Below are 57,671 nucleotides of genomic sequence, written 5' to 3'. Positions count from 1 at the left end.
TTTACGGTCAGATGAACGAACCCCCAGGCAACCGTCTGCGTGTGGCTCTGACAGGTCTGACTATGGCTGAAAAATTCCGTGACGAAGGTAAAGACGTACTGTTGTTCGTAGACAACATCTACCGTTACACCCTCGCGGGAACCGAGGTATCTGCACTGTTAGGCCGTATGCCTTCAGCGGTAGGTTACCAGCCAACGCTGGCAGAAGAGATGGGCGTTCTGCAGGAACGTATTACTTCTACCAAGACTGGCTCTATTACTTCGGTACAGGCCGTATACGTACCTGCGGATGACTTGACTGACCCAAGCCCGGCGACCACGTTCGCTCACTTGGACTCAACCGTCGTACTGTCACGTGATATCGCCTCTAAAGGTATCTACCCTGCGATCGACCCACTGGATTCCACCTCTCGTCAGCTGGATCCACTGGTCATCGGTAACGAACACTACGACGTAGCTCGTGGCGTTCAGGGTGTTCTGCAGCGCTATAAAGAGCTGAAAGACATCATCGCGATTCTGGGTATGGACGAACTGTCCGACGAAGATAAGCAGCTGGTAGCCCGTGCACGTAAGATCGAGCGTTTCCTGTCTCAGCCATTCCACGTGGCCGAGATCTTTACAGGTGCGCCTGGTAAGTACGTGTCTCTGAAAGAAACCATCCGTGGTTTCCAGGGCATCCTCAATGGTGAATTCGATGACCTGCCAGAACAAGCGTTCTACATGGTTGGTACCATCGACGAAGCTATCGAGAAAGCCAAGAAAATGTAACTTGGGCGGGTCAGGGAGCGAGTAGTGTAGTCCGCTCCCCGGCCTCCTCAGTCTGAGGGAAAGATTATGGCGATTACCGTCCACTGCGATATCGTCAGCGCCGAAGAGAATCTGTTCTCTGGCCTGGTAGAGCGTGTTGTGGCGTCCGGTGTACTGGGTGATCTGGGTATTGAACCCGGCCACGCAGCGCTGCTGACCCCACTGAAACCAGGTCCGGTCCGTATTGTTAAGCAAAACGGCGAAGAAGAGGTTGTTTACGTCTCTGGCGGTTATCTGGAAGTTCAGCCCAATACAGTAACCGTACTGGCTGATACGGCGGTGCGCGCAAGCGACATCGACGAAGCAGCGGCTATGGAAGCTAAGAAACACGCTGAGCAGGCGATTGAGAATCAGGGTGCAGACTTTGATTACTCTCGTGCGCTTACTCAGTTGGCAGAAGCTGCGGCTCAGCTGCGTACCATCCAGCAGATCCGCGCAAAACTCGGTAAGCACTAAGTTTATAATTAGTGTTTGTGCTGGATGCCGCAGCTCAGCTGCGGCTATAACAAGTCCAGCAGTCCCGAGCAAAACTCGACAAACACTGAGTTTCTGCAAAAGAAACCCACTCTGTAGAAATGCAGCGTGGGTTTTTTTATGCCTGGATTTCTGCCGGAACGCAGCTTAGCTGCGGCTATAACAAGTCCAGCAGTCCCGAGCAAAACTCGGCAAACACTGAGTTTCTGCAAAAGAAACCCACTCTGTAGAAAGCAGTGTGGGTTTTTTATGCCTGCTGGAATACGCAGCGTGCTGCGTGTATACACAAGTGCGAGCAGATCCGCGCTAAGCCCGGCAAGTATTAGGCTATACGGTTTTAGCGCAGTGATCTTTTAGTAAGTACTTGCACTTTATAAGTATAAAAATAATGATTTGCATTAATTATTATGCGTGTTTTTACTAAGGAAAGTTTATGTTCAGTGTTGTTTGCCGTTGGTCTTTAATTTTTGCTGCAGGGCTGCTACCGCTGGCTGCGGTTGCTTCTGATGACCCTGTGCGTCTGTATCTCGGAATGAGTTGGGGTACAGGTGATGGCTCGCACGACTGGGAATACAGTAACCAGAAAATCAGTACCACACATTACGATCAGGATATAAAAGATTTTAAGTTAGGCATTATGTTTTCCCCGGCAGTACGGCTGGAGTTTGCCAGAACACAGGTCGATATGGATGTCGACACATCGCGGAATGATCTGAGCGGTATGGATCTGAATCTGTTTTTCAGCGTCGGCAATAAACCTGTCCGGCCTTACTTAACCGTTGGTCTTGGGTCCTACGATTACGACGATACTGCCTCTCTGGTGGCAGGAGATGATGACCTGAGCGGTACGGCCGTCAATATTGGCGTTGGCATCTTTGCTCCTCTGAGCGAGCATGTGGAACTGGACATTGGCTATCAGGAAAAACGTATTGAATGGCAGGAAATGGAATCAGTGACTAACGATGAGCGCTTAAATGTGTCGACTCGTATGAATTACTTCAATACCGGATTGCGCATTATTTTCTGAATGGCTTTCATTGAGTGAGGCGGAGTATGTACTCCGCCGCTGTCGCTTTACTCCTCAAACAATCCCTTCACGGCAAACAAGTCATCGTATTCTGCCTGTTGTTTCTGCGCTTTGGCCTGGAAGGTTTTCATCATATCGGTCGGGCGGAACATGCCTGACTGCCAGGTCGCCATATAGCGCAGGCTGTCTTCAACGCTGTGGTCACGGCTGTAATTCAGCATCTCTTTGCAGCCACTGACCGCCAGTGGCGAGTGTTTGGCAATTTCAGCTGCAATGCTCAGTACGCCGTCGAGCATGGCTTGCTGGGATTCATACACTTCATTAACAAAGCCCAACGCCTTAGCTTCCTGCGCGCTGAATTTACGCCCGGTATAGGCCAGTTCGCGTACCACACCCTGCGGCATCAATTTGGGCAGGCGCTGTAAGGTGCCAACGTCGGCGGTCATGCCCAGTTCGGTTTCTTTGATGGTGAAGTAGGCATCGGCGGAGCAGTAGCGGGAGTCGGCGGCGCAGACCATATCCAGCGCACCACCGATACAACCACCCTGAATGGCCGCCAATACCGGTAAACGGATTTGTTCCAGTGAGCTTAAGGTATCCTGCAATTGCATTACGACACGACGCAGATTCTCGGCCATACGCCCGGCGTCACCGGTCATTGGCACCGCTTTCGGGTTGGTGAACACGCCCAGGTCCATACCGGCGGAAAAGTGCTTGCCGGTCGAAGAAATTACAATCACCCGCGCATCGGTCTGGGCCTCAATGGCACGCATGCATTGCGGCAGCTCCAGCCAGAAAGCCTGGTTCATGGAGTTCAGGGCATCGGGGCGACACAGTTGAACGTGAGCAATGTGATTTTCGACGCTGACGTTAAAGCTCTGGAATTCAGGCTGGGCACTCATAGCAGATCCTTGTGATTGTCTGATGGCAGTTGTTATTGATTATGTTGACGCCGTCAATATAGGGTGAGGCTGTGTGGCAGGTCAAATAAGCGGCTGACTCCAGTGTGGAATCGCATGGTACTCTTATTGCTCTTGTGAATACTGCCGGGCCAGTGCATGCAGAAAATGAATCTTTCCCGCGTCGACCTGAACCTCTTTGTGGTCTTCGATGTGATTTACCGTGAGGGCAATCTGACCCGCGCCAGCGAGCAGCTGAATCTGTCGCAACCGGCGGTCAGTCATGCGCTGGGGCGTCTGCGTGAACGCTTTGATGACCCACTGTTTGAGCGCTCCGGCAAGGGCATGACTCCGACGCCGCTGGCGAAGGCGATTATTGGTCGTGTCAGAGCGGCGTTGCAGGATCTGGAATCCACCCTGACTGAAGGCCTGGCCTTTGATCCTGCCCAGGCCAGCCGTGTGTTTACTCTGGCTTCCCGGGATGTGATGGAAGCCACAGCGCTGCCGTTGTTAATGGCGCGCCTGCAACAACAGGCGCCGGGCATTCAGTTGCGCAGCGTGAGGGTGGCGCGGCGTGATATGGAAAGCGCGCTGTCATCCGGACAGATCGATTTTGCCGCCGATGTACTGCTGCCGGTCGGCGATGATATTGAGCATCAGGCGATTGGCGAAGAGCAGCTGGTCGTAGTGATGCGCAATGGGCATCCGCTACAGGGAAGTACGTGGAATCTGGACGCTTACCTGAGTGCCCGGCATGTGCTGGTTTCCAGCCGCGCCGAAGGGCCGGGGGTGGAAGACTTCGCCCTGACCCGGCTGGGTAAGGTGCGGCAGGTGGCGCTGCGCTGCCAGAATTATTATGCCGCGATTCAGGTGATGCAGCAGACCGATTTACTGCTGACACTACCGCACAGCTTTGCCCGAAATATGGCCGCGCAGCTGCCTGATTACAGCATCCTGTCGTTACCGCTACCACTGGCACCACTGGAGCTGCATCTGTACTGGCACCGCAAGGCCAGCCGTGACCCGGCGGTGATGTGGCTGAAAGAACAGATGGCCGGGCTGATACCCGGCGCAGTATCAGGTCAGGGCAATGTCAGGGCCGTGCTGTAGCTGCCGGTGGCGGCCGGAGAACTGTTTAATCCGCAGCCAATAGCTGAGGCTGAGCCCAGGTCCGCACTCAGAACCAACTGAAGATTATCGGCGGTTGCTGTCAGGTTGCTGAGCCCCTCGTGCTGGGATATCAATCTTACACAACCGCTATCCCGTGCCAGTGCACTTTTCAGGTTGCCGTTCTGCTCTGTCAGAAAAAGCAGGCCAAGGCCGCTGCTGCTTCGGGTCTGAAGTTGCTGAATCAGTTCGCTGGCTGCCGGTGCCTCGCCGCATTCCTGTGTTCCGCTCAGCTCCAGCGTCTGTACCAGGCAGTACACCGGCTGATTCGACTCATCGATGTTGACGCCATTGTATTGGATGGTGAGGGAGTGCTGGCCAAGGGGAGCGGTGCTGTCTGATATTTTAATGGCCGCCGTACTCTGACCACTGAAACGGGTCTCACCAAAGCCCGTGGTATAACCCGCCAAAGCCTGGCCTGCCATTTTGCTGTTACTGGTCAGCGTAAAAAATTGCGACTCATTGCCATTAGAGTTGCTGTACAGAGGTAAAGAGAAGGCGGCAGTTGTATCTGGCAGGGTTTGGAACGTGCTGCTGCCTGCGGCGCAGTTGGCAACTTCCAGAGTGCCGGCATTGTCGCGGATTACAAAGACACTTTTGCGGCGGATATGCCTGGTTTCCTGCTCGGTAGGGATGCGTGGTATCTGCGTGCGTACATAGTTGCTGACCATCACCCAGGTGCCGGTCAGGTCGGTATTCAGCTCGGTACGTTCGTTGTAAACGGTCAGGTCATAGGTTGCCGCTGCTGCTGTATTACCCAGTGTCTGAGTCGGATTGACCTCGGCCGGTGGCAGGTAGCCGCAATCAGGGTCGGTCGGATCACCACCGTCGCCCGGATCACCACCGTCGCCCGGATCACCACCATCGCCCGGATCACCACCATCGCCCGGATCACCACCATCGCCCGGATCACCACCATCGCCCGGATCACCGCCATCGCCCGGGTCACCACCGTCGCCCGGATCGCCGCCATCGCCGGGAGTGTTGTCGTCAGGTGCAGAGGAGTGGCCGGAGCTGCCGTCGCCACCGCAGGCGGCCAGCAAAAGCATCAGGGTAAAGGCGAGTAAATGGCGCAAAGTATTGTCCTTATCATTATTATGCGCCGAGCCTAATCCTGTACGTTGGTTCTGTAAATGCCGGAGGAGATGCTTTGCTTGTTGTTTACGCGTCTCAGCTCAGATACTGCGGATACAGATGAGCGGCGCTTTCCACCACGATGGCGTGGCGGCGGGCGAGGCGTGCATGGTCACGGTCGTAGCCACCACCAATCACGGTTGCCAGCGGAATATGGCGGCGCAGGCAATGGCTGAGTACCAGCTCATCACGCTGCTGCACGCCGGCCCAGCTGATATCCAGATGACCCAGCTCGTCGCCCTGCCAGATATCGGCGCCGGCGTCGTACAGCACCAGGTCGGGCTGGTGTTCATCCAGTAAGCGCAGCAGTGTTTCTTCCACCGTCTGCAAGTACGGCTGATCAGTCAGGTGCTGGTCGAGACCAATATCCAGGTCGCTACTGGATTTGCGGAAGGGAAAGTTTTTCTCACAGTGGATGGAGCAGGTAAATGCCCGTGGCTCATGCGCCAGAATGGCGGCGGTGCCATCGCCCTGATGTACATCCAGATCGAAGATCAGCACTTTTTCTACATCGCCCTGCGCCAGCAGTGTCAGAGCGCAGTAGGCCAGATCATTGATCAGGCAGAAGCCAGAGCCAAAATCACGGTGAGCGTGATGGGTGCCGCCGGCCAGATGACAGGCCATGCCGTGTTGCAAAGCCAGCCGCGCGGTTAACAGGGTGCCGTTGGGCGCGGTCAGGGTGCGGTCGATTAAGCCCTGACTCCAGGGCAGGCCGATACGCCGCCAGGCGCGTGGGTCCAGTGTCTGGTCGCACAACGATTCCAGATAAAAACGTTCGTGAGCGATGTCGAGGTCGGTCAGCGATGCTGGCTGCGGCTGAAACAGGTTGTTGCGGCCAATCAGTCCCTGTTGCCGGCAATAGTCATGCAGGCGTACAAACTTTGACATCACAAAGCGGTGCTGTTCGGGGAAGGGACAGGAGTAGTTGGGGTGGTATACCAGTGGCAGCACAGCGGTCGCCGTCAGTGATGGGCCAGAGCGCTATTGTGCCGTACAAACTCAAGAAACTCATCTTCTGCCAATGGCCGGCTGAACAGATAGCCCTGAAATTCGCAGCAACCATGGTTTTGCAGATAGTCCCGCTGGGCCTGGTGTTCGACGCCTTCGGCGATAATGTCCATACCCAGGTTTTGCCCCATCTGAATGATGGAATCGACAATCCGGGCCGGCCGTGTGTTGTCTTCAATATCCATCACAAAGGAGCGGTCTATTTTCAGTTTGTGCAGCGGCAGGTGCTGCAGGTAGCTGAGCGAGGAGTAGCCGGTGCCGAAATCGTCCAGGGCAAAGGTGAATCCCATGCTGCTCAGGCGCTGCATTTTGCTGCGGATGGTGTCTTTGTTTCCGAGGAAAATGCTTTCAGTAATTTCCAGTTCGAGCTGCGCAGAACATAAGTCATTGCCGCTGACCTGGTCGGTGACATAGCGTTCGAAGTTTTCGTCCATAAACTGTGCCGGACTGATGTTCACGGCCAGACGGCGGAAGCTTTCAGGGAGCACATTCTGCTGACGCCAGCGTTTCAGCACGCGGCAGCTTTCACTCAGAATCCATTGCCCCAGCGGCAGAATCAGTCGGGTTTCCTCCGCCGCCCGGATAAACACTTCGGGGCTGACCGGCACGCCGCGGTTGGTCCAGCGGCACAGCACTTCGGCACCCGTGATCTCGGTCTGCTCATTTATCTGTGGCTGGAACACCAGAGTAAATGCTTGTTGTTCGATCGCCTGATGCAGGTCGTTATACAGGTTGAGTTTGTCCTGGGTTTCCTGCTGCATATTCTGGGTGTAAATGCTGATGCCACTGCGCCCCTGCGCCTTGGCGTGGTACATCGCAGTATCGGACTGGCGGACGAGGTCGGTCGCTTCATCCTGATGTGCAGGAAATACGGCAATGCCGATGCTGGCCGACAGGTGGAAGCAATGGATGTCGATATTGAAGGGTTCGCGGATGGCGGCCAGCAGTCGTTCAGCGCAGTCGCTGCCATATTGTGCGGCGGCTTCCGGGGTGTCACCCAGCTCGTCAAATAACACCAGAAACTCATCGCCACCGAGGCGCGCGGTGAGGTCTTCATCGCGTACCAGTTGATTCAGGCGCTCGCCCATTTTCACCAGCAATTTGTCGCCCACCGGGTGGCCGAGAGAATCGTTGATATTCTTAAAGTGGTCCAGATCGATAAAGAGCACTGCGCCGAATTTTCCTACGCGGCGGGCGTGCGCCATTTTTTTCTCGATGTGCAGCAGCGCAAACCGACGGTTGGCAAGCCGGGTCAGCGAATCAAAGTTGGCCTGATATTCAATTTGCTGTTGCTTGCGTTTGACTTCGGATATATCGCGGATCAGCCATAGCAGACCATTTACCTGGGGTTGCCCAGTCTGGCTTTTATCGAGCAGAGGCGTCATGCGTGATTCGATATAAAAATCTTCATGCCGGAACTCGGTAATTTCCATATCCAGTGACAGCAGGGCCTGATCACGGCTTTCTGTCATCCGTCCGGCGGCGTGCGGTTGCAGCCAGCAGGTAAAAGGCTGGCCGGTCAGGTCTTTATGCAGTGCTGGCAGCGGACTGTCGAGACTGCCGTAACGCCCACGGATAATGCCGTCGTTATCGAGCAGAAAGGCCACATCCGGGAAGGCGCGGGTAAAGGCCTGGTCGCGCATATGCTGTTCGCGAATCTGTTGCATTGAATGCTGCAGGTGTTGGCTCAGGTTATTAAATGCCCTTTCCAGATGAGCGAACTCGGAAGACGTACCGGAGTGAATGGTTTGCCCCAGTTTTCCGGCCTGCAGCGTCAGGGTGAACTTCACCAGGCGATACAGCGGGCGCAGAACCTGACGTTGTAAAATGCGTTGCAGGCCGAGGGTGTAAAGCACCAGCAGCAGAACCAGCAGGGCAATACGCAGACCGGTACTTTGCAACATCTGCTGGTACTGACTGCGGGCATCATAATGAGCAAACAGCCAAGCCTCCTGCTCTCCCCGCAGCTCGCGTGTGCGGTACTGAAGCGGCTGCAAGCTGTAAAATTCGCCGCCAGCCTGAAAATACTGTACCTGTCTTGTGTCCAGCGACAGATGCAGGGCGGTGAGATCAACCGTCAGCGGTTGGCCAATATCCGCACGGCGGGTAGAGAGCTTCACCTTGCCATCGACCCATAGCAGCAGGTGGTGGACGTGTGGACGGGTTGCCATGCGGCTGAGTGTCTGATCGCTGAGGCTCCATTCCTCTTCGGCCAGTTGATGCTGCAACGTCAGGCGCAGGCCTCCCAGTTCAGCTTCCAATTTATTCGACCAGCTACTGCTGAACTGCTGGGTTGAGGCCTGATACAGGAAATAGCTGAGCAGCAGTGCAGCGACCCCCAGAGCGATGACAGACCAGCTGAGTAAAATCCGCTGAAGTGAGATCAGTTTCTGGCGTGGCTTTTGTGCAGCGCTCATGACGATTCCGGTAGAAAACGAGGCGTGGTGAAGTGTTTAAGTGCCGGAGGAGTCATCATCAGTTTCTGCTTTACCATGATCAGGGCCAGGTGATCGGAATGGCGGCTTAAGGGGGACGGATCACCACTCAGCAAACGCCTGTTTTCTGCAATATCTGCCAGTTCGATGCCGTCAAACATCTTACCGACATCGTCTTCTGGCAGGCGCATACGCTGGTTCATGATGGCAAGGGCGGCTGCAGGTGTGGTGCGCAGCATGCGCCTGGCCTTAAAGTAGCCTTGAATGAGTTCCTGAATAGGCCTCTGCTGTTGAGTGATTACCTCGCGCCGAATGGCCAGAACATCGACGATCTGGCCTTTGATGGCACTGCTGTCGAACAGCACATGCGCACCCGCATGGGCCAGCTCGCTGCTGAAGGGCTCGAACGTAATCATGGCATCAATGCTGCCGGCCTTATAAGCATTAAGGTGGTCGCTCAGGCCTATATGACGGATGTGTAAGGCATCGTCCTGTAACTCGGCAAACTCCATCGCATTTTTGAGCATCAGTGCGCCGACGGCGGTGGTTTCCAGCGCAATGGTTTTACCGCGCAGGTCCCCCAGAGTTTTGATATTCGGGTGCGCCATAATGACATCGGCACCGGCAGAGAAACTGAACACAAGCACGACCACCAGATCCTGGCCTTCCTGCACCAGCGATAACACTTCATCCAGACTCAGGGCGCCGCCTTCAAGATGACCCATGCGCAATGCATCCATAACATCCGATGCCGAGGGCAGCTCAACCAGCTTGATGTGATGATCGTACAGCCCTTGCTCGCGGGCCAGATAAAGGGGTTCATAACCGGGCCAGACATTGGTGCCAATTCGCAGCGCCGGACCCGGAGAGTCGCAGCCGCTTATGACCGTTAATGAAAGGCAGAGCAGCAACCTTGTAATCCAACCCTGCACAGAAACTCCGGATATCCGCTAAATCTTTGTTAAGCCTAGCAGTTTACGTGTTTTCTGCTGGTCGATACGGGGCTTCACTACGGTGAGGTTCCGACCATGGGCTAATAGCCGGGAGCAGGAGAATATGATCCTCTGAAGGTTCAGCTGAAACAGGTGCAGGTCATGTCAAACAATAACAACAAGCGCAGCAAAGTAACCGACAGTGCGGAGGTCGTGACGACGGCCAATGACGCCGGCTCACGCTTTGAAAAAGTGTTCTACCGCTATCTGGCCTGGTTTCCGATTCTGGTGCTGCCGATGATGGTGTGGGAAATGATGGGCTCGGGACAGTATGCCGTTGGCAGCATCGTTGCGCTGATCCACGCCGTGCTGGTCTTCCGCTTTGTGCAGGTTATCAATCTGCCGGGAATCTTTAAGCGTCGCCGCACCACGGATGCCTGAAAAACAGAGACGCCAGAAACAAAACAGGCAGAAAGAACGACTGCTCTTTCTGCCTGATGTTTTTCTGCCTGTTGTCGTGTGCTCAGTAATTACTGGCGCACGCCTTCGATAAACAGACCAATTTCAACGGTCGTGGAGGCTGGCCCCAGGTTGTAATCGATGCCGTAGTCAGACAGTTTCAGTGTGGTTTTGCCTTCAAAACCGGCACGATAGCCGCCCCACGGGTCTTTGCCCTCACCAATCATGGTCACCGGGAAGCTGATGGCTTTGGTAACGCCATGCAGGGTGAAATCGCCACTCAGAATGCCTTCGCCGGCGCCGGTGGATTTAAAGCCGGTGCTTTTGAATGTGGACTGTGGAAATTTGCTGACATTCAAAAAATCAGAACCTTTCAGGTGCTTGTCACGCTCGGCATGATTGGAATCCAGACTGGCGGTTTCAATCGTTACTTCAATGGCCGATTTTTCCGGCGCTTTGGCATCGTATTCGAACTGGCCATCAAAGGTATTGAAGCGACCCAGCAGCCAGCTGTAACCCAGATGCTGGATTTTGAACTGGATAAAAGCATGGGCGCCCTGAGTATCAATTTGATACGTCGCTGCCTGAGACAGTGACGGCATCAGCAACGCGGCACTCAGGCCGGCGGCAAGCATCAGTTTTTTCATCGTTTGCTCCTTGGTGTTTAACATGTTGTTTAAAACGGTTATGTCATCGGTCAGATTGTCATTGCGGTGCGGTTTATCGCACTTAAGCACCGGGCTTTAACATGCGTACCAGCGTTTTATCTTTATCCAGCCAATGATGTTTGATGGCGGCCACAGCATGCAGCGCGACCGTCGCCATCAGTGTCCAGGCCAGTCCCCAGTGAATGACACCGGCGACGTCTTCCTGATTGGCGAGGGTCAGTGTAGCGGGCAGTTCAAACCAGCCGAACACTTCAATGGCGCGGCCATCGGCGGTAGAAATCAGATAACCACTGATAAGCAGCGCCAGCATCAGCAGGTACAGCAGGCCATGGGCGAGGTGGGCGGCTTTGTGTTCCCAGGCTTTGTTGCCCAATGCCTGCGGCTGAGGATTAACAAACTTCCACAACACCCGCAGCAACCATGCGCATGCCAGCATAATGCCTGCGCTTTTGTGCAGATCCAGTGAACCGCGATACCAGGCGTCGTAGTAGGTGAGTTCCACCATATACAGGCCCAGCCCGAACAGACCAAAGACGGCCAGAGCCATCAGCCAGTGAAAGACAATGCTGATCCAGCCGTAAGAAGAGGGGGTGTTGCGTAGTGCAGAGCGTGACATCTGTAGTCCCTGAGAATCGATCTCGATAAGACTCCACCATAGCGGCTTTAGTTCAGCAAAAAAACACGCATAATCAGACAACTGTTGTGCAAATATGCACAACTCAAATGTCGCCATTCACAATGTGCAGAGAACCGATGATGGAAACCAGTTGGGACGATATCCGTATTGCGTATCAGGTCGCCGAATCCGGCAGTCTCAGTCGCGCCGGAGAGCGTCTGGGGATGAATCACAGCACCGTGCTGCGCCACATTAACCGGCTGGAACAACAGCTCGGGCATAAGCTTTTTATCCGCCATCAGCGTGGCTACCGTCTGACCGATGCGGGGCAGTTGCTGCTGGAGAAAATGCATCCGATTGTGGCCGACATGCGCCGTCTGCAGGGCACCTTATCAACGCTCGACGCTTCGCCGTCCGGCACGTTGCGCATCTCGACAGTATCCGATTTTTCGCCGTTTTTTACGCCGCTGCTGCATGCGTTCCGCCAGGAGTTTCCACAGATCCGGGTACAGATTGTCGCCACCGACGACGTACTGTCGCTGGCGCGTGGAGACGTGCATGTCGCCATTCGTATGGGATCGGAGCCACGCGAACCGGATCTGATTGCGCGGCCACTGCTGCCGGTGCAGATGCACTACTGCGCCTCGGAAAATTATATTGAGCGTCATGGTCTGCCGCGCTCGATGGCTGATATTAATCGCCATTGGTGGGCCTTGCCGACCGGAGAAAAACAACGGATTTCCGGTATCCGGCAACTGCTGGAGAAGCTTGATCCGGACCAGATCGCCTTTCAGAGTAACAGTTTTAACGACATCTTATCGGCGGTAAAAGAAGGCATGGGTATCGGCCCGGTTGGTGGTTTGCAGCGCCTGGCGGACACCATGTCGGGGCTGAAGCAGGTGGAGTTCGGACTCAGTGCTGAGCCGTCATTGATGTGGTTTGTGTATCACAAAGATATGCGTCGCAGTGCGCGGGTGCAGGCGTTACAGGAATTTATTCTGCAGCGCCTGCCGGAGATGCAGCACCGGCTGGCCTGAGGCAAGCCGGTATAAGGTTGTCAGAGCAATGTACTGGTCAGGCCCATCTCATTGGACATGGATGGCCACTGACGCCAGATATGCACCAGGTTGCTGGCTTCCTGACGGTTCATGAACGCTTTGAATTCCGGACTCTGGTAGGCCATTTGCGGGCCGAACAGACGTTTAACCGCGACATCGACCAGCTGGTCCAGATCATTGGCGAACGGTTCGCCGATCAGGGTGTGAATAATCACATTCGACAACGTCATATCCATCGGGGTCAGCGGTTGGCCAACTCGGTGGATGTAGGTTTCGTTCACTTCTTCCAGCAGGCGGTGCGCCAGGTAGGCTTTATCCATCAGCGCGGCGAGCCCCACTTCATGGCTCAGTGCCGCAGGTGGCGTAATGAAAAATTCGGTCGCCATCTGGATAACCGGCTGCACGTAGTGGCTCAAGCCTGCTTCCAGTGCGGCGGCCTGTAAATCGAGCAGCATCTGTGGCACGTCTTCGATGTAGCGGACGACAAATTCCAGCAGTTTTTCCGCGGCCTCACCTTCTGGCAGGTCAACGATCCGGGCAACCTGATCGGCGCGGGAGCTGAGAGCGTTCTGCAATTGCAGAGTGATGGCTTCATCGTTGAGGGCGTTGCGGATTTGCTGGTGGATAACTTCCATGGTCATGCGTTTGCCTCGTTTCCAATCTGCCGTGATTGACGTGTGGTAAAGCTATAAGTTCAGATTTACTCACGCAATGGAAAATCACGGCACAACTTAGACGGAATTGATCTAAAAATTAATTGGTTAAAAAATCTTTATAAATCAATGGTTTGCGAATCTAGTTTCTGTCGACATTGGAAAGTATAGTAAAGTTTGACGCGGCAACCAGTCGATTTACATAAAATTTTGTGGACGACGCCACAGTGCCAAAAAAGTGTTAAGAGCAAACAAAGCCCGGGCCAGAAGGAAGGCGTAGAACGCCCACCAAAGACCATCGTTCCCCCACTCTCTGGTCAGCCACCAGACCGGTAAAAATACCAGCAAAGCGGCCGCCAGCATGGCATTTCGCATCGCACTGCTGGCCTGCGCTCCAATAAACACACCATCCAGCCAGTAACTGGCAACACCGACCAATGGTAACCAGAACAGGTAATGCTGATAGCGCTGCAGTTGTGGCAAAAGCTCCGGCTGATTGGTCATCAGGCTCAGCAGATAGGGGCCGGCCAGCCACAATAACAGCGTCAGCAGGCTGGCCAGCAGCAACATATTCAGCGCGGTTAATAGCAGTGTGCGGCGCAGCTGTGAGGTATTGGCCCGGCCCAGACTGTGTCCGGTCAGACTTTCGGCGGCATGGGAAAAACCATCCAGCGCATTGGATATCAACAGCAGCGCGGTAATCAGCAGGGCATTCGTGGCCAGTGTCAGTTCCCCCATGCGCGCGCCCTGAGCGGTAAAGAAGGCAAACACCAGCAGCAGGCACAGCGTGCGCACGAATAAGTGTCGGTTGATGCGTAACAGCGGGCGCAGTGTTGCCAGCGGCGGACGAGTCCCCAATGACTGCAGCCCATGGCGACGGGCAAAATACAGCGCCGCAGCAAGGCCGCTGTAATCAGCCAGTACGCTGCCCAGTGCCACCCCATCGCTGGTCATGCCGACGTGAAACACCAGCAGATAATCCAGCAGCGCATTCAGACTGTTCACCAGCGTCAGAATCAGCAAGGGAACATACGTTTTACCGAGGCCGATAAACCAGCCCGTGAGCGCATATTGCGCCAGTACCGCGGGTGCAGATAACAGACGGATGCTGAGATACTCCGCAGCGCCGCTTTGTACATCGGCGCTGCCGCCCATCACCGGCAGCAGCCACGGCAACGCTACAAAGGCGGCGGCCATCACCAGCAGGCAGATTGGCATCACCAGCCACAGCGAATGCTGCAGGCTTTGAATAACCTGAAGCGGTTGTTGAGCACCGGCCGCACGGGCGGTCAGTGCGGTGGTGCCCATGCGCAGAAAGCCAAAACTCCACAGCAGCAGGGTAAACAGTTGCGCGCCAATCGCGACCGCTCCCAGGTGTTGTGGATCAGGCAGGTGGGCCAGTACCGCACTGTCAGCCAGGCCCAGCAGCGGCACGGTAATGTTGCTGAGCATGATCGGCCAGGCCAACATCCAGATGCGGCGTTGTGTCGCAGCCAGAGAAGGGGCTGTTGCTGCATGGCTGGCCGTCATGGCTGATATACTCCGCGTCACCGATTTGGGGGCACTATAGGTTATAGGGGTTGGGGCACTGATGAAAAAAGCGATTGTACTGTTTTTACTGTTACTTGCGGCATGGCTGACCGGTGTTGGCGTGGCGTACGCGCCGCAATGGCAACAGGCGCAGCGACTGCAGCAGGATGGTCTGATGCTGTTCCCCCGTGCATTGGCGGTAACCGATCAGACATTTATCAACCAGCAAGGGCAGCGGATGGCGCTGAGCGAGTTGCAGGGTCGTAACGTACTGCTGTTTTTTGGCTACACCTTTTGCCCGGATATCTGCCCGACCACGCTTGCCGACCTCAGCCGTACCTGGAAACAGCTGCCGGCCGATATTCGCGAACAATGGCAGGTGGTGCTGGTGTCGGTTGACCCTGAGCGCGACAGCCCGCAGTCACTTCAGCCTTATATGGCGTACTTCAATAAGAGTTTTCTGGGCTTTACCGGTAATGCCGATGGTCTGGGCGTGCTGGCGGCGGAACTTAACGCGGTGTACAGCAAAGTTGAGCGCGGCGAAGGCGTGGCATACCTGATGGATCACAGCGCCAATCTGGTGATTCTGGATAAACAGGGCGCTTACCGTGGTTATATCGCCCCGCCGCATAATTCACAGCGACTGGTGCCAGTGCTGCAGGCGCTAAGTGCCCGCCTTCAATAACCTGCCGTCAGTAACGGCTGATCTGCATGGGAGCGGCTTTTAATGGTGGCTGTGCCCGCTTGATCAGCTGCCGCAATCCACTGTTGTTACAGCGACCCTGATACTCCAGCCAGTGAAGAGTATTGCCTGCCAGATAAACAGAGCCGGAGACAATGGCACTGCCTGCGGTCCAGCCGCCGACAATCACCACGTAGGCTCCGAGGCACACTTCAGCGCTTTGCTGACAATCCCCCAATCCCCGCAACAGGTCGGCATGCGTGTTAGCCTCCAGCCACTCATAGTTCAGCGCCAGCTGGCGTGATATCAGTTCGCAGCGGGCATAGCCCTGATCCAGTGGCACTTTGCTGGGGTAAACGGTGCAGCCGCTGAGTATCAGCAATGCTGTCAGAGTCCAAAACAGCAGGGTGCTTTCTGGTGCTTTCATCCATGACATCCATCCGGTACAGAACCGTCAGTATGCTGAACGCGGGCTAAACCGTAGCTGAACGACGCAACATCGCCTTTGCATTTATCAGGGCGCAGGGCTCTTGCCCGCTTCGCCGGAGCTGGCGGGCAGTTGCCGGTTCAGGAGGCGGGTTGCGCTCTGATTACTGCTGCCCAGATTGCTGTTCAGGTTAATCAGAAAGTTGACTTCACTGCGGTTCGCATTCAGCTCAATAATCTGTTCCGCGCCCAGACTCGGATAGGCACCGCAGGTTTCACCGGCCTGACAGATCACGTTATCCACATCAATATCGGAACCGGCCAGCAGCCGATAACGTCCGGCGGCAATGCCACTGAAGCTGAAGCGGCCGTTGCTGAGCGCGGCGATGCTTTTGACAACACATTGCTCCTCAACACAATCGCTGTCTTCCAGCAGAACATATTGCTGAGTCATGCTGTTGTTGCTGACCGTTCCGTTTTGCATATACACCGGAATACTCAGGCTGTTACTGCCGTCGCTGACGGTGATGGTGGCGTTGTAGTAGCCATCGCTCAGGCCGCTGCGGTTAACGCTGGCACTGTAGCTGCCCAGCCCTTTGTCGTCGGTGCTGGCCGCAGTAATGCTCAGCCAGTCGGCATCTTCACTGACACTGAGCAGTGCCGGTTGCAGATCACCGGCATTGCTCAGGGTAAAGCTGAGGCTGCTGTCACTGCCAAACACCAGTTCCGCCGGAGAAGACTGTAATGCCACCGGGCGCGGTGGCAAGGTACCACCATTGGCCAGCTTCAGCGCTTCGCTGACCGCGCGGTAGGCATCAATCTGACCATAACCCAGCTGGTTGTCGCGGTTGCAGCTGGTGGCTTTATGAGTGATGGCGCAGCTCTGCAATAACTGATCGACATCGCTGGCGGACAGCGCCGGATAGGCGGATTTCATCAGCGCAATCACCCCGGCGACATGCGGGCTGGCCATGGAGGTTCCTTGATACAAGTCATAACTGGGTTGGCGTGAGCCGCTGCTGTCATCGGCCACGGTACTGAACACGCCATCCTTCTTGCCGTCGCGGTTATCGTCATTACCCAGCTCTCCACCAGGAGCGGCAACGCTGATGCTGTTGCCAAAGTTGGAGTAGCTGGCCAGCGTCCCCTGATAGTTGGTGGCGCTGACAGAAATTACTTCCGGATAGGCCGCCGGATAAAATGGCGTGGCGGTTGCTTCGTTGCCGGCAGCAGCAACAATAATTACCCCGGCATTACGGGCGGCGGCATACACCGACTGCTCCGCTGCGGATGAACTGTAACCGCCGAGGCTGAGGTTAATCACATCGGCTTTTTGGGCTGGCAGTGTATTGCTGTCATTGCTTAACCGGGCGGCATAACGCACGGCCTGAATAATGTCATAGGAGGTGCCGCCATTTTTACCCAGCACGCGCAGCGGCATGATCTTCGCGTTCCAGGCGACACCGGCGCCGCCAATGCCGTTATTGCTTGCTGCTGCCACGGTTCCGGCGACATGGGTACCATGCCATGAGCTGGCACCGGGAATATCGTCGTCGCCGGGGTCATCAGGGTTGTTATCAATGCCATTGCCATCGCGCGCACTGTCTCTGTTAGCAATAAAGTCATAGCCCGTAATCAGCTGACCACTCAGATCCGGATGGGCCAGATACACACCGGTATCGATGACCGCCACGGTGACACCGTCACCCTTACTCAGATCCCAGGCCTGCGGCAGGTTAATGGCGGGGTAGTGCCACTGGTAGCGGTAGTAAGGATCGTTGGCCGTGGCCTGCACTTTACGGATGTAATTGGGCTCGGCGTATTCGATACCTTCCTGCTGGCGCAGGCGCTTGCTGTCGATCAGGGTCTGGCGTTTGTTATACAGCGTCTCGCTGAAAGCACGCAGGAGATCGGGCTCAGCACTGCCAGCGCTCAAGCGGGCGCTGCTGCGGTTAAGGCTGAGCAGCTGCGGTTGGTCCGGATCGGTTGTCGATGCGGCTTTCAGCTGGTTCAGGGCCACAGGAGTGAGCGCGGTGCTTAAACCCGCATTACGGGCCTGGGCGCTGAGGCTGCTGCCGGCTTTGGCTTTCACAATGATTTCGTCGGTAACAAAGTCATCCATTCGGTGTGCGGATGCGGATGTACTGGCAGGCAGAATCTGCAGCACGTATTTGGAAATACCGGAATAGGCGTAGACGTTAATCAGGTAGTCGCCGTCGGCCGGAACCGTGACCTCTTCAAACGCTGCGGCAGCACCATCCACCGGGCCCAGCTGGGATGAGTCTGCCAGAATATAATCCCCTTCAGCGTTTGGGGTTGCTTCGGCGAGAAACAGATCAAGATCGCCGTGATAGCCCTCGCCACTATAAAAGTAGGTCAGGTCGACCACCTGCAGGCGGAGGGTCTGCCCCGCTTGCAGACTGGCCTTAAAGTAATCGTCGCGGTCTGCGCTGTCGGCATAGCGTTCCGATGCACTGTCTCCTGATACCGTGCTGTTGGTTGCTCTGGCCGAGGCGAAGCCCTGAACGGTGGTCAGGTTGCTCAACAGCTGCGGGTTGGTGGGGTCATCATTGCTGATGTAAGGCGCGTAGATATCGTTGATATCGGAATCGGTGACGATACCGGTGGCAATGCTCAGTTGGCCCGATAACGAGTACGTGGCTGTCGGGTTGCTGCTGCCACTGCTGCCTCCGCAGGCACTGAGAACAAGGCTTAGCAACATGGCCAACAACAGGCCCAGAGATAATCGGTGTGATAGGGGGGAGCTGACTGACATAGGCCGTTCCAACAAATTCATGTGCAGCTATTTTAGCTTCTTATGTGACGGCTGTTCGTAACGCGGCTGTCTTTTCTCTGCGCATAGGCAATTGCACAACTTTGCATTACCCTGAGGTTTCAGCCGTACAGCAAAGGATTGCTTATGTCGTTAGCCCGCGTATACACCCGCGCGCAGCTGGGTATTGATGCGCCGCCGGTCATTGTTGAGGTGCATCTGTCCAGCGGCCTGCCGTCGCTCAGTCTGGTGGGATTACCGGAAACCGCCGTTAAAGAAAGCAAAGACCGTGTGCGTTCCGCGCTGATGAACGCGCAGTTTGAATTTCCTGCCAAACGCATCACCATCAATTTGTCTCCTGCCGATCTGCCAAAAGAAGGTGGCCGTTATGATCTGGCCATCGCGCTGGGCATTCTTGCGGCTTCTGGCCAGATTCCGGCCACCGCTCTGGATGGTCATGAATTTATCGGCGAGCTGAGTCTGGGCGGAGAATTACAGCCGGTACCCGGTGTTTTGCCCTGCGCGTTGCAATGCGCACGGGCGGATCACGTGCTGGTGTTGCCGATTGCCAACGCCGCCGAAGCGGCGCTTTGCTCGCAGGGAGAATTCCGCAGCGCAGCCAATCTGCTGGAGGTGACCGCTTATCTGCATGGGCAGCAGACGTTAACTGCGGTCACGGCCGGAACGGTACGCGCCATCCGGGCGGCAGAGCTGGCCGATCTGAGTGATGTGCGGGGGCAGCCACAGGCGCGGCGGGCACTGGAAATTGCTGCTGCCGGGCAACACAACCTGTTGTTTATCGGCCCGCCGGGCACCGGCAAAACCATGCTCGCCAGTCGTCTGCCCGGTATTTTACCGCCCATGAGTGAAGAGGAGGCGCTGGTGTCGGCGTCGATTTATTCCATCAGCAGCCAGCCGTCGCAGTGGCAGGATCAATGGCGTGTGCGGCCTTTTCGCGCGCCGCACCATACGGCTTCCGGAGTGGCGCTGGTCGGTGGCGGCACAACCCCCAAGCCCGGAGAAATCTCGCTGGCCCATGGTGGGGTGCTGTTTCTGGATGAGCTGCCGGAATTCAGCCGCAAAGTACTGGATGTGCTGCGTGAACCGCTGGAAAGCGGACGTATTGTTATCAGCCGTGCCAATCGTTCAATAACCTATCCGGCACGTTTCCAGCTGATTGCAGCGATGAACCCTTGTCCCTGTGGTTATTTTGGTGATCCGTCCGGGCGTTGCCATTGCACCCAGGAGCAGATCCGCCGTTATCAGGGGCAGACCTCCGGGCCGCTGCTCGACCGCATTGATCTGCATGTTGAAGTGCCGCCCATTCCTACGGCTTTATTGCAACAGGCGCCGCCGGGCGAGAGCAGTGCCGTAGTGCAGCAACGGGTTATGGCTGCGCAGGCCATTCAGCAACAGCGTCAGGACTGTGCCAATGCCGGACTCAGCGCCAGTCTGCGCGAGCGGGTTTGTGCTCTGAGTGAGGAAGACCAGCACTGGCTGCTGATGGCCATCGAGCGTCTGCAGCTGTCGGCGCGCGGTTACCATCGCTTGCTGAATATTGCCCGTACCATCGCCGATCTGGATGCGCAGCCAACCATTGGCCGGGCGCATCTGCTGGAGGCGCTGGGTTATCGCACACTGGATCGTTATCGTCAGGGGTAGGGGGGCAGATACGGATTTGTGCGTTATTTGCACAGGTGCCAGTATCTGCCACACTGTCATTAACGCTATAAATAAGAATCAATATTATGGAAAAGCAGTTGATCATCTTCTTGCTGGTGGTGGGTGTAGCGGTAGGGGGAATGGTTTATTACCACCTGAATACCGAGAACCCATTTGATGGCGAGGCCTTTTTCGGCCCTAAAGACAGCCCGGCTGAGCCGTCTTCGCAGCCTCAGAACAGCCGCCCCTGATTAAAGTCGGAATTGGTTTTGAAGCCCTGTCGGGCCTGGCTGATCAATTCTTCCAACGGCAGAGGCTGGGCGTAGATGTAACCCTGAATGCGGTCGCAGCCCAGATGCCTTATCACTTCCAGACAAGCATGGTCTTCAACCCCTTCGGCGGTGGTTTCCAGCCGCAGCTTTTTGGCCAGCTCAAGCATCGTCGTGACGATATGAGTCTGCGGGCCATGATCAGGCAATGGCGAGACAAACGCCCGGTCGAGTTTGATACCGGTGAGCGGCAGGTCGCTTAAATGTGATAACGACGAGAAGCCGGTGCCGAAGTCATCCAGCACAATGTGTATCCCCACCGCTTTCAGCTGGCGCAGATTCAGTAATGAGACGCTGGCATCACGCATCATCGCGGTTTCGGTTAATTCCAGCTCCAGATATTGTGGCGGCATGCCAACCTGGTCGAGCAGGTCGATGACCTGTTGGGCGTAGCTGGGATCGGCGACCTCCGGAAAAGAGACATTCACCGCCATTCGTAACGGCTGCTCCAGCAGCTTCTGCAATTGACACCAGGCTTTGGCGGTTTCGCGCAGCGCCCACTGTCCCAGCGCCTGAATGAGTCCGGCGTTTTCCGCTTCCTGAATAAACACCGTGGGCGGGATAACCCCTAATGTCGGATGACGCCAGCGCATCAGCGCTTCGGCACCGACCAGCGCGCCGCTGCGGCTGTCAAACTGAGGCTGATATTCGAGGTAGAACTCATCGCGCTGCAATGCCAGGTGCATCCCATCCAGCAGACTGAGGCTGGTGTCCTGCTGGCGCCATTCAAACTGCGACTCCTGCACCAGCCGTTCGCGTGCGATCTGCTGTACGCCTTCCTGCAGTACCGCGCTCAGGGCGGCAAAGTCATTGATGCACAGCGGTGAGCTGTAATACACCACCCACGGCCGTTCATCGTCGTCCGGTTGCAATGGCAGCCAGTCGGCCTGTAGCTGGTAGTAGTTATCACTGATAACGATCAGTTGATCGTCGAGAATACGGCCGACAATCGCACCGGCGGGAGCACGCAGGCTGATGGTGCGTTCAAACTCCTGCTGGATGTCTTCGCGCTGCTGCCATGTGTGCGGCTCGCGGTTATTGCGCAACCAGCGGCACTGTAAAACCTGCAGGTAAAGAGCCTGCTCGTTGCCTGTCAGTTGCTGTCGCAGACTGCGGAAAAATTCATTACGTTGCAGCGGTGCCGGAATGTCGCTGCGTAATTGCAGTTGCAGAGGTTTAAAACTCTGAAAAAACCGATGACGGCTGAAATCGTTCAGCGCCAGCCAGTGCCCGGACTGAGGTAAGTATTGGCGGTGCTCGGCGGTGGATATGATCAGAAAAGGAAGTTGCACTGGCAGCTGTGCAAGCCATTGCAGATGCTGCGGAGCAATATGGTCAATTAACAGCACTACGGCTTGCCAGTGCGGACTAAGGGGCGGCTCCGTGGAGGTTGTGTGCGGATCCATCAACAGGTAATCCGGCACAACGGCATCCTGGCTCCTGCTGTTGTTCAGCCATAGTCGCAGGTCGCCTAAGCGTTGTTCGCAAGTACTCAAAACCAACAGGTTGAGCCTGGATTGTTGTGGTGAGAATTCCATAAAACCCGAACTGAATTAGATCTGGTAATGTGTCTGCCCTATAGGCGACGCCCGGTTTTGTGACGCCCCGTACCGCTGCCTGAATGGCAAAATACGACGCTATCCATAACCATTTCTTTTAATAATCAGTGTTCATATATAGGACATTTCGGGCTGCATGTCTCGTTTTGTGCAGGAAAAAATATCCTTCCCGGACAAAGACTTGCGTACCTGAATTAAGGTGTTGTCGCTGTTGAAAGGCTGTGACTGTGCGTGACTGTTGTGTCGCTGCGGATTCCAACCACCCGCTGAGCTGTTAGAATGCCCGCCCGTCAGAGAGGTAAGCCCGTGGTCGATTTAAGTCAGCTCAATCCCCGCCAGAAAGAAGCCGCCAAGTATGTGGATGGCCCGCTGCTGGTGCTGGCCGGTGCCGGGTCCGGCAAAACCTCGGTGATTACCCGTAAGATCGCTTATCTGATTGGTGTGTGTGGTATCAAGTCGTACCACATTGCCGCGGTAACCTTTACCAACAAAGCCGCGCGCGAGATGAAAGAGCGGGTGATGTCGCTGGTCGGTAAGGGCGGTGCCAAAGGCCTGACCGTTTCCACGTTCCACAACCTCGGCCTGAACATCATCCGCCATGAACTGACCGCGGCGGGGTATAAAAGTGGCTTCTCGATCCTTGATCAGGATGACTGCAAAGGCATTATCCGCGACGTGATGCACCGTGAGCACGGCGACGATGGTGATATGATCGAGCTGGTGCAGAACAGCATTTCCAACCTGAAAAACGACCTGATCACCCCCGAGCACGCCATCAAAGTAGCGTCTACGCCACAGGATCTGCTGATTGCCCAGACCTACAGCGTGTATCAGCGCATGCTTAAAGCGTATAACGCCGTCGATTTTGACGATCTGATCATGGTGCCCACCATACTGTTCCGCGATCATCCTGATGTACTCACGCGCTGGCAGAAAAAAATCCGTTACCTGCTGGTGGATGAGTATCAGGACACCAACACCAGTCAGTACGAGATGGTTAAGTTGCTGGTTGGTCACCGTACCGGCCTGACCGTGGTAGGCGATGACGATCAGTCAATCTATGCTTGGCGGGGGGCGCGTCCGGAAAACCTGTCGCTGCTGAAGAAAGACTTCCCGACGCTGAAAATCGTTAAGCTGGAGCAGAACTATCGCTCCACCGGCCTGATCCTGAATGCCGCCAACCGGGTGATCGACAACAACCCGCACGAATTTGAAAAGAAACTGTGGTCCGATATGGGCTACGGTGACCCGATCAAAATCCTCAAATGCCGCAATGACGACGTGGAAGCTGAGCGCATCGCCACCGAAATTGTTGAACGCCGTCTGCGCTATGGCTGCGGCTACCGCGACTTTGCCGTGCTGTATCGTGGTAATCACCAGTCGCGCAATATCGAGATGAAGCTGCAGGCGTATCAGGTGCCGTACAAAATCAGCGGCGGCCAGTCGTTTTTCGGCCGTAACGAAATCAAAGACATCATGGGTTACCTGCGACTGCTGATTAACCCGACCGATGACGCCGCGTTTCTGCGGGTGATTAACACACCGCGCCGCGAAATCGGCCCGACCACCATTGAGAAACTGGGCGAATATTCCGCCATGCGTGGCATATCAATGATGGCGGCGACCACCGAAATGGGTCTCGAACAACAGCTGATGCCAAAAGCGCTTGATCGTCTGCGCCGTTTTGGTCACTGGCTGGAAGGCATTACCCGCAACGCTTATACCGATGATCCGGTCGCCGCGGTGAAAGAAATGATCAGCGATATTGATTACGAAAGTTATCTGCTGCAGAACTCAGGTACGCCGAACCAGGCCGAGCGGCGCATGAAGAACGTCTGGTTCCTGGTGGATTCGATCAGCAAAATGATCAGCAAGGCGGAAGAGCTGGGCGACGAATGCACCATCGAAGATGCCGTATCCCGGCTGATTCTGCGCGACATGATGGAACAGCAGGAAAAAGAAGACGACGCTGACCAGGTGCAGCTGATGACCCTGCACGCCTCCAAAGGTCTGGAGTTTCCGCATGTGTACATCATGGGGATGGAAGAAGAACTGATGCCGCACCGCAACAGCATCGAGGCCGACACCATCGAAGAAGAGCGGCGCCTGATGTACGTGGGTATTACCCGCGCCAAGCGTACCCTCACCCTCACCTATGCCGGCAAGCGCCGCCAGTTTGGTGAAGCGATGGACACCACCCATTCGCGCTTCCTCGATGAGCTGCCGGCGGACGATATCGTCTGGGAAGGTAAAACCGAAACCTCGGCGGAAGAGCAGAAGCAGCGTGGCCAGGAAACCCTGTCCAGTCTGCGTAATATGCTGGCCGATTTCTGACAGGTAAGAGCCAACAAAAAAACGCCCGGGAGCGCCGGGCGTTTTTGTTTATCTCCCTGATCTTGTGTCTCAGCGGATATTCCAGACCTCACCGCTGACATCACCGCTGGCAGTGTCCAGTGCGGCTTCACTGGAGGCCTCAAGACCCAGTGTAACCACGCTGACCTGGCGGGCATTCTGCGCAATTTTGGCGATATTCATACGCAGGTAAAGGGTGGAGCCATCGGCTTTGGTGGTTGAAGTGTTAATGACGATAGAGCCGCTGCTATCAATACTCCAACTGAAGTCGAGGTACTTCTGGCCATCGTCGCCCAGCTCACCAAAGTAGTTACCGCTGTCATTATCGACAAAAGTGAAAATGCCGAAATCGGATGTCAGCGCTTTACCGGCCACATCGTCACTGACAAAGGCACTGGCTGAGCAGGCGGTTGCTGCACTGGCAAAGGCACTGATGAGAGCTTCTTCGGCGTCACCGCTGCTGCAAACATCCAGATCAGTGAGCAGACCGTTATCGAACGCGGCTTTGATCTCATCGCGGGCAGCATTATTGAATACCCACTCATTGTCGTTGCTGGCTCCGGCCTTGGCGACATAGCCGCGGCGAACGTAGCTTTCATGTACGGTAAAAAACTGTACGCGGTCATAGCGGTCAAAGTCGCCTTGGGCGGCAATCAGATCCGGGATGGTAAATACCAGTATGGCTTTACCGTCCACGGTTTTCTGTACCCAGCTGCCGCTCACTTTAGCCCCCAGAGCAGCACCGCCCTCGCTGTAGCTGAACGGATAGAAATTGGCGCGGCCGCCGTTGACAAATTCCACCATCCAGCTCTTGTCATTGCTGTATATATCGGTGCCTTTGATGTCTTCCGGCGAATCGGGATTTACCGCTGCGCTGGCAGAGATCAGCTGTGCGAGGCTGGTGGCTGCATCGCCATCAGTTTGAGAGTTACCATCGCCGGTGCGGGTGAAAACGTTGTTACACCAAATATCGGTTGGTGCCCATGGACCTTCGGTATTGGCGTCACCATCCCAGCAGGCAGAAACGCTGGCCGCGTTTTCTTTATACAGTTCGTAGTAGTCGCTGGCGCGGGTGAAGGTCAGTTTGTAGCCGGTGGCGCTGGTACCAAATTTGGCGGTAGGGTCGAGGGCGAGGGCGAAGTATTCGTCGTTGGCATAGGTCTGAATGCGTTTACCACTGAGGTTGACGGCTACGCCAGTGATGGTTTCCTGAGCTGCGCTCAGGCCGCCACGGCTTACGACAACGCTGTCGCCACTGATGGCGATGGTTTCGTCGCTATCGGTCACACAGTTCCAGGTCCCTCCAGAAAGGATGCAGTTTTGCTCACTATTGCTGCCATCACCGGATTCCTCTTCCCACAGACCATTGCCATTGTTGTATCGGAAATCGGTTATGGTCACGTTGTCGTTTTCACCCGGAGCAACGGTGCCGTAGGCGAAACTGACCTGGCCACCGTCTTCTTCGCTTTCAAAAAAGTGCAGGCTACCACCGCCTCCGAGCACACCCGCGATGCTGACAGTGCTGGCGTTACGTTCGGCTTCGCGTTCCGCCAGATCGTCTTCGACTATGGCCGGATCAACCCCGGCGTCATCAACGGCGCCGGAGTCGACCAGCGCATCGGCATCAAACTCACCACTGCTGTTATCAACAGCGGTGCCAATGGTTTCCAGAGCCGCCAACACCTGGTTAACAATTAAAGCCAGTACATCTTCAAAAGAGGCCTCTGTACCGTTCAGTACCTGCGTGACGGTTTCGATATTCTGCTGCATGACGGCGCGGGTAACCTGGGCCACTTTATGTACGCGCTCAAATTCTGTTGCATTACCGCCGCCATCGCTGCTGCCGGCTACGTAGTCGTCTTCGAGATCAACCGTCGTGCCCAGACGGGTCTGGATGCTGGCCTTGGCTTCATCCGGAGTAACGCCTTTTTCTCTGACTTCGTTCTGTACCATGGTGGTCAGCGGACTGACAAAACCGTAGCCGGGAGGAGCTGTCAGGGTATAAGTGCGATCGATAGCGGTGCCGGGGTTGTCTTCGTCGATGGTTTCCCCAACGATAATTTCGACCACAACAGCCGCATTAGCGATTTGTTCAGCGGTGGCATTTTCAATGGTGAAACTGCCTCCGGAGGTTGACGTGGTGGAAGGTTCGCCATCATCACAGGTCTGATTGGCATTCAGGTCGAGGCAGACTTTGGCACCAGCCAGATAACCATCGGCCACTTTGCCGGACACTGGCGTTTTACTGTCGGAACGGCTGCTGGACGAATCATTACTGCAGGCCGCGAGGCTGGCTGCAAGCAATGCGCTCAACAGTATTCCGGGTGAATTAAAACGGCTCATACTCACGCTCCTGTCGATATTTACTGAGGGTGCATTGAGTAAAGCAGACTACGAAAACCGGTTTAGAAAGATTGGTTCTAACCGCGGGAAAGCACTCTTCTGCTGTCTTTTTTAGCAATAGCGTCCTCTCTGTTCGGCGTTGGTATTCGGTGTGAAATTCGTTCTACACTCAGCACTAAGCATGAATGGCAGGACGCAATATGCAGCAGCTCTGGCGATGCAAAATACTGTGGGCAGCCCTGGCTGGGTTATTGACGTGGCCGGTTCAGGCGCACGAGGTGATCCGCATCTGCGGCGATGCCGCTGGCTGGCCGCCGTATACCTTTGAACGGGATAACGAGGTACGCGGTTACGATGCTGATGTTCTGGCGCTCATTTTCGCGGAGGCCGGATTGGATTATGAAATTCACATGCTGCCGTGGAAGCGTTGCCTGCTGGAAGTAGAAAAAGGCCGTTATCAGATAGCCCTCAGCGCCTCGGCCAGCGCCGAACGTAAGGCGCGTTTTCTGGTCACCGAGCCTTATTATCAGGTACAGCCGGGTTATGCCTTTTCGCTCATCCGTTTCCCCTCTTTGCCGCAGGTTCAGAGCAGCAATGATCTGAAAAATTATAATATCTGCGGGCTGCGTGGTTATGACTACAGCCGTTTTGGAATCGAAACCCACAGGGTGATGCGTGAGGCCAATCATTATGCCCAGGCGCTGGCTCAGGTGAGGCGTGGACGCTGTGAGTTGTTTCTGACGCGGCTGGAGATTCTGCATGGTCTGTATCGTCAGGGCGATGTGGATCTGGGAAATGATATCGTCTTTGAGCCGGTGCCCGGTGTTGCTGCAGACGATTTTGTCATGCTGATATCACGGCTCTATATGCGCGGGCCGGAGCTTAAAGCGACCCTTGATCATGGCTTTGCTGAGCTGCGCAAGCAGGGGCGGCTGCAGGAGTTGCTTAACTTTTATCTGATTGAGTAACGGCGCAGCAGCAAGGCTTTCGCTACCTGACTTTTTTCGCAACGATCTTTCAAAACATTCGGACTGCAATGGTTAACCCTTTGTAATACAAAAGATTTTTGATTTTTACTGGTTGTATAATGGTCAGAATTTTTGATCGAAACATTCTGTTACATATATCCAATACAACAAAGCGGACAATTCTGGAATGATGCTGCGCTTTTTATGACCGCTTGGTCAGGTTTTAATCATCGCAGAGAATTTCATGTCTAACGCTACCTTCTCCCGCGCCTTGCTGGCGACCCTGTTGATTGGCCCTCAGGCCTTTGCTGATACCCACGAAACCAACAGCCTGGAACAGCGGGTAACCGCGCTGGAAAATGTACGCCTGACCGGTGGCTTCCGTCTGAATTACACCTACAAAGACTGGAGCGAAGCGCAGACCGAACGCGGTGGCGATTTCACCTATAACCAGATCAATCTGGGTATCGAAGCCGAGCATCAGGGCGTACGCCTGTCGAGCCAGTACCGCTGGTACGACAGCGGCAACGGCGCCATGGTGCATCATCTGTACTTTGCTACCGATGCCTCTGATAACACCGAAGTACAGGTGGGTATCACCAAAGTACCGTTTGGTATTCTGCCGTTCGAATCGCACAGCTACTGGGGTGACGCGACCCTGTATCTGGGCTTTAACGATGACTACGACAGCGGCATCAAAGTGCTGACCAAATCCGGTAACTGGGATCTGCAACTGGCTTATTTCGCCAGTGGCGATGCCGCACCAACCGATGCTCAGCGTTTCTCATTTGATGTGGTCTCCGATGGCGATGCCGGTGTGCAGCAGAATCAGGAAACCCACCAGTTCAACCTGCGTGCGGCCTATGCCCTGAGCGAACAGGCGGAAGCCGGTGTGTCGCTGCAGTACGGCGGTCTGTATAACGAAACCACCGGCAAAATGGGTAATGCTCAGGCGGCAGCGCTGCACTACACCGCAACCTACGGTGCTTTTGGCGTACAGTCGGAAGCAATCCGCTATTCCTACAACGCCGAAAACGCCGACGGCGTCAGCGATGACACCATCCAGATGGGTGGCTTTGGTGCGCGTTACATGGCGGCCGCGCAGGCTAACGTGTATGTGCTGAACCTGAGCTACGACCTGCCGTGGAAAGGCGGCATCGTCAATCAGGTGCAGCTGTATAACGACTACAACCTGCTGGACAAAAACAAAGAAGCCTTCCGTGATTCGCAGATCAACACGCTCGGCGTGCTGGTGGTGACCGGTAACCTGTACACCAACTTCGATGTTACCAGTGCCAAGAACGTGCCTTTCATCGGCGCCGGTGATTACACCAAAGCCTTTGCAGAAGGCGATGGCGAAAACGGCTGGCAGACCTTCTTTAACGTGCAGTTTGGTTACTACTTCTGAACGTGATGGCTGAGCGAATACGTCAGCACTGAACAATCAGTATGAAAGAAGCGGGCCTGGGCCCGCTTTTTTTATGAACGCAAACCCTGATTGGCAAACCCTGCGGCCCCGGTCACTTTTTCCGGCGTTGGCAGCGTTATACTCTGGCCGGTATTTCTTTGATGATATTTGCGCAGGGCCTGAGCCAATATCATCAGGGCAGCACCGGAAGCGATTGCGTATAGTCTCTTGCTGAGTCCCCAGTCAATTAACGTGAATACTTTTTATGGATGAATTTACAACTCTGGCGTTTTTGCTTGCCATTGCCTTGCTGGGAGCGCTGGTTCTCGGAGTGATGGCGTTCTTCAAGGTCAGTATGCTGGAGCAGCGCATCGGGATATTGGAAGCGGCCTTGCGCCGCCTTGCGGCCGCTCGGGAGAAGCCGGTGGAAGCCGGACGTGCGGAGACTGCGCCGCCATCAACAGCGGTCGATTCTGTGCGACCGGCACCGGCTACGGCAGCGCCCGAACAGGCCGGGGTTGCGGCCAGTGAGGCGCTGTCTGCAGGTGTATCTGAACAAGCACCTGAACAAGTATCTGAACCTGCCGCTGAACTGCCGGTGTATTCACCGACCGCACCGTCTTATCAGGCACCGTCAGCAACCCCTGCTTTCAGCAGTGGCCCCGACCTTTTTGATCGTCTGCTGCAGAATATCCGCAACAACTGGATGGTCTGGCTCGGTGGTATCTGTGTCGGTCTGGCCGGCGTGTTTATGGTGCGCTACTCCATTGAGCAGGGGCTGCTGGGGCCGGAAACCCGCGTAGTGTTGTCGCTGCTGGCGGGTATCGGCCTGCATGTCGCGGCGGAATGGCTGCGACGCAACAAAGGCCAGAACAACGTCTTTGCGGCGCTGGCCGGTGGCGCCAGTATCATTCTTTATTCCGCGCTGTTTGCGGCCTTTAAGTTATTACCCGGAACCGCGCCGGGGTTGGTATTTACCGGCATGGCGCTGGTGTCTTTTGCCACACTGGCGCTGGCACTCAGGCATGGCCCGGTGCTGGCCGCGCTGGGCATGCTCGGTGGTTATCTGGTGCCGATTCTGCTCAGCAGTGGTTCGGGGCAGATTGAACTGGCGCTGGTGTATATCAGCATTCTGACGCTGTTCTCGCTCTGGTTGCTGGCCTATGTGCAGCAACGCTGGCTGTGGATCGGTGTGATTGCCGGCTCTCTTTTGTGGTGGCTGATCAGTCTGATGACCGAACCTGCTGATGGCGTGCGTTCACTCTATCTGCTGGCGCTGGCCTATATGTTCCTTGCGGTACCGGGCTTTGACTGGCTGCTGCAGAACCTCCATCAGGATAACGATGATGAGTCGGCCAGCGCAGACAGCTGGTGGCAGCGGGTACAGAGCTGGCGTGCCGATCCGCACTGGCCTGCTTTGCCGGGCGTATTGCTGGTGTTGCTGGCGCAGGGGATTACCCTCGCCGGTGAAGGCGTGATCGCCTCGGGCTATTTCACCCTGCTGGCATTGCCGGTACTGATGCTGCTGGCGGCCAGCCGTCGTCCGGAGCTGAACCCGCTGGCGGCGCTGCCGTTGCTGTTGATTGTGCTGGCGACCGTTATGCCGATGTTGTCTTCTGTTGGAGACGAACTGGTTCTGATCGGCCCCGATGCCGCCCGACAGGCGCAGCTGGGTGTGCGCTTCCTGTGGCTGACTCTGCTGTACAGTGGCAGTGCGCTCTGGCTGTTGCGGATGCAGGTTCTGTATCCGGCCTTCTGGACCGGGCTGGGCAGTGCGGTACCGCTGCTGATGCTGGCGCTGGGTTATTACCTGTTTACCGATTTCCGCCTCGACTGGGCCTGGGGACTGGTGGCGCTGGTGTTGGGCATGCTGTACCTGTGGCTGGCCAATATGAACCAGCAGCGTTATGGCGATGCCCGGCCACTGATCAGTGTGATTCTGATCAGCGCGGCGCATCTGGGTCTGTCGCTGGCTGCGGTGATCTGGCTGGCCGAAGCAACCCTGACGCTGGCGTTTGCCTTGCAGCTGGTGTCGCTGGCCTGGCTGCAGCAGCGTTATCAGCTGCCGCTGATGGCGTGGGTTATCCGCGCAGTGTTGTTGCTGGTGGTCGTGCGTCTGACCTTTAACCCATGGTTGCTGAGCTATGATGCCGGCACGCACTGGTCACTCTGGACGTACGGTGGTGCCACGCTCTGTGCGGCAGCTGCCGCCTGGATTTTGCGCCATGAAGTAAAAATGCAGGCTTGGCTGCAAGGCGGCGCGGCACAATTGCTGGTGCTGACGCTGGCCGCAGAAGTGCGTTACTGGCTCTACGACGGCGATATATTCCATCACGAATTCAGTTTTCTGGAAGCCAGCCTCGACGTACTGATCTGGGGCTGTGCGGCGGTTATTTATCTGTGGCGTGCGCGCTTAAGTGAACAGCTGCCGCGCTTCTATCAGGTGGTGGGCCTGCTGCATCTGGCAGCGGCTGCAGCCACCTATCTGTTTGTGCTGTTGCTGGCGGAAAACCCGCTGTGGAGCAGTGGCAATATCGGTTCGACGCCGCTGTTTAACCTGCTGTTGCTCAGCTACGGCCTGCCAACGCTGATTATGCTGGCGCTGTGGCGTCAGCTGCCGGCGCAATACGGCCGTTTTGCCGCATTGGCTGCCGGGCTGAATGCGTTTTGGTTTATCTCGCTGGAAATCCGCCAGATCTGGCAGGGCGATGCCGGTATGAGCCTGAGTAACTACACCCCGGATGGCGAGCTGTACACCTATTCGGTGGTGTGGATGTTACTGGCCGCTGGCGCGCTGACGCTGGGGCGCTGGTTATCCAGCCGCGATATTTACCGTGGCGGTATGGTGCTGTTGCTGGTGGTCGTGGCCAAGCTGTTCCTGATTGATATGGCGGGTCTGACCGGCCTGTGGCGCGTGGCATCCTTTATGGGGCTGGGACTGGCACTGCTGGGTCTGGCGTGGCTGCATCAGCGTTTGGGTTCAGTCGGGGAGCAGGATACGCTGCCGGCTGGTGATGCCTGATGTCGTGACAGGAGATGCCGGATAACGGCATCTCCTGTTCGTATGAAACGGCTCAGAAGAGCCTTAATTAATCGACAGCCCGAACAGATTGATTTCCATCTGGTAAGGCACTTCCTGCGCCGACTGCAGCAGCTCATCGATCAACGTCTGATAGGTGGCAATCTGGTGCGCCTGCAGGTTGCTTTCATCCGGCAGCGCTGTGCTCAGCTTGGTCGCGCGCAGCATGCTTTTTAAACCACGGGTCTGCGAATATTGCTGGCCGCCGAGCAGAATAATTTCTTCGCCCATATGCCAGTAAACATCCAGATCCTTAATCTGCAGCGGGCTCAGTGGCGGCACCAGTGGCACCAGATCTTTCTGGGTGACGACCCGTATCAGCGGAATACTGGCGTAGATATCCGCGCCGGTAACGTTGGTGACCTTGGGCTGGCCGAAAGTAATCACCTGCGTTATCTGCATTGCCGTATCGTGTTTTAAATACATCGCCAGTACCACCGCAATGGCGCCACCCAGGCTGTGGCCGGTAATCTGTACCGGCATGCCGGCAACCAGCCGTGGCCTGACATCGTTAAACACCGCCTCGGCGGCACTGCGGAAACCATTGTGCAGGGTAATCCCCAGACGCTCGTCCGGCTGAAATTCAATATCCAGATCGACCATCACATTCGCCAGATTGGCGGTGCCACGGATGGCGATGGTCTGCACGCCATTGCCCTGACTGAGAAAATAGCTGACCTGCGAATCCGCCAGCGTAGCCTGATGAATCAGCGTCTGGTCCTGCTGCAGAAGCTGCGCTTCACGTTCGCTGTCGGTCAGATAAGTATCGCCGGACAGTTGCGCCTGAATGCGCAGCTGAGCAAAATCCGGGGCTGCCTGCACGACGGGTAGAAAGCAGCAAAGCAGCGTAGTTGTGAGTAATTTTCTGAGCATTAAATTAAGCAACCCGTAATGTTATTGAGAACCGGTGGTCGTTCAGCCGTTGCTTACTCGACTGTTACACTCTTCGCCAGATTCCGCGGCTGGTCGACGTCGGTGCCTTTAATAATGGCGACGTGGTAGCTCAGTAACTGCAGCGGTAATGTGTAGAGCACCGGCGCGATGATGTCGTCGCAGTGCGGTACGGCCATTACCTGCATATTGGCTTGAGGGCTGATTTCGGCGGCTTCGTCGGCAAACACGTACAGCTCGCCGCCACGGGCGCGCACTTCTTCAATATTCGACTTCAGTTTTTCCACCAGATCGTTGGCCGGAGCAACGACGACGATCGGCATTTCGGCGTCGATCAGTGCCAGTGGTCCGTGTTTCAGTTCACCGGCGGCGTAGGCTTCGGCATGAATATAGGAAATCTCTTTCAGCTTCAGCGCGCCTTCCATTGCAATCGGGTACTGATCGCCACGGCCGAGGAACAGCGCATGGTGTTTTTCAGCAAAATGCTCGGCCAGCTTCTGAATGTCGGCATTCATCAGCAGGGCTTTGTCGATTAAGCCAGGCAGGCTGGTGAGGGCGTCGGCGATGCGTTGTTCACTGGCTTTATCCATATCACGGCCACGACCCAGTGCCGCGGTCAGCAGCAGCAGGGCGACCAGCTGGGTGGTGAAGGCTTTGGTAGAGGCCACGCCGATTTCGGCACCGGCACGGGTCATCAGCGCCATATCGGATTCGCGTACCAGTGATGAGCCGGGCACGTTACAGACGGTCAGTGTTTTGCTGAAGCCCAGTTCTTTACCCAGACGCAGGGCGGCCAGGGTGTCGGCGGTTTCGCCACTCTGGGAAATGGTGACCAGCAGGCTGTTGGGGCGCACCACGGATTTGCGATAACGGAATTCCGAGGCGATCTCGATATTACAGGCAACGCCGGCTATGTCTTCAATCCAGTAACGCGCGGTCATACCGGCGTGATAACTGGTGCCGCAGGCGATGATCTGTACCTGCTCGATACCGCTCAGGTCGCCCAGCGCTTCGAGGTTCAGCTGGCCGTTAAACAGGCGGCCTTCAAGGGTGTTGGCAATGGCCTGTGGCTGTTCGTAGATTTCTTTCAGCATGTAGTGGCGGAATTCGCCTTTGTCACCGGCATCATGTTCGACGGTGCTTTCGTGGGCTTCGCGTTCAACGGCGTTGTTGTCGCGATCGTAAACGCTGACGCCATCGCGGCGGATCTCGGCCACATCACCTTCTTCGAGGAAGGCGAACTTGCGCGTCACCGGCAGAAGGGCCAGCTGGTCAGAGGCGACAAAGTGCTCACCAATACCAAAACCAATCACCAGCGGGCTGCCGGAGCGGGCGACGATCATATGCTCTGGCTGCTGGCGCTCGATCACTACCATGCCGTAAGCACCGTGCAGCTGGCTGCGGGCAGCCATAACGGCGGCCAGCAGCGAGTCGGCGTTTTTCAGTTCGCGCTCGACCAGATGGGCGATCACTTCGGTATCGGTCTGCGAGGTAAACACATAACCCTGCGCCTGCAGTTCGCGGCGCAGGGTTTCGTGGTTTTCGATGATGCCGTTGTGCACCACGGCGATGTCGCCGGAAATATGCGGGTGGGCGTTGGCTTCGGACGGTTCACCGTGGGTCGCCCAGCGGGTGTGGGCGATGCCGGTGCCGCCGGGCAGCGGGTCAGCTTTTACCGCATCGGCCAGCGCCTGAACCTTGCCCAGACGACGCAGGCGTTTCAGTTCGGCCTGACCATTAATAATTGCCAGACCGGCGGAATCGTAGCCGCGGTATTCAAGACGCTTTAGGCCTTCGAGCAGGATTTCCGCCACATCACGCTGCGCTACCGCGCCGACAATGCCACACATATTGTTATTCTCCGTTGCCGGACGCCGCGATGATTACGCGTACGCCCTGTTGTTCGATTAATGTCTGTTGCTCAGTGCTGAGCCGGTCATCGGTAATCAGAATATTGACCGCTGACCAGGGTAATTCGAGGTTGGGAATACGCCGTCCGACCTTGTCGGCTTCCGCCAGTACAATCACTTCACGTGCCGCTTCGGCCATCACCCGGCTTAAGCCCAGCAGCTCGTTAAAGGTGGTGGTGCCGCGCTCGAGGTCGATACCATCGCAGCCGATAAACAGCTGGTCGAAGTCGTAAGAGCGCAGCACCTGTTCGGCGATTTGGCCCTGAAAGGACTCGGAATGGGCATCCCAGGTGCCGCCGCTGAGCAGCAGCGTCGGTTCGTTTTCCAGCTCGCGTACGGCGTTGGCGACGTTCAGCGAGTTGGTCATCACCACCAGACCTCGTTTGCTCTGCAACTCCGGAATCAGTGCGGCGGTGGTGCTGCCAAAATCGATAATGATGCGGTTATGGTCGCGGATACAGTCTGCGGCGGCCTTGGCAATTTCTTGCTTTCGTTTCGAAACTTTTTGTCTGTTGGGGCTCTGACCATCATCCGTGCCCACAGGTTCACTCATCAGCTCACTGGGTAATGGAATTGCGCCACCGTAGCGGCGCAGCAGCAGGCCGCTTTGCTCAAGAGTCGCAAGATCTTTGCGGATGGTGACTTCGGAGGTGTCAAAGCGTCGGGCCAACTCCTCAACCTGCACCTGACCATGCTTGCTCAGCTGGCTGAGAATGCCATGGCGGCGTTGTACCGTATTGCGTTTGGGCATTTTATGTTTCGAAACGAAAGATTTGATGCGGGAATTTAGCAGAGCGAAAGAAAAGATCAAGATACAGCGGAGAATTTACCTGAAGGCGGGGTATCTGACAGGGCAATTCAGCCCTGACAGATACGGTTGCGGCCTTCGTTTTTAGCCTGATACAGCGCTTTGTCGGCACGGTCGAAAACGGCGTCCGGTGATTCCAGCGCATGAAATTCGCTGACGCCGAAGGACATGGTGATCGGCACCCGCTCTTTTTTAAAGTTAAACGGACTGCCTTCAATTTTTGCGCGTAATTTCTCTGCCACCACCATGGCATCCGCGCTACTGGTTTCCGGCATCAGAATGACGAATTCTTCACCGCCATAGCGGGCAATAAAATCGACATCGCGCAGGTTTTTTCGCAACGAGCGGGCAATCAGCTGCAGCACTTTATCACCGGCCAGATGGCCATAATTATCGTTGATGCGTTTGAAGTGATCGACGTCACCGATCACCAGGGCTAATGAACCGCCATAACGATTACGGCGCAGCAGTTCTTCTGCCAGGCGGGCCTGATAGGCATCGCGGTTGGGCAGGCCGGTGAGGTTGTCGTGGGTGGCGCGGCGTCGCTGCTCTTCAATAGCCACACGGCTTTCGCTGACTTCCTGTTCCATCTCGCTCAGCCGCGCCTGCAGCATTTCCAGCTTGGCGGCGAGCCGTTCTTCGCGTTCTTCTTCTTCTTTCTGATACTTTTCCATGGCCTGCACAATCATGGTCAGATGATCGCGCACGCTGACACCCAGCTCGCCCAGATCACCGGATCCGGTGACCACCGAGCGGATATCGGCGATCTGATCGCGCACCATGCCGTCGAGATCCAGGCGCGCGCGTTTGCGTTCCATTTGTCCCTGGCTGGCTTCGCTGACCAGAATCTGAATTGCCTGCAAACGCTGATCGAGGCTTTGCAGAAACTGCTCCAGCTCGGTTTGGCTGTTGCCCAGGCATTCGAGCAGGAAATCGGTGGTGTCTTCCAGCAGAGGAACCAGTTCGTACCAGTTCAGACCTTCCTGTAAACGGTTTTGCAGGTTGAGCACGGTGTGGCTCAGACGTTCAGGAATGACCAGCTGTGACAGCAGGTTAAGCAGGGTTTCAGACACTTCCTGGGCAATATGGGAGAATCCCGGTTCAGTGTCGTGGCCTTCACCGGCATCCGAGTCGGGCGGAAGGTCTTCGGCGGCTTCCTGATCGTTGGGCTTAAACCAGCGTTGCCACCATTTGCTGCTGCGCTGTTCTTCAAAACCTTCCAGGGTGGCGATTTCACCTAAAATCTGAATCCAGCTTTGTAGCTGATTGATATAGCCTGACCAGCTCAGCAGCTCATTGCTGGCATTTTTACGGATTTCTTTAATGCGCTTCAGCAGCGGTCTTGGCAGTGGGCAATGGCTGAGTTTTTCGGCGGTATCGGCCAGCTGACCAAGCAGCACTTCGGCCTGGGCGGTATTTTGTTCTTCAAAGCGTTTAACGGCGCGTTCCAGTTCATCCATGGCCCGGTTCATGCCACTGGCTCCGGGTTTCAGCGCGTCGCGCAGGTCATTCAGCGATTTATCGACGCCCGCAGCCTGACCTTCTGCCAGCAGCGACACCATAACCAGCCCGCGTCGCATCTGATCGTGTTGCTGTTCTGAGGTGTTTTTGAGTTTCTCGTGGCTGTCTAACAGATCGAGATATTTGTCGCGCCAGCGCCGGGCGGAATCCGACCCTGCTCCCTCTGCCATGTTGCGTCCTCGGGTTACGTCTTTTGGAGGTGTTTAAATAGTCAGGACAAGTATAGGTAAGGGAGCTGAAGTTGCTGTGTTGAATCGTGGAAAAATTGCGTGGTGTCAGGGTTGTCCGGGCAGGACAATTTCTGCTGCAACGGGCAGGTGGTCGGACTGCGGATGATTGATTACCGCGATGCGTTTCAGTTCGATGTTGTCACTCAGCAGAATATGGTCGAGGCCCCGGCTCGGTTGCCAGCTGGGATACGTGGGCAGATGTTGCTCCAGACGGTGCAGGGCGAGGCGTTTCAGCGGGCTTTGCTGCAGCAGGATTTCGCTCTCCTGATTGAGGTCGCCCATGATCACCAGGCGGGGCGCATCGGCGACCAGATCGCAGAGGAAATCGAGTTGGCTGAACTGGGTGCGTTTACCCAGCGCCAGATGCGTAATCGCAACCAGCAGCTCCTGCTCGCCGCTGCCAAAGCGCAGCAGCATTACGCCACGGCCGGGCAACAGGCCGGGCAATGAGTGTTGTTCGACCCGTGCTCCTGACAGGCGGGTCAGCAGGCCATTGCTGTGCTGCGCCAGTTTGCCGAGGTTGCGGTTAATCTGTTGATACCAATGAGGAAAATGAGCTTCCCGAGCCAGGCGCTCGATCTGGTTTTCCTGACTGCTGCGCCAGCTGCCACCATCGGCTTCCTGCAGGGCAACAATATCGAACGGGCTGACCAGTTGGGCAATCTGGCTCAGCGCCCAATCGCGTTCGCGACAGGGCAGTAAATGCTGCCAACTGCGTAACAGATAGTGGTGATAGCCGCCGGTCTGAATGCCGACCTGCATATTGAAGGAGAGTAAACGAAGGGTGTCAGCGGCACGGGGTGCCGCTGTGAATTCCTGCAGAGTGCAGAAATGGGTCATGTTACTTGCCGGACAGCAGTGCGCGCTCTTTGGCGATCAGGTAGTCGGCCACTTTCAGCATTTGATCCTGACCACCGGCGGAGGTGGCATCAATCACGTATTTACCCTGCACGATCAGGGCGGGTACGCCGGAGATCTGGAACGCACGGATACGCTGGTCGCCTTGTTTCATACGACTTTTAACTGTGAATGACTCGTAAGCCTTGTCAAAATCAGCGGCTTTGATCCCGGCCTTGGCAACCAGAAAGTCACGCTGGTCGTCACGATCCAGCAGGCGCTGGCGCTCAACATTAACGGCCTTGAAAATCTCGCTGTGCATGCTATCCAGAACACCGAGTACATCAGTGACATAGTAAAGCTGAGCATGAGCAACCCAGGCGCGGCCAAACATCGCCGGTACGCCTTCAAAAGAGACGTCAGCGGCCAGGTTTTTCTTCCACGGAGTGATGATGTCTTCCAGGTGGAAACAGTGCGGGCAGCCATACCAGAAAGCTTCTTCAACATGCACTTTGCCATCGGCCAGCACAGGTACAGGCTCTGCCAGCACTTTGTATTCTTTACCGGCCTCGTAATCGGCGGCCTGAGCGCTGGCGCTGATCAGCAATACGGCAGCTGCCATCCATTTGGTTACCTGTGACAACATGGGTTACTCCATTCTTATTAATCAGATTTTGTTAGATGCATTTTTGCATAAAGGTTCGGCATCGCCCACCGCCAAAATGCAAAGACCAGTCAAGTGGGGGACAAACTGCAGGCATAAAAAAAGGTGGCCGCAGCCACCTTCTTCTTTATCTGCGGATTAACGCAGACCCTGAATGTACGAAGACACGGCTTCGATTTCAGTGGTGTGCAGACGATAGGCGATATCACGCATCATGCGGGTATCACCATCGTTGGTACGCTGGTTCATGCTGAACGCCGTCAGCTGAGCCTGAGTGTAGGCATCGTGCTGACCTGCAAGGCGTGGGAAACCAGCTGCTTCGATGCCTTTGCCGTCCGGGCCGTGGCAAGCGAGACAAGCGGGAACGCCCTTGCTTTCGATACCGCCGCGGTAGATGCGCTGGCCAAGTTCAACCAGTTCTTCTTTAGCACCGCCAGTGGTTGGTACCTGAGCGCTGAAGTAAGCGGCCAGATCAGCAACATCGGTATCACTCAGGCCGGCAACGAATGGAGCCATCGCCGGAACCGGACGATTACCATCGCGAATGTCTTTGATCTGTTTGATCAGATAACGCTCGCCCTGGCCTGCAATTTTCGGGAAAGTTGGTGCAAGGCTGTTACCGTCGGCACCGTGACAGGCAGCACAGGTAGCAGATTTTGCTTTACCGGCTTCAGCATCACCGGCGTGAGCAACGGACATCAGTCCGGCAGAAACGATCAGGCTAATCAACAGGTTTTTCATCATCAGGTCCAGGTTGTATGTGAATTCGTCTACTACTCAGGCAGCGCGCTTACTTCGGCGTTGCCATGTAGTTGATCAGTTGTTTGTACTGGTCAGCAGTACAGTCCATGCACAGACCGCGTGGCGGCATGGCATTCAAGCCGTTGGTGACGCTGGTTACCAGTGCATCCATGCCCTTGGCCATACGTGGCTCCCAGGCGGCTTTATCAAAGGCTTTCGGAGCACCGGCAACGGCCATTGCATGGCATACGTTACAGGTTTGCTGGAATTTAGCCGCTACATCGAAGGCCTGAACATTTGCACTCATTGCTGCAATTACGGCAGCCATCAAAGCCAATCTTTTCATCATATGAGTCTCTCTCTACTTGCATGTTTTAGTTGGTTAAAACAGCTTAGCCCCGGACTCATCGCCCTGTGATAGAATGGGTGCGTCATCCAAAGGCCAAGCATTATATAACATTAATTTCCGGACGGTCATTACGTTTACCCCATGATAGAACAGGAATCATTGACCTACACCAACACTCACTTCGTTAAGAGCGCCGCGAAGTTGAGTCAATGCCCGATGGATATTCTGCGGGAAGTAGCCTTTGCTGGCCGCTCCAATGCAGGTAAATCCAGTGCATTGAACAGGTTAACAGGTCACAAAAAACTGGCGCGTACGAGTAAAACTCCAGGTCGTACGCAGTTAATTAACTATTTTCAGATCGGCGAGTTGCCATTGGCGCTGGTTGATTTGCCCGGCTATGGCTTTGCCAAAGTGCCGTTGGCGGTAAAAAACGAATGGCAGCGCGAGCTGGATAATTATCTGCAAAACCGTGACGCCCTGATTGGTCTGGTATTGCTGATGGACATCCGCCATCCGCTGAAAGAATTCGACAACGCCATGATCCAGTGGGCGAAGCGTTCAGAAATGCCGCTGCATATCCTGTTGACCAAGGCCGATAAGTTGAAACGCGGTCCGGCGCAGAGTGCCTTACTGCAGGTGCGCAAGGCGGTTTCGTCACTGGGAAATCTGGTCAGTGTGCAGACCTATTCGTCACTGAACGGTGAAGGGACGGACATTCTGCAGAAGCGTCTCAACAGCTGGTTGCTGCCGGTTGACGACGATGCTGCTGCGGATGCGCAAGAGACGCCGCCTGCCTGAATGCGAACCGGCACTATCCGTGCCGGTCTCCTGCCTTTTTCTGAGGCCGTCTGCGGCGGCTTCAGTTGGCAACACGACGATGTCCGCTCGTGATTGCTGCTCTGTATTACATCCCCGATATCCATAAGAAAATACAACCTGAAAACCGGTTTTTAACCGGCAAAGCAAAAATCCGTGGCTATAGTTTAATCATTCCCTTGGGAATTGATGGACAGATGCATGACTTCTCTCTCCGGATGTTTTTTTAAGGTCGTTCTTTTCAGGTAGTTATTTTTCTTCTGTACTTTTTTCTTCGGTACTTCCCCAATGATCCGAAGTTGACCCGGTCGTTTGCCCCCAATGGCGACCGGGTCTTTTTTTGCCTGCCGTTTACGTTGTCTGCCGTCAGGCGCTGCGTCTGCTATCACGCAGGCTTTGCAACACCAGGCTGAACGCGAATAAAGCCGTTGCTGCCACGACCACGCTGGGGCCTGCCGGTGTGTCCCAGTGGAATGATGCCCACAAGCCTAACAGCACTGAGATAACACCGGTCGCACTGGCCAGAAACACCATCTGTTCCGGTGTACGCGCCAGACTGCGCGCCGCCGCCGGGGGAATAATCAGCAGAGCGCTGACCAGCAGAATTCCGACCACTTTCATGGCCAGAGCGACCAGTAGCGCCAGCAGCAGAATCAGCATCAGGTTCAGGCGCTGCACCGGGTGGCCATCGATGGCGGCAAGTTCCTGGCTGACGGTAATCGCCAGCAGCGCGCGCCACTGCCAGAACAGCAGCACAGCAATGAGAATGGCGGCCAGCAGAATCCAGAGCACATCAATACGTTCTACCGCCAGCAAATCACCAAACAGATAACCCATCAGGTCGACGCGGATGCCCTGTGCCAGACTCAGCGTCACCAGACCAATCGCCAGGGTGCTGTGCGACACAATGCCGAGCAGGGTATCGGAGGATAAGCGTGAGCGGTTCTGCAGCGGCAGTAACAACAGAGCCAGTAACACCGAGCCCAGCACCAGTGCCAGCGTCAGATTGATATCGGTGAGAACACCAAAGGTAATGCCCAGTAAGGCACCGTGGGCCAGGGTGTCACCAAAAAAGGCCATGCGCCGCCACACCACAAAACTGCCCAGTGGTCCGGCCACCAGAGCCAGCAGAATGCCCGCCATTAATGGCATCAGCCACCAGTAATCGAACAGATTCACAGAATATCCTTGCCGGGCGCCCGGTGTTCAACATGGCCATCGGCGCAATGCTGGTGATCGTGATGGTGAGTGTAATGGGCAATGGGAGCCTGTTGCTGGCGGGCACCAAACAGCTGAATGTAGGCTGGATCAAGGGACACGGTGTCCGGATGACCGGAGCAGCAAATATGGCCATTCAGGCAGATAACTTCGTCGGTGGCGGCCATCACCAGATGCAGATCGTGCGACACCATCAGCACCGCGCAGCCGAGTTCGTCACGCAGCTGCGGAATCAGACGATACAGCTCCAGCTGCCCTTGCACATCGACGCCCTGTACCGGTTCGTCCAGCACCAGCAGGTCGGGTTTGATCAACAGCGCGCGAGCCAGTAATACCCGTTGCCATTCACCGCCGGACAAATCATGCACCGACTGTTGCGCCAGCGCGCGGATGCTCAGACGGTCGAGCCAGTGACCGATGCGTTCGTGGCTGGCACCCCGCGCCAGTTGCAGAAATCCGGTCACCGTTAATGGCATACGCTGATCCAGACTCAGGCGTTGTGGCATATAGCCGATACGCAGTCCGGTGCGACGCGTAACGGTGCCGGAGTCGGGTTTTTCCAGCCCCAGCAACACTTTAATCAGCGTCGATTTACCGCAGCCGTTAGGGCCGATCAGCGTGATGATCTGCCCGGCTTTCAGATTCAGGCTGATATCGTTGAGTACGGTTTTGTGCTGGCGCACAAGCTGTAAGTGGCTGGCGCTGAGGACGGCGGTTGTCTCGCTGCTGTTCATGCGCTGGCCTGGCATCTTGGGCACAGCCCCATTAATTCCGTCATTTGTTGTTCAACTTTGACTCCCAGCATGGCTTCGGCCTGACGCGCGATTTTATTTACCTGCTCAGCGTCCAGCTCCTGCGCTTCGCCACACTCGCGACAGACGAAAAAGCAGCTGGGATGCGCTTCGCCCGGATGCGTGCAGCCAATAAAGGCATTGAGCGAACTGATGCGGTGCACCAATCCCAGGTCCAGTAAAAAATCGAGGGCACGGTAGACCGTTGGTGGTGCCGAGTTAAATCCTTCTTCCGCCAGTTTGGGCAGCAGGTCGTAGGCACCAACCGGTTTGTGATTGGCCCAGACCAGTTCCAGTACACGCTGGCGTACCGGAGTCAGGCGCGCGCCCTGCTCTTCACACAGAGCGCGGGCGCGGGACACAGCGCTGTCGATACAGACGTGGTGGTCGTGGGCCTTGTAGACGTTTTGGGTCATCGTCGCGCCTCGGAGATTAGGTTATAATGTTGCAATTCTACGACAGGAACGCCCCGATACAATGAAGAATTTGCCGTTGCTGCTGATTTCACTGTTGCTGAGTCTCAGTCTGAGCAGTCAGGCTGCTCCTATCAGCCATGAACCGCCATACAAAGTGCTGGCGACTGTTCACCCGTTGGCGCTGATGGCTGCCTCGCTGGTGGAGACGGAACAGCTCAGTGTCTTGCTGCCGCCGGGCATGACGCCACACGATTTTTCCCTGCGTCCATCCGATATCGATGTTATCCAGAGCGCCGATGTCATTATCTGGTCTGGTGCTCAGGCTGAGCCTTACCTCAGTGGTTTTGCCCGCCGCTGGCCGGATAAAATCTGGATTGATGTCTCGCAGTTACGTGCAGAAGGGCAGCCGAATGATGGCCACTGGTGGTTTTCGCCGGCCATGATGGTGCGCGCACAGCAGCAATTGGCCAATGCCCTGGAGCTGCCTGCCGGTAACTTCGCAGCGGATGTTGATGCTGCTTTACAGCGCGCCGAGCAGTTACTGGCGCCGTTGCGCAGTCGTGGTTTCTTTGTTTTTCACCGGGCCTATGATCACTGGGTGCAGGCCATGCAACTCAATCAGGTCGGTGCCTTTACCCTGTCACCGGAGCAGAAGCCCGGTATGAAAACCCTGCAACGCATGCGCGACCAGCTGACCTCCGGTGAAGTGGTGTGTGTCTTCAGCGAGCCGGAATTTTCCCCGGCACTGGTGCAATCGGTGGTGCGTGGTCTGGATGTTAAACAGGGCGAGCTGGACCCGGTGGCCAGTCATATTTCTGTGACAAAGACGGGCTACCCTGATTTTATTCAGGATCTGTCCCAGCGTTTTGCCACCTGTTTAAGTCCGGATTAATCACTCTGGTCTGATCTCCGCCCCGATCAGGCCAATCACCATTGCGGACTTGCCATGGCCGACGCTTTGGGTCAGGTTAACACCTGATACCTGTTTGCCACGGAGGTACGGACATGGAGCTTTACCGGCAGGTCCGGTCACAGACACTCGTACTGTGCCAGCCGCTGAACGCCGCCGATCATGAATTACAGGCGGCCGAGTTTACCAGCCCGCTGAAATGGCATCTGGCCCATACCAGCTGGTTCTTCGAAACCTTTCTGCTTAAACCCCACCGCCCTGATTATCAGGAATTTCACCCGCTGTTCGGCCATCTGTTTAACAGCTATTACAACGGCATCGGCCAGCCCTTCCCGCGGGCGCAGCGCGGCCTGCTATCCCGCCCCACACTGGACGAGGTGCTGGCCTATCGCGCGCACATTGATCAGGCGATGCAGCCCTTGCTGACTGACGCCAGCCTGCAGCCACTGATCGAACTGGGGCTGAATCACGAGCAACAGCATCAGGAGCTGATGCTCACCGACCTGCTGTACTGCTGGGCAAAGAATCCGCTGGAACCTGTATATCAGCCAGCCATACAGCATTCTGCAGAACAGACAACGCTGAGCTGGCTGAGCTTGCCGGAAGGCATTGCCGAGGTCGGCTACAGCGGCCCGGCCTTTGCTTTTGATAACGAAACCCCGCGCCACCGCCAGTGGCTGGCGGGTGGAGAAATCGCCAGCCGTCTGGTGAGCAATGGCGAATACCTGCAGTTTGTGGAACAGGGCGGTTATCAGCAGCCGCAATGGTGGCTGGCCGATGGCTGGAGCTGGATCAGCAGCCTGCCACCGGAGGAACAGCAACCGCTTTACTGGCGCCAGCACAATAACGAATGGAGTGCATACGGCCTGGCCGGACGACAGCCGCTCGACCCGCACGCGCCGCTTTGCCATATCAGCTTTTACGAAGCTGATGCTTACGCCCGCTGGGCCGGGGCGCGCCTGCCGACAGAAGCCGAATGGGAAAGCGCTGCACGGTTGTTTCCGCAACAGTTGCAGCAGCTGTTTGGTTGCCGCTGGCAGTGGACCGCCAGCCCTTATCAGCCTTATCCGGGGTACCGTCCTGCCGCCGGCGCGGTGGGCGAATACAACGGCAAATTTATGTGTAATCAGATGGTGTTGCGTGGCAGTTCCTGCGCCACGCCCGAAGGTCACGGCCGTATTACTTACCGCAACTTTTTCTACCCCCATGAGCGCTGGCAGTTTACCGGCCTGCGCTTAGCCCGCGACACCGCATAACGCCCTGAAAACAATATAAAACCGATGACACCACACAACGGATGGCATTACGGGAGACACGGTATGAAACGACAGGCATTGCAGGTTTTCGATCACTTACCCGCACCGCTGGATCTGCGCGAAGAAGTTCTGAAAGGATTGGCGCAACGGCAGAAAACGTTGCCAGCCAAACTGTTTTACGATGAGCGCGGCTCACGGTTGTTCGAGGCGATTACCGCGCTGCCGGAATACTATCTGACCCGTACCGAAATTGGCTTACTGCGCCAGCACGGCGGTGAGATTGCACGCATCGTCGGTGCCGGCAGTGTGCTGCTGGAATATGGTGCCGGGGCCAGTCTTAAAATCCGTTTGCTGTTAGAAGCACTGCGCCCGGATTGTTATGTGCCGATGGACATCAGCCGTGAGTTTTTATTGGCCGCCGCGCAGCGTCTGCTGGACGACTATGACTGGCTGAGTATTTATGCCGCCTGTGTGGATTACAGCCAGGCGCTCAGTCTGCCGCGTCAGATTGAACAAGCCGAACGCAAACTGGGATTTTTCCCCGGCTCCAGCCTGGGCAATTTCACGCCGCCGGAAGCGCAGCAGTTTTTACAGCGCGTACGCCAGACGCTCGGGCGTGGCAGTTATTTTCTGCTTGGCGTGGATCTGGAAAAAAACGCGGCGGTGCTGGAAGCTGCCTATAACGATCAGCAGGGGGTGACGGCGGCCTTTAATAAAAACATGCTGCGTCATCTGAATCAGACGCTGGGCGCTGGCTTCGATGAACAGCGCTTCCGCCATGAGGCACGCTACAACTCAGAGCAATCGCGCATCGAAATGCATCTTATCAGCGAGGTTGATCAGGTACTCAATGTCGGAGGTCGTCAGATCGCGTTGCGTAAAGGCGAAAGTATCCACACCGAAAATTCCTGTAAATACCATCCGGACCGATTGCAGCAGATGGCTCAGACCGCCGGTTTTGACACCCGCCGGATATGGACCGATGAACGCGGCTACTTTGCTCTGTTGTTGCTGCAGGGCGTGTAAATACTGCGCAAGGAGGATACCCGTCAGCCGCACCGTTGCTGGACAGGCATCGCAGGCCCGTTAGAATAGCCGCCACTATTTTCTGTGGATATTGCTGTTATGACACTGGCCGTCGTTACCCTGGCTGCGGGCAAAGGCTCGCGTATGAAATCCGACTTGCCAAAGGTGCTGCACCCGCTGGCGGGTCAGCCGATGCTGGCGCATGTGCTGCGCAGCGCCTCAGCGCTGGCCGATGCCAGTCTGCATGTGGTGATCGGGCACGGGGCTGATGTAGTGAAAGAACAGATCACGGATTTTCCGCTGACCTGGGCGCTGCAAAGTGAACAGAAAGGCACCGGCCATGCGGTGGCGATGGCCATGCCTGACGTTGATCCGGCATCCACCGTGTTGGTGCTGTACGGCGATGTCCCGTTAATCCGCAACGAAACCCTGCAGAAGCTGCTTAATGAAACCCACGACGGCCATGCTCTGGCCTTGCTGACGGTTGAACTGGCCGATCCGAATGGCTACGGCCGTATCGTGCGCGATGATGCCGGTAATATTCTCTCCATTGTTGAACACAAAGATGCCAGCGATCTGCAGCGTAAAATCCGTGAGGTGAACACTGGCATTCTGGCAGTCTCAGCGGCGTTGCTGAATGAGTGGCTGCCAAAGCTTTCCGCCAATAATGCTCAGGGCGAATATTATCTGACCGACGTGATTGCCATGGCGGTGGAGCAGGGCGTGGCGGTGCGGGCGATTCACCCGCAGGACGAATACGAAGTGCAGGGTGTGAACGACCGTCTGCAACTGGCCGGTCTGGAACGCGTTTATCAGCGCCAGCAGGCGGATCAGCTGTTGCGTGATGGTGTCTCTCTGGCCGATCCGGCACGCATCGACGTACGCGGTACCCTGACCGTGGGTGCGGATGTGGTAATTGATGTTGGCTGTGTGTTTGAAGGTGATGTGGTACTGGAAGACGGCGTACAGATCGGCCCGTACTGCGTGATTAAAAACAGCCGCATCGGGCAGGGCTGCGAGATTGAATGTTATTCCATGATCGATCAGGCGCTGGTGGCCGCTGACTGCCATGTTGGCCCATACGCGCGTTTGCGTCCGGGCGCCGAGCTGCATAACGGTGCCAAGGTCGGTAACTTCTGCGAAGTGAAAAAGTCGGTGATCGGTGAAGGTTCCAAGGTGAACCATCTGACCTATATCGGCGATGCTGAGATCGGTAAAGACGTGAATATTGGGGCGGGAACCATCACCTGTAACTACGATGGCGTGAACAAGTTTAAAACCGAAATTGGCGACAACGCTTTTATTGGTTCCAATTCCTCGCTGGTGGCACCGGCAAAAATCGGTGCCGGCGCAACGGTCGCCGCGGGTTCGGTGATCACTAAAGAAGTGGCTGAGGGAGAGCTGGCCGTGGCACGCGGTAAGCAGCGCAACGTGACTGGCTGGGCGCGTCCGGTTAAGCAGTAAGTACAAACCGCAGGAGCCGCTCTGGCTCCTGCTATTTCAGCCGTCCTCAGCGCGGAACGCGGCGGATACGCCCGGTTTCATCGATAGCAACATACACAAACACGGCGTCGACTACCTTGCGCCGTTCTACTTCGTTCGGATTCTGCGTCCACACTTCGATAGCGATGCGGATGGAAGAGGTGCCGATATCCAGCAGGCGGGTATAAAAACACACGGCCGCGCCGATGCGAATCGGTGACATAAACACCACCGACTCCAATGCAACGTTCGCAATCCGGCCCTGAGCCAGACGGCTGGCGACGCTTTCGGCAGCGTGGTCCATTTGCGCGACTACCCAGCCACCGCTGATATCGCCATGAACATTGGTTTCACTGCGGGTGGGAATCAGGCGCAGGGCCAGCTCGCCTTCGGGGGTTGGCTCGCAGTCTTCACGGACATCTTCAGGGGAGTGCTCGTGGGAATGGTCGACGGCGTCCTTTATCGGATCCATGGGGCTCTACCTGGTTGGAATTATTTTGTGCGGAGTGTACTGGTTTTCTGCCCCCAGCACATCCGCTGCCAATACGACTTTAGCGGCAGGCCGGATCAGCCATAGAGCTGATCCGGTAACCAAGTGGCCAATTGCGGGAAGATGGCCAGCAGCAGCAGGATCAACAGCTGAATGGCAATAAAAGGCATGACGCCGCGATAAATGGTGCGGGTGGCAATTTCTTTTGGCGCTACACCACGCAGGTAAAACAGGGCAAAACCAAAGGGTGGCGTGAGGAATGAGGTCTGCAGATTAATGGCAATCATAATGCCCAGCCAGACCGGGTCGACGCCCATCATCAGCAGTACCGGCGCAACAATTGGCACCACCACAAAGGTGATCTCGATAAAATCGAGAATAAAGCCGAGCAGGAAGATCACCAGCATCACGATCAGCATGGCGCTGAACACGCCGCCAGGCAGGCTGGTAAAGGCCGAATGCACCAACTCTTCGCCACCAAAACCGCGGAATACCAGCGAGAACAGCGCAGCCCCGATAAAGATCAGGAATACCATGCTGGTGACCTGCAGGGTGGCATCCATCACTTCTTTTAAACGCGCAATATCAAACTCGCGGTAAGCAATGGCCAGCAGCAGGGCGCCACCTGCACCGATACCGGCGGCTTCGGTGGGGGTAGCAATACCGGTCAGAATTGAGCCGAGCACGGCGATAATCAGCGCTAGTGGTGGCAGCAACCCTTTGAGTAATTCGAGCACAAAAGCGCTGTCCAGTGGTGGCCGGTCACTGACGGCCGGTGCGGCTTGTGGACGGAACAGAGCCACCAGGCCGATGTACAGCAGATAAGCGGCAACCAGCATCAGGCCGGGGATCAGTGCACCAACAAATAAATCGGCCACTGAGATGGTTTCCGGGCTGAAAATACCCATCTTCAATTGCGCCTGCTGGTACGAGCTGGACAGCACATCGCCAAGAATAATCAGCGCCGTCGATGGTGGAATAATTTGCCCCAGCGTGCCGGTTGCGCAGATGTTGCCGGTTGCCAGCGCCGGGCTGTAGCCCTGACGCAGCATGGTCGGTAACGAGATCAGGCCCATGGTCACTACGGTGGCACCGATAATGCCGGTGCTGGCCGCCATCAGCATGCCAACAATCACCACCGAGAATCCCAGACCGCCGCGTACCGGGCCGAACAACAGGCCCATATTGCGCAGCAGACGTTCGGCAATGCGCGACTTCTCCAGCATTACGCCCATAAACACAAACAGCGGCACCGCGATCAGGATCTGGTTGCTGAGAATGCCGAACATACGGTTCGGCAGCGCATGCAGGAAGGCATCATCCAGCGTACCGGTTAATACGCCGACACCGGCAAACAGCAGCGAGGTACCGGCCAGCGTGAAGGCCACCGGAAAGCCACACATCAGTACGAGGCAGACCAGCACAAATAACAGCAGCGGCATTAACTCAGCCATAGTGCTTTTCCACCTCCGCGGTTTCATGTGCATCGGTATGCGGCACGAAGGTCTTGGCCAGCTCGGCCAGCGCCTGCAGAATAATCAGCAGCGGCAGGGCGACGATCAGGCTTTTGAGCAGATAAACAAAGGGCAGGCCGCCGGTTTCCGGCGATTTTTCGCCAATGGCCCAGGCGTTGGCCACGTAATCCCAGCTGACCCAGAGCATAAACAGGCACACCGGCAGCACCAGTAGCACAATGCCGAGACGGTCGACCCAGGCCTGACGCTGTGGCGACCAGTTGCGGTAGAACACATCCACCCGCACATGTCCGCCCTGCTGCCAGGTATAGGCGGCGCCCAGCATAAACAGCGACGCATGCAGATACATCACCGCTTCCTGTAAGGCAATGGACGGGATATTGAAGCTGTAGCGCAGCACGACCACAAGACAGGAAAAGATCACCATCAGCAATGACAGCCAGCGTACGGATTCGCCGATAAGCCGGGTGAGCCGGTTCAGTTGTAGCAGGGAATTCAGCAAGTTCTGGGTCATCGGGTGCTCTTATTATTGGCGGCAGAACAAGGGCGCAGCAGGCCCGGGCGGCGCATTATACCCACAGAACATGCGGCTTGCAGCCCGATTCCTGTGTCACACAACTGTCATGGTGTTGTAATAAATTGCCTGTCTGTCATATTTCTGTAACATTGCGCTCCAATAATCACGTTCATCCAATAGCCAACGCTGTTCCTGGATTGGTAACAACCGGAATACAAAAGGAAGCAAAGATGAAAAAAGCTCTGTTAGCTGGCGCCGCAATGCTGGCCTCTGTCGTAAGTGTTACGGCTCACGCCGAACGTGATTACATCAGCATCGTGGGTTCCTCCACGGTTTACCCGTTCTCTACTGTTGTGGCTGAGCGTTTTGGTAAATCGACTAACTTCCGCACGCCTAAAGTTGAATCCACCGGTTCCGGCGGCGGTCTGAAGCTGTTCTGTTCTGGTGTGGGCGACGCAACGCCGGATATCACCAACGCTTCCCGCGCGATCAAATCGTCTGAAATTGAACTGTGTGCCAAAAACGGCGTAACCGACATCGTTGAAGTGATGATTGGTTACGACGGTATCGTATTCGCTAACACGGCGGCGGCTCCTCACATGGAACTGACCCGTAAAGATATGTACCTGGCGCTGGCGAAAATGGTTCCTGCGCAAGACGGTTCCGACACGCTGATCGAAAACCCGTACAAAACCTGGAAAGACGTAAACCCTGTTCTGCCTGCCAAGAAAATCGAAGTTCTGGGGCCACCGCCAACGTCCGGTACCCGCGATGCTTTCGTTGAACTGGCTATGGAAGGTGGGTGTAAAGCATTCCCATTCATCAAAGCGATGAAAGACAGCGACAAGAACAAATACAAAGCGGTATGTCACGGTCTGCGTGAAGATGGCGCTTATGTTGAAGCGGGTGAAAACGACAACCTGATCGTACAGAAACTGGTTGCTAACCCGGATGCATTCGGCATCTTCGGTTTCAGCTTCCTGGAGCAGAATGCAGATAAAGTGCAGGGTTCAACGGTTGACGGTAAACTGCCGACCTTTGACGCGATCTCTGATGGTTCTTACCCGGTCAGCCGTTCACTGTTCTTCTACGTTAAGAAGGCACATGTCGGCGTAATCCCTGGTATCGAAGAGTATCTGGCTGAATTCACCTCTGAACGTGCGATGGGTGAAGAGGGTTACCTGGCCGATAAAGGTATGATCCCGATGACTGATAAAGAGCGTACCCGTGTTCTGAAAACAGTAAAAAATCTGACGCCGCTGGCCGCTAAGTAAGCTGCAGGCGCGGTCGGAAGACACGCGGCAAAAGCCGAGGCAGCGCCTCGGCTTTTGCATGTCACAACCACTTAAAGATCAATGACCCATGAATTACAGTAGCTTGATCATTGCGGTTCTGATTCTTCTCGGCGGAGCCTATCTGCTGGGACGGAACCGGGCCCGGGCAATTGCCAGCCAAGGCATACGCCTGCACTCACTGCCAACTCACTACGGTGCGTTGATGGCCCTGTGGACGGGCCTGCCGCCTTTGTTATTGCTGCTTATCTGGGGTTTGGCCGAAGCGCCAATCATTGATCATCTGCTGATCGCCCAGTTGCCGGAAGCCATTCAGCAGGGCACTTCGTCGGAAATTCAGCTGACCATCAGCAAAGTCCATAATCTGGCGATTGGTGCGGGTATTGATGCGGCGCCGGAACTTGAACCAGCGGTGCGTCACCTGATCGATCTGCAACAGCGCACGCTGCTGCTGCACAGCGGTATGGTGTTGTCGCTGGCGCTGCTGGGTATTGCCTTAACCTGGCGCCGGATCAAAGCCGACATGCGCGCCCGCACCGAAGTGGAAAGCATTGTCCGCCGTCTGCTGTTTGCCAGCTCCGGTGTTGCGGTACTGACAACCCTCGGTATTCTGGCCTCAGTTCTGTACGAAGCCTGGCAGTTCTTCGGTAAAGTCAGCCCGTTTGAATTCCTGTTCGGCACCACCTGGTCGCCGCAGGTGGCCTTGCGCGCTGACCAGTCCGGTTCTTCTGGCAGCTTCGGTGCGGTACCGCTGTTTGCCGGTACCCTGCTTATTTCGTTGATCGCGATGTTTATTGCCGTGCCTGTTGGTCTGATGGCGGCTATTTATTTATCCGAATACGCCACGCCGACCATTCGCCAGTACGCCAAGCCGGCGCTGGAGATTCTGGCTGGTATTCCTACCGTGGTGTACGGCTTCTTTGCCGCATTGACCGTGGCTCCGGTGATCCGTGAGTTGGGTGAATCGATGGGTCTGGCGGTGTCATCAGAAAGTGCGCTGGCCGCCGGTCTGGTGATGGGCATCATGATTATTCCGTTCGTTTCTTCTTTATCCGATGACGTTATCAACGCCGTGCCGCAATCGTTGCGTGATGGCAGTTACGGTCTGGGTGCCACCAAAAGTGAAACCGTTAAAGAAGTGGTTATACCTGCGGCTCTGCCCGGTATCGTGGGTGCCATTATGCTGGCAGTATCGCGTGCCATTGGTGAAACCATGATTGTAGCGATGGCGGCTGGTCTGGCTGCGAACCTGACGGCTAACCCGCTGGATTCTGTGACCACCGTAACCGTACAGATCGTAACGCTGCTGGTGGGCGATCAGGAATTCGATTCACCGAAAACACTGGCGGCCTTTGCGCTGGGACTGGTGCTGTTCCTGGTGACCCTGGTGCTGAATTTTGTGGCTCTGAAAGTCGTACAGAAATATCGGGAACAATATGACTAATACCTCTATGAGTACCCGCGAAAAAGTTGAAAAAAGCATGGTGCGCCGCCGTGCGGCGGAAAAACGCTTCCGTGTTTACGGCATGGCGTCGGTGTTGTTTGGTCTGCTGTGTCTGGTGGGTTTGTTTGGCGACATTATTAATAAAGGCGCTTCCGCCTTTCGCCAGACCGTTATTCAGACGGAGATTCTGATTGATGCTGATTATCTCGGCATTAATAAAAAAGCCGATGATCAGGAAATCCGTAACGCCGATTTTGAAGGGTTGATTAAGCAGCACTTCAAAAAGCTGGTACAGCCTGAAGGACGCAGTGAACGGCGCATGCTGTACAGCATGATCAGTGCTGGTGCGGCCTGGCAGTTACAGGAAGCGGTGATGCTGAATCCGTCGTTACTGGGACAGACGATGAGCATTAATCTGATCGCCGATGACGATGTCGATCAGTGGTTCAAGCACGACCGTGGCACCGAGTTGCATAACAATCGTATGAACGAAACTCAGGTGAAATGGCTGGAACAGTGGATTGAACAAGGCATGTTGAAGACACAGTTCAACACCCTGTTCTTCGTTAATGGTGATTCACGCGAGCCGGAACTTGCCGGTATTCGTGGTGCGATTACCGGTACCTTCCTGACCTTGCTGGTGACCTTTCTGTTGTCATTTCCGATTGGTGTGGCGGCGGCGATTTATCTGGAAGAGTTTGCCCCGCGCAATAAAATTACCGAGTTTGTTGAAATTAATATCAACAACCTTGCCGCGGTGCCGTCCATTACGTTCGGCCTGCTGGGTCTGGCAATTTTCATTAATATTTTTGGTGTTGCCCGCTCCACACCGTTAATTGGTGGTCTGGTGCTGACGCTGATGACCTTGCCGACCATTATTATTTCCGGTCGCGCAGCGATTAAAGCGGTACCACCGTCCATCCGCGAAGCTGCCTTCGGGTTGGGTGCGTCGAAAATGCAGGTCGTATTTCACCATGTATTACCGCTCGCCTTACCGGGCATGCTGACCGGTACCATTATTGGTATGGCACAGGCGCTGGGTGAAACGGCCCCGTTGCTGATGATTGGTATGGTGGCCTTTGTGGTCGACGTACCGGGTTTTGTGAATGACCCGTCAACGGTATTGCCGGTACAGATTTTCCTTTGGTCAGACAGTCCTGAGCGCGCCTTTATGGAGCGTACCTCCGGTGCCATTATGGTGCTGCTGGGCTTCCTGGTGACGATGAATACCGCCGCGGTGATGCTGCGCCGTCGTCTGGAACGCCGCTGGTAAGTGGTCTGACACATTAACGATTTGATTGGATTAAATAGATTATGAGCATCATCGAAAACCACAAAACCAATGGCGCCGCTTTTTGTGAAAATCCGAAATTAAAGGCCCGTGATGTCGGCGTTTTTTACGGTGAAAAACAGGCCATTTTTGATGTCAGCCTGGACATCGGTGCCAACGAAGTGATCGCCCTGATCGGCCCGTCCGGTTGTGGTAAATCGACCTTCCTGCGTTGCCTTAACCGTATGAATGACACCATCGATATCTGTCAGATCCGCGGTGAAATTCTGCTCGATGGCGAAAATATTTACGATCCTAAAGTGGATGTCGTGCCTTTACGTGCACGGGTTGGTATGGTGTTTCAGAAGCCTAACCCATTTCCTAAGTCGATTTATGACAACGTTGCTTACGGCCCGCGTATTCATGGCCTGGCGCATTCGCGTGTTGATCTGGATGAAATCGTAGAAAAAAGTCTGCAGCGTGCCGGCCTATGGAATGAAGTAAAGGATCGTCTGCATTCACCCGGCACGGGCTTGTCCGGCGGTCAGCAACAGCGTCTGTGTATTGCCCGCACCATTGCGGTCGATCCGGAAGTCATCCTGATGGATGAACCTTGTTCTGCGCTGGATCCGATTGCAACGGCTAAGATTGAAGAACTGATTGACGAATTGCGTGAGAATTACACCATCGCCATCGTAACCCACTCCATGCAGCAGGCTGCACGGGTGTCGCAGCGTACGGCGTATTTTCACCTTGGTCAGCTGATTGAAGTAAACCCGACCGATCAGGTGTTTACGACGCCTCAGCACACATTAACAGAAGCCTACATCACCGGTCGTTTCGGGTAAGGGGACGCTACAATGGAAATGAATTTTAACCAGCATATTTCCGGACAGTTCAACGCTGATCTGGAAGCGATCCGCAACCATATGATGGGCATGGGTGGTCTGGTCGAGCGTCAGGTAGCGAATGCTATTGAAGCGATCTGCAGCGGTGATACGCGCGTGGCCGACGATGTTATCCGCCGTGAAGACGAAGTGGATAAGATGGAAGTGAACATCGACCACGAGTGCACGCAGATTCTGGTGCGCCGTCAGCCGGCAGCGTCTGACTTACGCATGGTGTTGGCAGTCTCCCGTGTTGTGCGCGATCTTGAGCGTATCGGTGATGAAGCCAGCAAGATTGCCATTCATACACTGGAAGTCGCTGATAACAGCAGCAACCAGCTGTGCCAGCAGGCGATGCGTTACATGGGTGCCGAAGTTGTAAAAATGATTTCCGGTGCGCTGGATGCTTTCGCCCGTCACGACGTCGATGGCGCCATTGACGTTGTGCGCAACGATAAACTGGTCGACCAGCAGTATGCTTCTGCTCTGCGTGAGCTGATTACCTACATGATGGAAGATCCACGCTCTATTGGTCAGGCGATTAACATCCTGTGGATTCTGCGGGCCATTGAACGCATTGGTGACCATGCGCGTAATATTTCAGAGCAGGTGATTTACCTGGTGAAAGGTACCGACGTGCGTCACAGCTCACTGACTGAAATAGAAGAACAGGCCAACAAAGACTGATTTTTGTCTCTGCTGTGCAAAAGCCCGCGCATTGCTTTGCTGCGGGCTTTTTTGTGGGTCTTAATCAGCATTCTGCGCACCGGAATAAGGCAAAGTGAAGTATCTGAGCTTAACTTAGTCAGTATCCGCAGGTGAATTCATAAAACATTCATGGAATTGTCATCCAAGTGCAATAAATATTGCTGATGTCATAATTCTGTAATGTAACTGAAACAGAATTGTCACCTATCGGCCAGCCTGTTGCCTGATACGGCACTTTCAGGCAATGAGCTATAACACTGCATGACATTATTCAGGTACACATTATGAAAAAAATCGCCTTATCTCTCGCTATCGCTTCCCCGGTTCTGGTTCAGGCTGAAACCATTAATCTTGAAATTGAAAAGCCCGAGTTCTACGGCAAAATCAATGTGACTCAGGAATTTGTGCAGCAGAAAGACGCTGGCAATTACTCGCAACTGAATTCGAACGCCTCCCGCCTGGGTGTGAAAGGTAAGATTGCGCTGGAGCATGGCCTGAAAGCGATTTACCAGGCTGAGTATGAAACCTTCCAGGACGATGGTGAAAAAGCAGCAGGCCAGACCTTCAGTCAGCGTAATACCTTTATTGGTCTTGAGGGTGGCTTTGGTCGTGTGCAGGCCGGTATGTTTGATACGCCATTCAAAAGCGCACAGAACAAAGTCGATCTGTTTAATGACCTGCAGGGTGATATCAAAAACATCATTTCCAAAAGCGAAAACCGTTCGAAAAACAGCGTGCAGTACAGCTCGCCGTCTTTCGCCGGTCTGGTTGCAACCGTTGATCACCTGAACTCAGAAGATGAAGACGTGAACAACGGTTTGTCGGCATCCCTGGCTTACACCCGTGGCGATATCTACGTTGCCTATGCCTATGACAACGAAGTGAATGGCGAGCTGATGAATGCACAGCGCGTCGTCGGTCAATATAAAGTGGGCGCGGTGCAACTGGGTGCACTGTGGGAAACTTTCGACAACGATGGCACTTCCGAAGAAGGCTGGATGGCATCAGCTGCATTCAAAGCGACTTCTGATGTAACTGTTAAAGCGCAGTACGGTGCGTCCGATATCAAAATAAAAGGCGGCACCAGCTACAGCCTGGGTGCGGATTACAAGTTGGCTAAAAATGTTAAGACCTTTGTTTACGCAACCAGCGAAGAGTCCGATGACGAAACGAAAGACGCCCAGTACTACGGTGTGGGTCTGGAATACAAATTCTGATAAGCGGCATGTGTTGATGCTGTAATCAGAAACAAAAAAAGCGCTTTTACGGCCACTG

Annotated in this window: 51 protein-coding genes (1 of these 51 cut by a window edge); 24 read left to right on the top strand and 27 right to left on the bottom strand. The window is 55.5% G+C overall.

Features of this window, described 5'->3' with window-relative positions:
- The 3 genes from atpD to NYR02_RS08995 all read left to right on the top strand — a co-directional run.
- Positions 1–767, top strand: partial view of a F0F1 ATP synthase subunit beta gene (gene atpD, locus NYR02_RS09005; protein WP_260976031.1) — the 3' portion only. Its footprint begins 628 nt before the window's first position; 767 of the gene's 1,395 nt are visible here — the last part of the coding sequence; its start codon lies off the left edge, out of view; it ends in the stop codon at positions 765–767.
- Positions 768–833: 66 nt separating this feature from the next.
- Positions 834–1,262: a F0F1 ATP synthase subunit epsilon gene (locus NYR02_RS09000; protein ID WP_260976030.1), complete on the top strand. Its 429-nt coding sequence runs from the start codon at positions 834–836 to the stop codon at positions 1,260–1,262.
- Between the two features lie 451 nt (positions 1,263–1,713).
- Positions 1,714–2,307 carry a porin family protein gene (locus tag NYR02_RS08995; protein WP_260976029.1) on the top strand — a complete coding sequence of 198 codons (594 nt, stop codon included), beginning with the start codon at positions 1,714–1,716 and terminating at the stop codon, positions 2,305–2,307.
- A gap of 47 nt (positions 2,308–2,354) precedes the next feature.
- Here NYR02_RS08995 and NYR02_RS08990 read toward each other — a convergent pair whose 3' ends face one another.
- Complete coding sequence (locus tag NYR02_RS08990) at positions 2,355–3,209, bottom strand: crotonase/enoyl-CoA hydratase family protein (protein ID WP_260976028.1); 855 nt, start codon at positions 3,207–3,209, stop codon at positions 2,355–2,357.
- Positions 3,210–3,365: 156 nt separating this feature from the next.
- On the opposite strand from NYR02_RS08990, the gene NYR02_RS08985 reads away from it, so the two are divergent.
- Positions 3,366–4,316: a LysR family transcriptional regulator gene (locus tag NYR02_RS08985; RefSeq protein WP_260976027.1), complete on the top strand. Its 951-nt coding sequence runs from the start codon at positions 3,366–3,368 to the stop codon at positions 4,314–4,316.
- On the opposite strand, the gene NYR02_RS08980 is transcribed toward NYR02_RS08985, so the two are convergent.
- The 4 genes from NYR02_RS08980 to NYR02_RS08965 all read right to left on the bottom strand — a co-directional run bounded on the left by NYR02_RS08980 (position 4,289) and on the right by NYR02_RS08965 (position 9,882).
- Positions 4,289–5,449, bottom strand: a complete 1,161-nt coding sequence (locus NYR02_RS08980) for a hypothetical protein (protein WP_260976026.1) — start codon at positions 5,447–5,449, stop codon at positions 4,289–4,291. The two genes, NYR02_RS08985 and NYR02_RS08980, sit on opposite strands and share 28 nt — an antisense overlap.
- 94 nt (positions 5,450–5,543) lie before the next feature.
- Entirely contained in the window at positions 5,544–6,458 is a 915-nt protein-coding gene (locus tag NYR02_RS08975) for a histone deacetylase family protein (protein WP_260976025.1), read from the bottom strand.
- A gap of 11 nt (positions 6,459–6,469) precedes the next feature.
- On the bottom strand, positions 6,470–8,932 hold the full coding sequence (locus NYR02_RS08970; RefSeq protein ID WP_260976024.1) for an EAL domain-containing protein: 2,463 nt from the start codon (positions 8,930–8,932) through the stop codon (positions 6,470–6,472).
- Positions 8,929–9,882, bottom strand: a complete 954-nt coding sequence (locus NYR02_RS08965) for an ABC transporter substrate-binding protein (RefSeq protein WP_260976023.1) — start codon at positions 9,880–9,882, stop codon at positions 8,929–8,931. Before NYR02_RS08965 ends, NYR02_RS08970 begins: the two co-directional genes overlap by 4 nt.
- A 162-nt stretch (positions 9,883–10,044) precedes the next feature.
- On the opposite strand from NYR02_RS08965, the gene NYR02_RS08960 reads away from it, so the two are divergent.
- Complete coding sequence (locus tag NYR02_RS08960) at positions 10,045–10,323, top strand: hypothetical protein (protein WP_260976022.1); 279 nt, start codon at positions 10,045–10,047, stop codon at positions 10,321–10,323.
- Between the two features lie 89 nt (positions 10,324–10,412).
- On the opposite strand, the gene NYR02_RS08955 is transcribed toward NYR02_RS08960, so the two are convergent.
- Both NYR02_RS08955 and NYR02_RS08950 read right to left on the bottom strand, forming a co-directional pair.
- Positions 10,413–10,988, bottom strand: coding sequence for a YceI family protein (locus NYR02_RS08955; protein ID WP_260976021.1), 576 nt, complete (start codon positions 10,986–10,988; stop codon positions 10,413–10,415).
- 82 nt (positions 10,989–11,070) lie between these two features.
- The gene (locus tag NYR02_RS08950; protein WP_260976020.1) at positions 11,071–11,625 is read right to left on the bottom strand and encodes a cytochrome b; all 555 of its coding nucleotides are present in this window, start codon (positions 11,623–11,625) and stop codon (positions 11,071–11,073) included.
- 137 nt (positions 11,626–11,762) lie between these two features.
- Between NYR02_RS08950 and NYR02_RS08945 the strand changes: the two genes are divergently transcribed.
- The gene (locus tag NYR02_RS08945; RefSeq protein WP_260976019.1) at positions 11,763–12,662 is read left to right on the top strand and encodes a LysR family transcriptional regulator; all 900 of its coding nucleotides are present in this window, start codon (positions 11,763–11,765) and stop codon (positions 12,660–12,662) included.
- Positions 12,663–12,682: 20 nt separating this feature from the next.
- Here NYR02_RS08945 and NYR02_RS08940 read toward each other — a convergent pair whose 3' ends face one another.
- Positions 12,683–13,324 carry a hypothetical protein gene (locus tag NYR02_RS08940; RefSeq protein WP_260976018.1) on the bottom strand — a complete coding sequence of 214 codons (642 nt, stop codon included), beginning with the start codon at positions 13,322–13,324 and terminating at the stop codon, positions 12,683–12,685.
- A gap of 210 nt (positions 13,325–13,534) precedes the next feature.
- On the bottom strand, positions 13,535–14,866 hold the full coding sequence (locus NYR02_RS08935) for an MATE family efflux transporter (RefSeq protein ID WP_260976017.1): 1,332 nt from the start codon (positions 14,864–14,866) through the stop codon (positions 13,535–13,537).
- 61 nt (positions 14,867–14,927) lie between these two features.
- On the opposite strand from NYR02_RS08935, the gene NYR02_RS08930 reads away from it, so the two are divergent.
- Positions 14,928–15,551, top strand: a complete 624-nt coding sequence (locus NYR02_RS08930) for an SCO family protein (protein ID WP_260976016.1) — start codon at positions 14,928–14,930, stop codon at positions 15,549–15,551.
- A 7-nt stretch (positions 15,552–15,558) separates the two neighbouring features.
- Here NYR02_RS08930 and NYR02_RS08925 read toward each other — a convergent pair whose 3' ends face one another.
- Together NYR02_RS08925 and NYR02_RS08920 are read right to left on the bottom strand one after the other, a co-directional pair.
- Complete coding sequence (locus tag NYR02_RS08925; protein ID WP_260976015.1) at positions 15,559–15,975, bottom strand: hypothetical protein; 417 nt, start codon at positions 15,973–15,975, stop codon at positions 15,559–15,561.
- Positions 15,976–16,062: 87 nt separating this feature from the next.
- On the bottom strand, positions 16,063–18,696 hold the full coding sequence (locus NYR02_RS08920) for a S8 family serine peptidase (protein ID WP_260976014.1): 2,634 nt from the start codon (positions 18,694–18,696) through the stop codon (positions 16,063–16,065).
- Positions 18,697–18,894: 198 nt separating this feature from the next.
- Between NYR02_RS08920 and NYR02_RS08915 the strand changes: the two genes are divergently transcribed.
- Complete coding sequence (locus tag NYR02_RS08915; protein ID WP_260976013.1) at positions 18,895–20,409, top strand: YifB family Mg chelatase-like AAA ATPase; 1,515 nt, start codon at positions 18,895–18,897, stop codon at positions 20,407–20,409.
- A gap of 86 nt (positions 20,410–20,495) precedes the next feature.
- The gene (locus tag NYR02_RS08910) at positions 20,496–20,660 is read left to right on the top strand and encodes a hypothetical protein (protein WP_260976012.1); all 165 of its coding nucleotides are present in this window, start codon (positions 20,496–20,498) and stop codon (positions 20,658–20,660) included.
- On the opposite strand, the gene NYR02_RS19530 is transcribed toward NYR02_RS08910, so the two are convergent.
- On the bottom strand, positions 20,642–22,162 hold the full coding sequence (locus NYR02_RS19530) for an EAL domain-containing protein (protein WP_260976011.1): 1,521 nt from the start codon (positions 22,160–22,162) through the stop codon (positions 20,642–20,644). The two genes, NYR02_RS08910 and NYR02_RS19530, sit on opposite strands and share 19 nt — an antisense overlap.
- Positions 22,163–22,603: 441 nt before the next feature.
- Between NYR02_RS19530 and rep the strand changes: the two genes are divergently transcribed.
- Positions 22,604–24,631: a DNA helicase Rep gene (gene rep, locus NYR02_RS08900; RefSeq protein ID WP_260976010.1), complete on the top strand. Its 2,028-nt coding sequence runs from the start codon at positions 22,604–22,606 to the stop codon at positions 24,629–24,631.
- A 69-nt stretch (positions 24,632–24,700) separates the two neighbouring features.
- Here the strand turns inward: rep and NYR02_RS08895 are convergent, their stop codons facing one another.
- Entirely contained in the window at positions 24,701–26,992 is a 2,292-nt protein-coding gene (locus NYR02_RS08895; protein ID WP_260976009.1) for a hypothetical protein, read from the bottom strand.
- A gap of 278 nt (positions 26,993–27,270) precedes the next feature.
- Here NYR02_RS08895 and NYR02_RS08890 point away from each other — a divergent pair, with 278 nt between their 5' ends.
- From NYR02_RS08890 to NYR02_RS08880, 3 genes are all read left to right on the top strand, one after another.
- Entirely contained in the window at positions 27,271–27,960 is a 690-nt protein-coding gene (locus NYR02_RS08890) for a substrate-binding periplasmic protein (RefSeq protein WP_260976008.1), read from the top strand.
- Between the two features lie 244 nt (positions 27,961–28,204).
- On the top strand, positions 28,205–29,368 hold the full coding sequence (locus NYR02_RS08885; protein WP_260976007.1) for a hypothetical protein: 1,164 nt from the start codon (positions 28,205–28,207) through the stop codon (positions 29,366–29,368).
- Positions 29,369–29,633: 265 nt separating this feature from the next.
- Complete coding sequence (locus tag NYR02_RS08880) at positions 29,634–32,390, top strand: DUF2339 domain-containing protein (protein ID WP_260976006.1); 2,757 nt, start codon at positions 29,634–29,636, stop codon at positions 32,388–32,390.
- A 63-nt stretch (positions 32,391–32,453) separates the two neighbouring features.
- On the opposite strand, the gene NYR02_RS08875 is transcribed toward NYR02_RS08880, so the two are convergent.
- From NYR02_RS08875 to NYR02_RS08840, 8 genes are all read right to left on the bottom strand, one after another.
- Positions 32,454–33,320, bottom strand: a complete 867-nt coding sequence (locus tag NYR02_RS08875; protein WP_260976005.1) for a lipase family protein — start codon at positions 33,318–33,320, stop codon at positions 32,454–32,456.
- Positions 33,321–33,373: 53 nt separating this feature from the next.
- Positions 33,374–35,188: a glutamine--fructose-6-phosphate transaminase (isomerizing) gene (gene glmS, locus NYR02_RS08870; protein WP_260976004.1), complete on the bottom strand. Its 1,815-nt coding sequence runs from the start codon at positions 35,186–35,188 to the stop codon at positions 33,374–33,376.
- Between the two features lie 4 nt (positions 35,189–35,192).
- Complete coding sequence (locus tag NYR02_RS08865; protein ID WP_260976003.1) at positions 35,193–35,999, bottom strand: DeoR/GlpR family DNA-binding transcription regulator; 807 nt, start codon at positions 35,997–35,999, stop codon at positions 35,193–35,195.
- A gap of 107 nt (positions 36,000–36,106) precedes the next feature.
- Complete coding sequence (locus NYR02_RS08860) at positions 36,107–37,747, bottom strand: GGDEF domain-containing protein (protein WP_260976002.1); 1,641 nt, start codon at positions 37,745–37,747, stop codon at positions 36,107–36,109.
- A 105-nt stretch (positions 37,748–37,852) separates the two neighbouring features.
- Entirely contained in the window at positions 37,853–38,647 is a 795-nt protein-coding gene (locus NYR02_RS08855) for an endonuclease/exonuclease/phosphatase family protein (RefSeq protein WP_260976001.1), read from the bottom strand.
- Position 38,648: 1 nt separating this feature from the next.
- Entirely contained in the window at positions 38,649–39,290 is a 642-nt protein-coding gene (locus tag NYR02_RS08850; RefSeq protein WP_260976000.1) for a thiol:disulfide interchange protein DsbA/DsbL, read from the bottom strand.
- Positions 39,291–39,446: 156 nt separating this feature from the next.
- A complete protein-coding gene (locus NYR02_RS08845; protein ID WP_260975999.1) occupies positions 39,447–40,049 on the bottom strand; it encodes a c-type cytochrome in 603 nt (200 codons plus the stop codon).
- Positions 40,050–40,098: 49 nt separating this feature from the next.
- Positions 40,099–40,377 carry a c-type cytochrome gene (locus NYR02_RS08840; protein WP_270049557.1) on the bottom strand — a complete coding sequence of 93 codons (279 nt, stop codon included), beginning with the start codon at positions 40,375–40,377 and terminating at the stop codon, positions 40,099–40,101.
- A gap of 162 nt (positions 40,378–40,539) precedes the next feature.
- On the opposite strand from NYR02_RS08840, the gene yihA reads away from it, so the two are divergent.
- Positions 40,540–41,196: a ribosome biogenesis GTP-binding protein YihA/YsxC gene (yihA, locus tag NYR02_RS08835; RefSeq protein ID WP_260975998.1), complete on the top strand. Its 657-nt coding sequence runs from the start codon at positions 40,540–40,542 to the stop codon at positions 41,194–41,196.
- Between the two features lie 384 nt (positions 41,197–41,580).
- Here the strand turns inward: yihA and znuB are convergent, their stop codons facing one another.
- From znuB to NYR02_RS08820, 3 genes are read right to left on the bottom strand one after another with little or no spacing between them, the layout of a single operon-like run.
- Entirely contained in the window at positions 41,581–42,366 is a 786-nt protein-coding gene (gene znuB / locus NYR02_RS08830; protein ID WP_260976277.1) for a zinc ABC transporter permease subunit ZnuB, read from the bottom strand.
- Between the two features lie 23 nt (positions 42,367–42,389).
- Positions 42,390–43,166 (bottom strand): zinc ABC transporter ATP-binding protein ZnuC, encoded by a 777-nt coding sequence (gene znuC / locus NYR02_RS08825; protein WP_260975997.1) that lies wholly within the window; start codon positions 43,164–43,166, stop codon positions 42,390–42,392.
- Entirely contained in the window at positions 43,163–43,639 is a 477-nt protein-coding gene (locus NYR02_RS08820) for a Fur family transcriptional regulator (RefSeq protein ID WP_260975996.1), read from the bottom strand. Before NYR02_RS08820 ends, znuC begins: the two co-directional genes overlap by 4 nt.
- 61 nt (positions 43,640–43,700) lie before the next feature.
- Between NYR02_RS08820 and NYR02_RS08815 the strand changes: the two genes are divergently transcribed.
- The 4 genes from NYR02_RS08815 (at position 43,701) to glmU (ending at position 48,295) form a co-directional block, all read left to right on the top strand.
- Positions 43,701–44,531: a metal ABC transporter solute-binding protein, Zn/Mn family gene (locus tag NYR02_RS08815; RefSeq protein ID WP_260975995.1), complete on the top strand. Its 831-nt coding sequence runs from the start codon at positions 43,701–43,703 to the stop codon at positions 44,529–44,531.
- A gap of 113 nt (positions 44,532–44,644) precedes the next feature.
- Positions 44,645–45,805 carry an ergothioneine biosynthesis protein EgtB gene (egtB, locus tag NYR02_RS08810; RefSeq protein WP_260975994.1) on the top strand — a complete coding sequence of 387 codons (1,161 nt, stop codon included), beginning with the start codon at positions 44,645–44,647 and terminating at the stop codon, positions 45,803–45,805.
- 63 nt (positions 45,806–45,868) lie between these two features.
- Positions 45,869–46,831 carry an L-histidine N(alpha)-methyltransferase gene (gene egtD, locus NYR02_RS08805; protein ID WP_260975993.1) on the top strand — a complete coding sequence of 321 codons (963 nt, stop codon included), beginning with the start codon at positions 45,869–45,871 and terminating at the stop codon, positions 46,829–46,831.
- Positions 46,832–46,930: 99 nt separating this feature from the next.
- Positions 46,931–48,295, top strand: coding sequence for a bifunctional UDP-N-acetylglucosamine diphosphorylase/glucosamine-1-phosphate N-acetyltransferase GlmU (gene glmU, locus NYR02_RS08800; protein ID WP_260975992.1), 1,365 nt, complete (start codon positions 46,931–46,933; stop codon positions 48,293–48,295).
- Between the two features lie 46 nt (positions 48,296–48,341).
- On the opposite strand, the gene NYR02_RS08795 is transcribed toward glmU, so the two are convergent.
- The 3 genes from NYR02_RS08795 to NYR02_RS08785 all read right to left on the bottom strand — a co-directional run bounded on the left by NYR02_RS08795 (position 48,342) and on the right by NYR02_RS08785 (position 50,792).
- Entirely contained in the window at positions 48,342–48,785 is a 444-nt protein-coding gene (locus NYR02_RS08795; protein ID WP_230332201.1) for an acyl-CoA thioesterase, read from the bottom strand.
- Positions 48,786–48,880: 95 nt separating this feature from the next.
- Positions 48,881–50,257 (bottom strand): TRAP transporter large permease, encoded by a 1,377-nt coding sequence (locus NYR02_RS08790; RefSeq protein ID WP_260975991.1) that lies wholly within the window; start codon positions 50,255–50,257, stop codon positions 48,881–48,883.
- Positions 50,250–50,792, bottom strand: coding sequence for a TRAP transporter small permease subunit (locus NYR02_RS08785; RefSeq protein ID WP_260975990.1), 543 nt, complete (start codon positions 50,790–50,792; stop codon positions 50,250–50,252). The genes NYR02_RS08790 and NYR02_RS08785 overlap by 8 nt, the downstream gene beginning before the upstream one ends.
- A 233-nt stretch (positions 50,793–51,025) precedes the next feature.
- On the opposite strand from NYR02_RS08785, the gene NYR02_RS08780 reads away from it, so the two are divergent.
- The 6 genes from NYR02_RS08780 to NYR02_RS08755 all read left to right on the top strand — a co-directional run bounded on the left by NYR02_RS08780 (position 51,026) and on the right by NYR02_RS08755 (position 57,613).
- Positions 51,026–52,069, top strand: coding sequence for a PstS family phosphate ABC transporter substrate-binding protein (locus NYR02_RS08780; protein ID WP_260975989.1), 1,044 nt, complete (start codon positions 51,026–51,028; stop codon positions 52,067–52,069).
- An 88-nt stretch (positions 52,070–52,157) separates the two neighbouring features.
- Positions 52,158–53,531, top strand: coding sequence for a phosphate ABC transporter permease subunit PstC (gene pstC, locus NYR02_RS08775; protein ID WP_260975988.1), 1,374 nt, complete (start codon positions 52,158–52,160; stop codon positions 53,529–53,531).
- Complete coding sequence (gene pstA, locus NYR02_RS08770; RefSeq protein ID WP_260975987.1) at positions 53,524–54,804, top strand: phosphate ABC transporter permease PstA; 1,281 nt, start codon at positions 53,524–53,526, stop codon at positions 54,802–54,804. The genes pstC and pstA overlap by 8 nt, the downstream gene beginning before the upstream one ends.
- Before the next feature lie 41 nt (positions 54,805–54,845).
- Positions 54,846–55,649, top strand: a complete 804-nt coding sequence (pstB, locus tag NYR02_RS08765; RefSeq protein ID WP_260975986.1) for a phosphate ABC transporter ATP-binding protein PstB — start codon at positions 54,846–54,848, stop codon at positions 55,647–55,649.
- A 12-nt stretch (positions 55,650–55,661) separates the two neighbouring features.
- A complete protein-coding gene (phoU, locus tag NYR02_RS08760) occupies positions 55,662–56,375 on the top strand; it encodes a phosphate signaling complex protein PhoU (protein ID WP_260975985.1) in 714 nt (237 codons plus the stop codon).
- A 305-nt stretch (positions 56,376–56,680) separates the two neighbouring features.
- Positions 56,681–57,613 carry a porin gene (locus NYR02_RS08755; RefSeq protein WP_260975984.1) on the top strand — a complete coding sequence of 311 codons (933 nt, stop codon included), beginning with the start codon at positions 56,681–56,683 and terminating at the stop codon, positions 57,611–57,613.
- Positions 57,614–57,671: the final 58 nt, after the last annotated feature.

Origin of the sequence: Thalassolituus pacificus, assembly GCF_025318105.1 — a bacterium.
Classification (GTDB): Bacteria; Pseudomonadota; Gammaproteobacteria; order Pseudomonadales; family Oceanobacteraceae; genus Venatoribacter; species Venatoribacter pacificus.
The sequence above is the reverse complement of the archived record's forward strand: the minus strand, read 5'-3'. Positions and strand labels throughout refer to the sequence as shown.

Excerpts from the sequence above, each read along its gene's own strand:
- NYR02_RS09000 (WP_260976030.1), top strand. The coding sequence starts at position 834 with ATGGCGATTACCGTCCACTGCGATATCGTCAGCGCCGAAGAGAATCTG.
- NYR02_RS08995 (WP_260976029.1), top strand. The coding sequence starts at position 1,714 with ATGTTCAGTGTTGTTTGCCGTTGGTCTTTAATTTTTGCTGCAGGGCTG.
- NYR02_RS08990 (WP_260976028.1), bottom strand. The coding sequence starts at position 3,209 with ATGAGTGCCCAGCCTGAATTCCAGAGCTTTAACGTCAGCGTCGAAAAT.
- NYR02_RS08985 (WP_260976027.1), top strand. The coding sequence starts at position 3,366 with ATGCAGAAAATGAATCTTTCCCGCGTCGACCTGAACCTCTTTGTGGTC.
- NYR02_RS08970 (WP_260976024.1), bottom strand. The coding sequence starts at position 8,932 with ATGAGCGCTGCACAAAAGCCACGCCAGAAACTGATCTCACTTCAGCGG.
- NYR02_RS08960 (WP_260976022.1), top strand. The coding sequence starts at position 10,045 with ATGTCAAACAATAACAACAAGCGCAGCAAAGTAACCGACAGTGCGGAG.
- NYR02_RS08955 (WP_260976021.1), bottom strand. The coding sequence starts at position 10,988 with ATGAAAAAACTGATGCTTGCCGCCGGCCTGAGTGCCGCGTTGCTGATG.
- NYR02_RS08950 (WP_260976020.1), bottom strand. The coding sequence starts at position 11,625 with ATGTCACGCTCTGCACTACGCAACACCCCCTCTTCTTACGGCTGGATC.
- NYR02_RS08945 (WP_260976019.1), top strand. The coding sequence starts at position 11,763 with ATGATGGAAACCAGTTGGGACGATATCCGTATTGCGTATCAGGTCGCC.
- NYR02_RS08940 (WP_260976018.1), bottom strand. The coding sequence starts at position 13,324 with ATGACCATGGAAGTTATCCACCAGCAAATCCGCAACGCCCTCAACGAT.
- NYR02_RS08935 (WP_260976017.1), bottom strand. The coding sequence starts at position 14,866 with ATGACGGCCAGCCATGCAGCAACAGCCCCTTCTCTGGCTGCGACACAA.
- NYR02_RS08930 (WP_260976016.1), top strand. The coding sequence starts at position 14,928 with ATGAAAAAAGCGATTGTACTGTTTTTACTGTTACTTGCGGCATGGCTG.
- NYR02_RS08925 (WP_260976015.1), bottom strand. The coding sequence starts at position 15,975 with ATGAAAGCACCAGAAAGCACCCTGCTGTTTTGGACTCTGACAGCATTG.
- NYR02_RS08920 (WP_260976014.1), bottom strand. The coding sequence starts at position 18,696 with ATGTTGCTAAGCCTTGTTCTCAGTGCCTGCGGAGGCAGCAGTGGCAGC.
- NYR02_RS08915 (WP_260976013.1), top strand. The coding sequence starts at position 18,895 with ATGTCGTTAGCCCGCGTATACACCCGCGCGCAGCTGGGTATTGATGCG.
- NYR02_RS08910 (WP_260976012.1), top strand. The coding sequence starts at position 20,496 with ATGGAAAAGCAGTTGATCATCTTCTTGCTGGTGGTGGGTGTAGCGGTA.
- NYR02_RS08895 (WP_260976009.1), bottom strand. The coding sequence starts at position 26,992 with ATGAGCCGTTTTAATTCACCCGGAATACTGTTGAGCGCATTGCTTGCA.
- NYR02_RS08885 (WP_260976007.1), top strand. The coding sequence starts at position 28,205 with ATGTCTAACGCTACCTTCTCCCGCGCCTTGCTGGCGACCCTGTTGATT.
- NYR02_RS08880 (WP_260976006.1), top strand. The coding sequence starts at position 29,634 with ATGGATGAATTTACAACTCTGGCGTTTTTGCTTGCCATTGCCTTGCTG.
- NYR02_RS08875 (WP_260976005.1), bottom strand. The coding sequence starts at position 33,320 with ATGCTCAGAAAATTACTCACAACTACGCTGCTTTGCTGCTTTCTACCC.
- glmS (WP_260976004.1), bottom strand. The coding sequence starts at position 35,188 with ATGTGTGGCATTGTCGGCGCGGTAGCGCAGCGTGATGTGGCGGAAATC.
- NYR02_RS08865 (WP_260976003.1), bottom strand. The coding sequence starts at position 35,999 with ATGCCCAAACGCAATACGGTACAACGCCGCCATGGCATTCTCAGCCAG.
- NYR02_RS08860 (WP_260976002.1), bottom strand. The coding sequence starts at position 37,747 with ATGGCAGAGGGAGCAGGGTCGGATTCCGCCCGGCGCTGGCGCGACAAA.
- NYR02_RS08855 (WP_260976001.1), bottom strand. The coding sequence starts at position 38,647 with ATGACCCATTTCTGCACTCTGCAGGAATTCACAGCGGCACCCCGTGCC.
- NYR02_RS08850 (WP_260976000.1), bottom strand. The coding sequence starts at position 39,290 with ATGTTGTCACAGGTAACCAAATGGATGGCAGCTGCCGTATTGCTGATC.
- NYR02_RS08845 (WP_260975999.1), bottom strand. The coding sequence starts at position 40,049 with ATGAAAAACCTGTTGATTAGCCTGATCGTTTCTGCCGGACTGATGTCC.
- NYR02_RS08840 (WP_270049557.1), bottom strand. The coding sequence starts at position 40,377 with ATGGCTGCCGTAATTGCAGCAATGAGTGCAAATGTTCAGGCCTTCGAT.
- yihA (WP_260975998.1), top strand. The coding sequence starts at position 40,540 with ATGATAGAACAGGAATCATTGACCTACACCAACACTCACTTCGTTAAG.
- znuB (WP_260976277.1), bottom strand. The coding sequence starts at position 42,366 with ATGCCATTAATGGCGGGCATTCTGCTGGCTCTGGTGGCCGGACCACTG.
- znuC (WP_260975997.1), bottom strand. The coding sequence starts at position 43,166 with ATGAACAGCAGCGAGACAACCGCCGTCCTCAGCGCCAGCCACTTACAG.
- NYR02_RS08820 (WP_260975996.1), bottom strand. The coding sequence starts at position 43,639 with ATGACCCAAAACGTCTACAAGGCCCACGACCACCACGTCTGTATCGAC.
- NYR02_RS08815 (WP_260975995.1), top strand. The coding sequence starts at position 43,701 with ATGAAGAATTTGCCGTTGCTGCTGATTTCACTGTTGCTGAGTCTCAGT.
- egtB (WP_260975994.1), top strand. The coding sequence starts at position 44,645 with ATGGAGCTTTACCGGCAGGTCCGGTCACAGACACTCGTACTGTGCCAG.
- egtD (WP_260975993.1), top strand. The coding sequence starts at position 45,869 with ATGAAACGACAGGCATTGCAGGTTTTCGATCACTTACCCGCACCGCTG.
- glmU (WP_260975992.1), top strand. The coding sequence starts at position 46,931 with ATGACACTGGCCGTCGTTACCCTGGCTGCGGGCAAAGGCTCGCGTATG.
- NYR02_RS08795 (WP_230332201.1), bottom strand. The coding sequence starts at position 48,785 with ATGGATCCGATAAAGGACGCCGTCGACCATTCCCACGAGCACTCCCCT.
- NYR02_RS08790 (WP_260975991.1), bottom strand. The coding sequence starts at position 50,257 with ATGGCTGAGTTAATGCCGCTGCTGTTATTTGTGCTGGTCTGCCTCGTA.
- NYR02_RS08785 (WP_260975990.1), bottom strand. The coding sequence starts at position 50,792 with ATGACCCAGAACTTGCTGAATTCCCTGCTACAACTGAACCGGCTCACC.
- NYR02_RS08780 (WP_260975989.1), top strand. The coding sequence starts at position 51,026 with ATGAAAAAAGCTCTGTTAGCTGGCGCCGCAATGCTGGCCTCTGTCGTA.
- pstC (WP_260975988.1), top strand. The coding sequence starts at position 52,158 with ATGAATTACAGTAGCTTGATCATTGCGGTTCTGATTCTTCTCGGCGGA.
- pstA (WP_260975987.1), top strand. The coding sequence starts at position 53,524 with ATGACTAATACCTCTATGAGTACCCGCGAAAAAGTTGAAAAAAGCATG.
- pstB (WP_260975986.1), top strand. The coding sequence starts at position 54,846 with ATGAGCATCATCGAAAACCACAAAACCAATGGCGCCGCTTTTTGTGAA.
- phoU (WP_260975985.1), top strand. The coding sequence starts at position 55,662 with ATGGAAATGAATTTTAACCAGCATATTTCCGGACAGTTCAACGCTGAT.
- NYR02_RS08755 (WP_260975984.1), top strand. The coding sequence starts at position 56,681 with ATGAAAAAAATCGCCTTATCTCTCGCTATCGCTTCCCCGGTTCTGGTT.